We start from the raw sequence: 57671 nt of genomic DNA, 5'->3' as shown, positions 1-57671 counted from the left end.
TAATTTTATTTGATACCAGCCGTATTATTAACGGTGGCGAAACAAATTATATTCGCGCAACTGTGTCACTTTACCTAAGTGTATATAACTTATTTACTTCATTACTTGCTCTGCTTGGCGCAAATAATGACTAATTAAAAAGTTCTGTTAAAATAGCCCCTTAATTGGGGCTTTTTTTTGGAATAATTTTGTCGCGTTTCGTCTTGTCTTTACATACTCCACCCTCTGATCACGATACTACGCAGCGTTTAGTTAAATTTGCGCACGCTTGCTTAGCGCAAGGACACACCATAGACGCTATATTTTTATATCAGCAAGGGGTTTATCATGCTTCAAACCACTTTGATCTTCCCACTGATGAGCTACAAATTCCGATGTTGTGGCAGCAATTAGCAGATCAAAAAATTAATTTAATGTTATGTGTAACCGCCGCTGAAAAACGTGGTTTAGACATTAAACACACCAATGTGTTTAATGTTGCTGGGCTTGCTGAATTTGCCATGCTTGCTAGTGATGCCGACAAATGGATACAGTTTAAATGATTAACGTACTCGTAATGAGCCAATGCAGTCCTTTTGATGACTTGCATATTCGCGACGCCCTAGACATGACCCTCATATTTGCAGCTGTCGATCAGAATATCAGTTGGCTATTTAGTGGCCCAGCTGTACTGGCACTAAAAAAGCAACAACAACCAAATATGCTTGGTATAAAAGATTTTTTTAAAAACATTAAAACATTGGAAATTTATGACGTTGAAAATATTTACGTCTGCGAAAAGTCACTACTCGATTATGGCTTAAACAAAAATGATTTATTGTTAGATGTGCAAGCACTAAACTTTGATCAGCAAAAAGCGCTAATTAAAACCCAGCAACATGTGGTGAACCTATGAGTAACCTACAAACTAATGCTTTGAGCACCTTACATATATTTTCTAAACCACTTAGCTACTACAGCGCCAATCGATTAGAAAACCTAATTCAAGCAACTGATATTGTACTTCTGGTTGGTGATGCCTGTTATGCAGCAAAGCAGTATCGACAATTTGCCGAATCATTGTTTATTTTAGCGCCTGATGCGAGTGCTCGCGCTATAAAGCTAAATAATAACGATAAAGTAATTAGCTATGACGAATTTGTAACCCTTAGCTTATCAACCAATCAATCTATTACCTGGTAACTTATGCTTGAAATTAACAACCAACAGCTTGAAACAGACAAACAAGGTTATTTACTTGACCATACTTTATGGTCAAAAGAATTAGCGCCCATTATTGCACAGCAAGAAAACATTAGTTTAACTGAGCAGCATTGGGAAGTTATTAACTTTGTTCGCAACTTTTACCTAGAATACAACACCAGCCCCGCTATTAGAATGCTGGTAAAAGCCATGGCTAAAGCACTCGGTGAAGATAAAGGTAATAGCCTATATTTATATAAATTATTTCCTAAAGGCCCGGCAAAACAAGCGACTAAAATTGCCGGCTTACCAAAACCTGCCAGGTGCATATAATGAATAATAAGTCAGCTAATAAGCAAGAGTACACAGCTAAACCCAAACGTAATACTGGCAGAACCTATTCTCGCAGCACGCTAAAAAGCGTTGCTTCAAAAAGAGAAATAAAACCAGCAATAGCTTCACAAGATATAAAAATAGTCTTATTTAATAAGCCTTTCGACGTTTTGTGCCAATTTACTGATGATGCCAACAGAAAAACCCTTGCTGAATTTATTCCTATAAAAGAAGTTTACGCTGCAGGCAGACTCGACAGAGACAGTGAAGGTTTATTACTGCTCACCAATTGCGGTAAATTACAAAACACCCTAACCGCACCGGGTAAAAAAACCAGTAAAACTTATTGGGTTCAGGTAGAAGGTGAGCCGAGCTCAGAGTCAATTGCTGCACTATGCACAGGCGTAGAATTAAAAGATGGCCTTACATTACCCGCTAAAGTGAGTATCATCAGTGAACCAACGCTGTGGGCGCGAAACCCGCCAGTAAGAGAGCGAAAACTAATACCTACAACTTGGCTCAGCATAACAATAAGTGAAGGGCGTAACCGCCAAGTTAGACGCATGACAGCACATATTGGCCACCCTACTTTGCGCTTAATTCGCTATAGTATTGGTAAATATACCCTAGATGGTATTAATAACGGCGAGTATGAAGTACGCGAAGGTAACCGTGCATAAGCCGTATGCAACCGTGGTGGCAATTGTAAAAAACGAAATCCTGGCACAAGCCGCAAGCAGAGAGTTATTAGAGGAAACTGGCTTAGCACTGTACCCAGAAGAATTTTTAGGCTTTTAAAACTTACATGCTACAAATGGGACTTATAATTTTTCTTTTTTTACAGCCGACAACTGTATTACAATCCCAATACCGCTTGAGCCCGATATTACCTCTGCCGGTTAGTATAGCTTTTAGAAAATTAAAACAATGCATCTACGCAGTTCTCTTGTTTTAAAGTGTATAAACGACAGCCTAACACGACGATTAATTAACATACTGAACTAAGCGCAATACAATTCCGCCCTTGATCTTTTGCATAATAAAGGGCGCTATCGGCTGCTTTAATAAAATCTACATAATCATTACATACATGCTCATCTATCGTGTTTATTCCCATACTTAACGACAACAAACCAGTAAAACTGTCTTCATGAATTATAGCTAATTTTTCAATCGCTTTTTGAATTTGTTCAGCCACAAAGAGCGCTCCTTGTTTATCTGTTTGGGGTAGTAATACTACAAACTCTTCGCCCCCATAACGGGCAACAAAATCTTCTGGGCGACTCACTGTATCGGCAAGTTTCTGTGCAACAGCGTATAAGCATTCATCACCCGCTAAATGACCGTAACGATCATTAAATTGTTTAAAGTTATCAATATCAATTAAAATAATAGATAGCTGACCACTAAGGTTATTTACTCGCTCAAATTCATCGGCTAACTTTTCATCAAAACGACGCCTGTTAGCTATTTTAGTTAACGAGTCTAAAAAGGCCATATCACGCAAAATATCTTGGGCTTTTATACGCTCCGTTGCGTCGTTAAAAACAGCAATAAACTCATTACCAATGCTTATACCTGAAATTTGCATTGTTACTTGCTCACCATTTTTACATACTATTTGGTAGTCATTTGCTTGGATGTCGTTATTTTTTTTTTCGGCTTGAGCGATCGAATGCTCCCACAAGGTTTGTGCTGACTGCCTATAGTTTAAATCTGGGTACGCATTTACCCACCAAATGTCCAAATTGGGGACATCTTCTATGCTGTAACCAAAAACATCAATAAATCGCTGATTAACTTTTAAAATATCACCTGTGTCACTACACACATTACATATAGGCATAGGTAAAATAGTAAATAACTTTGCATAATGGCTCAACTCATGTTTTCGCATTGGATGATGGGTACTATTGGTTATATAGTTTTGTTGTGTATCACTGTACTCATTTGCTAGTTTAGCATTCATAATGGCGACAAAGTGCCATTCAAGCCACCATTTTTCTAAGCGTGTTAATATCGCTTTTTGTGCTTGATTATTTAAACTAAGCGATTGCTCTGTAAGCCTAAATAGCTCAGATATAGGATGTGGATCTTGATATGAATAAGGTGGTGTAACTTTAATTATTTGATTAAAAAGGTAGTAAGCCGATTTTTTTAAATCGGTTGATGTACTGGCAAGCAAATCTTTAAAATCAACGTCGTTTGATGCACTGATAATAAAAGATTTAATCCTGTCGACATGTGACGCATAATTCATATATTCATTCCTTTGACTATATTTATAATAATTGTAATTACTATGTAATATTAAACCTTGGCAAATACACAATAACTAACAATGTAAATATAGCACTAAGCTACTACTCAAAGCTATAAGCCATAATACTCTTAAAACTTAACATACTTTTTTATATAATTTACTTTCGTTTTACCTTACGTTCTAACTGCTAAATAAGTTTAGTCTAAATAAAAAATAATCACAAAAGCGCTGCATTACGGCTAAGCCTCTTTAAGCGCTGCTTAAATACATGCTATAATCGCGGCCTTTCCAAGATGTTATTAATAACAGTAATCTGTATAAGCGAAATTATTCATGAGCGAAAATAGTCACATTAAAGTCATCGTAGGTATGTCCGGCGGTGTTGATTCTTCTGTATCTGCATATTTGTTAAAGCAACAAGGCTATCAGGTAGAAGGCCTGTTTATGAAGAACTGGGAAGAAGACGACAATGATGAATATTGCGCCGCAGCTGATGATTTAAAAGACGCGCAAGCAGTTTGCGATAAACTCGGTATTGAACTGCATACAGTTAACTTTGCCGCTGAGTATTGGGATAACGTATTTGAGTACTTTTTAGCTGAATACAAAGCAGGTCGTACACCTAACCCAGATATAATGTGCAATAAAGAAATTAAATTTAAAGCCTTTTTAGAATTTGCGGCCCAAGCATTAGGCGCCGACTTTATTGCCACCGGTCACTATGTACGCCGCGAACTACGCGATGACAAATACGTTATGTGCCGCGGGTTAGATGATAATAAAGATCAAAGCTACTTTTTATACACGCTTAGCCACGAACATATTGGCCAAACATTATTCCCTGTTGGCGATATTGCTAAGCCAGAAGTACGCCGCATAGCTGAAGAGCAAGACCTAATTACTCACGATAAAAAAGACAGCACAGGTATATGTTTTATTGGTGAGCGCAAATTTAAAGACTTTTTACAAAAGTTTTTACCTGCCCAACCTGGTGTTATCGAAGACACTGATGGTAACAATGTAGGCGAGCACGAAGGATTAATGTATCACACCCTAGGTCAACGCAAAGGCTTGCTAATTGGTGGTATGAAAGAAGGCTCAGGAGAGCCATGGTATGTAGTAGATAAAGACCTTGAGCGAAATGTACTTATTGTTGGCCAAGGTAAAGATCACCCTCGCCTATACAGTAATGGCCTTAATGCTAACCAATTGCACTGGGTTGACCGTATTGGCCCTAAAGGCACTACTCGCTGCACAGTTAAAACCCGTTACCGCCAAGAAGACTTAAGCTGTACGCTACTTGTAGGCGAAGACGGCATGGCACGCGTATTATTCGACGAGCCACAAAAAGCCGTTACTCCAGGTCAATCTGCCGTATTTTATGCAGAAGATGTGTGTTTAGGTGGTGGTATTATTGATTCGGTGATCAAATAATGAATCAACACCAAGTCATGGCGCTTGCCGCCATGTGCCAAGTTGCTAAACAAGTTCAAAAAGTTGCTCAGTACGGCAATAATAATGAACACGATTTAGAAATACTACTTTCGAGTATTATTCAAACCTCGCCGGCATCGCCAGAGGATGTATACCAAGGCACAGATAACCTACGCGATGGCTACAAAACATTATTGGCACAGCTAAGTGCTGGCGCGCAAAAAGATGTTGAAATTGTAAAATACGTCGGTGGTTTAATGCAGCTAGAACGTGCCTTGAGTGCAAACGACAAAAGCTTAAACGAATTAGGTAAACGTATTGATGACATTCATCGACGTTTAGATCATTTTGCTATAACCGACGAGAGCGTTGTCGCCGGTTTAGCGGATATATACTCAACGGTGCTAAGCCCCCTTGGGCACCGTATACAGGTTTATGGTAAACCTGAGTTACTAAAGCAGCAGCTCACTCAAAATAAAATCCGCGCATTATTATTAGCCGGTATTAGAAGTGCAGTTTTATGGCGACAAATGGGCGGTAAACGCCGTCACTTTTTCTTTGCAAAAAGAAAAATAATCGCCATTGCTAAAGCAAAAATTTAATTATCGTTCAAACTAAAATTTAGGAGTTATTATGGAGCTTTCAGCGTTAACGGCTATCTCTCCAGTGGATGGTCGCTACGGCAGCAAAACCACTGAACTACGCAGTATTTTCAGCGAATTTGGCCTAATCAAATACCGCGTAACCGTTGAAGTGCGTTGGTTGCAAGCGTTAGCTGCAGCGAGCGATATTAAAGAAGTCCCTGCATTTAGCGAACAAGCTAATGCATTACTAAACGCCATTGTTGATAACTTCAGCGAAGCTGATGCACAGCGCGTTAAAGATATTGAACGCACAACAAATCACGACGTTAAAGCGGTTGAATACCTTCTAAAAGAAAAAGTAGCCGATAACGCAGAACTACATGCAATTAACGAATTTATTCATTTTGCATGTACCTCTGAAGACATTAACAACCTATCTCATGGTTTAATGCTAACTGAAGCACGCAATAATGTATTACTACCATATTGCGATCAGTTACTTAGCGCAATTAAAGAAAAAGCGATTGAGTACAAAACAATCCCTATGATGACACGTACGCACGGACAACCTGCTACACCGTCTACTATGGGTAAAGAGTTTGCTAACGTTTACATGCGCTTAAAACGTCAACGCGACCAAATTGCACAAGTAGAAATGCTAGGTAAAGTTAACGGTGCTGTAGGTAACTACAACGCTCACCTTAGTGCATACCCAGATTACGATTGGCACACACATGCAGACAAATTTGTATCAAGCCTAGGTTTAACTCTAAACCCGTTTACTACACAAATTGAACCGCATGACTACATTGCTGAGCTTTTTGATGCTATTGCCCGTTTTAACACAATACTGCTCGATTTTGATCGTGACATGTGGGGTTACATTGCCCTTAATCACTTTAAGCAAAAAACCATTGCTGGCGAAATTGGCTCATCAACAATGCCACATAAAGTTAACCCTATTGATTTTGAAAACTCAGAAGGTAACTTAGGTTTAGCAAATGCTATTTTTTCTCACCTTGCACAAAAGCTGCCTGTTTCTCGCTGGCAACGTGATCTTACCGACTCAACGGTATTACGTAACTTAGGTGTAGGTATGGGTTATGCACTTATTGCATACCAATCAACACTTAAAGGTGTAAGTAAGCTTGAAGTAAACGAGCAACGTTTATTAGAAGAGCTTGATCAAAACTGGGAATTGCTAGCAGAGCCAATTCAAACAGTTATGCGTAAGTACGGTATCGAAAAGCCATACGAAAAGCTTAAAGACTTAACCCGTGGCAAACGTGTAAACCAAGAAATAATGGCAGACTTCATCGATGGTTTAGACCTTCCTGAACACGCTAAAGTAGAAATGAAAAAACTAACACCTGCTAATTATATTGGCCGCGCTGTTGAGTTTATTGATGATTTAGTTTAATAACTAAACTAAAATCAATGAAAAAGCGAAAGGTCTCCTTTCGCTTTTTTTGTTTTAATACCACTTGCACTAATTTGTAGGGCCACTGTATGTATCAATTAAAAATAAATGACTTATCAGAGCAAGAGTTTTTAACTCAGTTCTGGCAAAAAAAACCACTCTTAATTAAACAAGGTTTTAGTAATTTTCAGGACCCGCTTGATGCGAATGAACTTGCAGGCCTTGCAATGGAAGACAGCATAGAGTCGCGTATTGTTACTAATCATAATAATGAATGGCAATCGCACCAAGGGCCGTTTGAAGACTTTGAACAGCTTACAGAGCAACACTCTACTTTATTAGTACAAGCGGTTGATCATTGGCATAACGATGCAGCACAGCTGCTAGAGCCGTTTCGATTTATCCCAAACTGGCGCATAGATGATTTAATGATCAGCTATTCAACGCCTGGCGGTGGTGTTGGCCCGCATTTAGATCAATACGATGTATTTATTATTCAAGGTGAAGGCAAACGCCATTGGCGAGTAGGCCTGCCAGATCCTAGCCTTAAACAATTCACCCAAAATAAAACATTATTGCAAGTAGAAGCGTTTACTGCGGTTATTGATTGTATTTTAGAACCCGGCGATATTTTATATATTCCACCAGGTTGCCCGCACGAAGGTTATGCCGTAGAAAACGCCCTTAATTATTCGGTGGGTTTTAGAGCGCCAAATCAACAAGATTTACTCTCTAGCTTTGCCGATCATATTATTGATACCGAAAGCGGACAAAAACGTTACACCGACCACAACCTTACATTAAGAGAGTCTAAGGGCGAGCTGAGCGATACTGAGGTTGATAAAGTAAAAGTGCTAATGCAGGCATTACTAAACGACCACACCTTATTTAAACAATGGCTTGGCACAACTTTAAGCCAACCAAAGCACGATATGGACTTAATGCCTGTTGAGCAACCGTTTAATGCGGCGCAAATAGCCGATGCAATAAACAGTGACGACATAAGCTTTGAACGCCTAGGTGGAACGCGTGCTATATATCAGCAAACAGCTGATGAATTATTAGTAAGTGTTAACGGAGAAAACTACTCTGTACCAAATAGTGACTTGAATGCTGTTAAGTTACTTACTGATTTTACAGGCTTTAATGCGCAACAGCTAAAAAACACGGCCCCAAGTCTAGTTTTTATTGAAATATTCACTACACTAATTAATGAGGGTATTTGGTTCAATTAGAGGTGTATTATGGACTACCGGGTAGAACAGGTCGATTGGCACAGCCAAAAAGCGCTACTGCAGCAAATAAGAGAGCGTGTATTTGTTTATGAGTTACATATTCCTAAACATATTGAATTTGACAACCTAGACCCACTTGCCCAACATATTCTTGTCACCTGTATTACCAACGACACACAGTCTCCTGTAGCCACAGGCAGGCTGTGTAGCGATGGCCTTATAGGCCGTATAGCTGTATTACCCCCCCACCGCAATCGCAATGTTTACAAATCCCTACTTAACTTTATTGTTGCACTTGCTGCAGAGCAAAATATTGAAGTACTGAGTATTAACTGCATTTTAGAAGAAGTTGAATTATTTAAACAAAATGGCTTTAGCCAACAAGGCAATGTATTCATGGAGGCTGGCATTGCAAAGCTACGAATGCAATGCCCTGTTACCAGCTTTGAAACTCGTCCATTTACGTTAACGCATTAAAAAGCGAGCTACAATAAACAAAGTAGCTCGCTTTTTTAATTTGTTATACAAACATATTAAACTTATTTAGGCTCGTTAGCCCACAGTTGTTCATTTTCGTGCATTTCGTATAAACCATGGGCACGATTGATCAGTAAATTGGCAAAATCAACCTTGGTTTTATCACTCGCCCCTGTTTGCATTATTTGATCAGCTTTTAACTGCCATTGCAGTGAAAAATAACGTATTGCATCGCGAGCATCTTTTGCAGCACTCACTTCAGCATGATCAGTTGGTAAACGACCGGTAATTACCCAATAGTTTTTACCGTTTTGCGCCTTAAATTTCCATAGAGCACAAAATGGGGCTAAAAAACGACTGTCTTTTTCAATCAACGTTTTAGGCATAATGCCTTTTTCAGCTAAATGCTTTTGTGCGTTTTGAAAGCATTCACGCTGCCATAATATATTTTGCTGCTCTACTTGAGCTTGTTCTTGTGCTGTTAACGGTTTTTTTTCTTGTTGTGTCATTATTAATAACCTTTTACTTCTTTTTTAACACTTTAAGGGCTTAACAAATAAGGTGCAAGTACAAAAATAGTATTTTTTAGCCTCAAACCCGCTGTTTGCCTGGTTTTTAGCCAAATTTATAAGCTTTACTTAACTATTTTAATATTATGATCGAATGAGCCCACATCCCCCGGAAATACCACCGGCGACTCAATCCCTTCTTTATTAATGGCTGCAACACCAAAATAGTAATTATCAATTACTACATTGTTAAGTGTAGCTTGAGTAACCTTACCCACGGTTTTACTAAACTGCCATTGTGGCTCGCTGGTATAACGCCAATAAATACGATAACCGGTTATATTATTGTCTTTAGATGCCTGCCACGACAAACGCGTATTAGCCGTTACCGCACCCGCGATTTTCACGTCTTTAGGAGGGGCTGGTGCCCACGCCATCGACGCTAAACTTACAGCATTAAGTGCGGTTAATTTGGCCGCATAGTCAAAATCAACGCCTTTGATCGTATCGCCATATTCAATGCCGTTTTCAATGCGTAAGTCTTGATGCTGGCGATCGTAATGCTCGTTTGTTTCCATAATGCGCACTGCAGCAAAGCCCGCGTCATTAAAAGGTCTATGGTGCCCACCTCTACCAAATCGGTCTAACCGATAAACTAACATAGTATTTAAATTAGCAATGTATCTGTCGGCAATGGTATCTATGTAACGCGCCAAGTTACGACTAGCTGAGTCAACCTCGCCCCCCGTAAAGCGCCGCGTTCGTGCTTGCTCTTTAGTTTCTATTACGCGCGTACCTTCAGAAAATATCCGCGCTGTGGTGTTATCGGTTACGCCATTAACCCCGGTAATATTGCCTATCATGTCGTTGTTTAGTACTGCGTGTACTTGCCAGTCGTGTTTTTGCGCATAAGCGGTTAAAATTTTACCACCAAATAAACCCTGCTCCTCGCCCGACAGCGCCGCGTACACCACAGAGCCATTAAATTTATGTTTACTCAATACACGCGCCGCCTCTATTACGCCCGCCACACCAGAGGCGTTATCGTTAGCCCCCGGCGAGTCGCTAGTAAAATCCATCACATCGCTTACGCGTGAGTCTATATCGCCCGACATTATTACCATACGGTTAGGCTCGCTTATACCGCGCTGAATAGCGACAATATTAACCACTTCGGTTGCATCAGGAATTCGTTTTTCGCCCGATATAGTGTCTTTTACTTCAATAATCTCTAGGCATCCGCCGCATTGTGCTGATATTTTTTCGAACTCTTGTTTTATCCAGCGCCTTGCTGCACCAATGCCACGGGTTTCCGATTTAGTGTCTGATAATGTATGGCGCGTACCAAAATCCACCAGCGTTTGAATATCGCCACCAATACGCTGCGCTGAAATATCACCGGCTATAGCATGCAATTTTTGTTGATCAGTGTATTTAATCTCGCCCGCTGCCAATGCTTGCGAAGTTAAACCCACAAAACAAGCAGCTGTAAGGGTACTCACGCTAAGTAATCTTGTTGTTATTTTAAAAGGTGTTTTAAGCATTTATAGCTCCTTATTTTTATTATAATCACCATTACGCAAGTAAGCTTATTGCGCAATACTTTTGCGGTAGGCACCACAAAAAAGTAAGCTAGAGTACAGGTTAAAGGTTTAATTAAGCCAAATAATTAGCAACTACAATATTTAACCTGAACTCTGGTTAAGAGATTTACTAACGTATTGAATCATAGTTATATTTAATTTTATTTCTCTAGCCAGAGATTTTCAGTGAAAATAAGGCGAATTTACGCGTCAATAGCTGGCCTATTGCAAGTAAATTCAACGCAGTTAGCGCTGAAAATAGCTGCTTGAGATAGGTTTATTATCCGGAACTCAGGTTATTTAGTAATATAGTTATTTTATTTATGCCACACTAGGGTTTTTATTTATTAAAAACTTTATGCGCCAATTAAAAAACGATACCAAGCTCAGTAATCAAATCTATCATGCCGACAGTAAGTTTGGTCCGGTACGCGTTTATCAAAATGAAGATTATAGATGGCTCACTTTTAATAACGATCCGCTGCTAGGCGTTACTCTTCAAGGAGTAATGAGCAAAGCCCGGCCTGAACTATTATGTGTACCAATATATCAAAGCATGTTGTTATTTTTATTAGCCCCGGTTAGTGAGCTACGTATTTTAAATTTGGGCTTAGGCACTGCAGCAATAGAGCGCGCACTTAAACACATTGAATCTAGCCGCCGTAATTTAATTGATACGTTTGAAAGTGTAGAAATAAACCCTGATGTTATAAGTATCGCTAAGCAATTTTTTAAATTACCCAGTGATCATACTGTGCACTTGCAATGTGCTCAGCAATTTATTAGTCAATGCACTCAACAATACGACCTAATTTACATAGATATATTTAGTGGCGAGCACCACCAAACGTTTATTCAAAGCGAGTCGTTTTGGCACGCCATTAACCACTGCATTAATAAAAGCGGCCAGGCAATCATTAACCTAAATCCTAAAACAGGGCAAGAATTACAAACTACTTTAGTACTGTTACGCCATTACTTTAACTGTATTGCACTTATAGAGTTTTATGAATACAAAAACATTGTTCTTATACTAAGTAACCTGTCGTTAAAGCATATAACGGTAGAGGCAATACAAGCCTCAACAGTAATGCAAAGCATAGCGCCAAACTTGCATAGCAATATAAATACTATTTACCATATAGAAGCAAAATAAAACTTAATGGGGCTGTTCAATAACGGCTGATAATAGCAATCTTAGTATTGTTTTAATGCTTACTAATATTAATTATACCTTAGAGTATGAGTAATTAAGCCTCTACTAAGCTGCATTTAAAAACACAAAAATGCTATGATAGCTGCAATTACTTGCCATTTAAGCTATTAAAATGTATCGACTATTTGAGCGCATCACTAAGCCGTTCCCACAAGATAAGCCAACGCAGCCACCTAATACGCTGCTTGCGTTTTGCCTTCATTACACCAAAGGCATGGGGCTGTCGCTAGCACTACTCTCGTTAAGTGCCGCCTTGCTCGCTATTTTAGAAGTATCGCTATTTAGCTATATGGGGCAACTAGTTGATTGGCTGGCAATTTATACACCACAAACACTCTTTGTAGAGCAGCAGTCCGAGCTGACAAAAATGGCCCTTATGCTCCTTGTGGTGCTGCCTGTAGTGGTGTTTTTTCATTCTGCAATTTTGCACCAGGCATTACTGGGCAATTACCCTATGTCGATTCGCTGGTTAGCACATAGATATTTATTGCGCCAAAGTGTTAGTTTTTATCAAAATGAATTTGCCGGACGCATCGCCACCAAGGTATTACAAACCTCTCTGGCTGTACGCGAAGCTGTAACAAAACTACTCGATGTATTAATGTACATAATCGTTTATTTTGGCTCTATGTTGTTTTTAGTAGCCGAGGCCGATTGGCGCTTAATGTTACCCTTACTTATTTGGCTTGTTTTGTATATTTGCATTCAACTTTACTTTGTACCGCGTCTTAAAAAAGTGGCTACCTCACAAGCCGATGCCCGCTCAGAAATGACCGGCCGCATTGTCGACAGCTACACTAATATTGCTACCATTAAACTATTTTCGTACACCCAACGCGAAGAAGAATACGCAAAACAAAGTATGGATGTTTTTTTACAGCCGGTGTACAAGCAAATGCGCTTAGTTACCAGCCTCAACTTTGTTATTCAAACTTTAAATTACTTATTAGTGTTTTCGGTCACTGCGGTATCACTTTACTTGTGGTCGCTAAGTGCCATTAGCGCAGGAGCAATTGCCGTTGCGGTAAGTTTAGCCCTTAGATTAAACGGTATGGCGCAGTGGATCATGTGGGAAATAAGCAGCTTATTTGAAAATATTGGCACCGTAGCCGATGGCATGCAAACCCTCTCTAACCCAATTGCAGTAGCCGATAAACCCAATGCCAGCACTCTTAACGTTAGCCAAGGTGCAATTGAATTTAACAATGTGCACTTTAACTACGGCAAAGCAGCGAGTGAAACGCTGCGTGGCCCAGTTATTAACGGTTTAAACTTAAATATTAAAGCCGGTGAAAAAATTGGCTTAGTGGGTCGCTCTGGCGCGGGTAAATCAACGCTAGTTAATTTACTACTACGCTTTTACGACACCGACTCTGGCAGTATAAAAATTGACGGCCAAAACATTACCGATGTGAGCCAAGAAAGCTTACGCCGTTACATTGCCATGGTAACTCAAGACACTTCCCTGCTGCACCGCTCAGTAAAAGACAACATTTTATACGGCAGACCAGATGCCACTGAAGCCGAAATGATCGATGCCACCAAGCAAGCTAAAGCGCTAGAGTTTGTAACCGACTTAGTTGATAGCAAAGGTAATAAAGGCTTTGACGCGCAAGTAGGCGAACGTGGCGTTACCTTATCGGGTGGGCAGCGCCAACGTATTGCTATTGCGCGCGTACTGCTTAAAAACGCCCCTATTCTCATACTCGACGAAGCCACCAGCGCGCTTGATTCAGAAGTAGAAGCCGCTATTCAAGCAAGTCTTGATGATTTAATGACAGATAAAACAGTAATTGCTATTGCTCACAGGCTATCAACCATAGCGCAAATGGACAGGCTTATCGTACTTGATAACGGCGGTGTTGTTGAGCAAGGCACACATGATGAGTTAATAGCTAAGAATGGGATTTACGCTGCACTTTGGGCACATCAAACAGGTGGGTTTATTGGCGTTGAATAGTTTTTTTAAGTATTAACAACAAACTTAAAATATTAAACCATAACGAAAAATGCGTTATGGTTTAATATTGTTTTATTACGTGCTAGCTCGCTTTACTTTTTTCTATGGTGTGAGTAGCCGATAATTCTAAAAAGTATTCTAATGAATCATCAAGTACATCTAACCACGGCACAGGAAGCTCAGGTGCCAAGGTATTTGTTAAAGTAGAGCGATACGCTTTTTCTCTAAAACACATAATGTCTTGTTGTTTATCTTTTTGCCATTCTTTGAGAATATCTGCCTGTTTTTCAACTGCAAATTCAGGGTAATCTGTGGCATTAGTTAAATCACGAATATACGCTGCTTGATAATCAATAGAGCCTTCAACATTCGTTACTTCATCGTACTTAGCTAACCAATTTTTTTCATCTTCTTGTCGTGCTGCTAATGCTGGTATTTTTATTTTGTCTAAAATTTCGTCGCGTACATACCATGCTTGCGCATCAAACATATTAAAAGTGAAGTACTGATCTTGCATGCCTAAATAAACTAACTTAGGGTTTGGCTGCCAAAAAACACCCTTATACAAGTTTGCCGGATACAAACAGTTATGTGTTTGTAAACGTAGTTCGTCAGGTAAAAATGGAAAATGAAATAAATACCCAGTACACATAATCACAGCATCAAAGCGCTTACTAGTGCCATCTATAAAATGCGCAACGTCCCCTTCAAAGTGGGTCACAAGTGGCATTTCTGCAATGCCGTCTGGCCAATTATAGCCAAGTGCTTTAGTACGGTAGCTTATAGTTACCGATTTAGCGCCATACTTATAACACTGCGTACCTATATCTTCGGCAGAATAGCTACTGCCTATAAGTAAAACTTCTGAATCTTTAAATTCTAGTGCGTCTCTAAAGTCATGAGCATGTAATACTCGACCAGAATACTCTTCTAGCCCTTCAAAATAAGGCATGTTTGGAGTAGAGAAATGACCTGTAGCAACAATAACATAATCAAACTCATTCACTTCCTGCTCGCCGGTTTTATGGTTCATAACCGTTACAGTAAACATTTGTGTTTCGTCGTCAAATGTAACCCAACGAACCGGGCACTCAAAGCGAATGTATTTACGAATATCTTGCTTGTTAATACGCCCCATTATGTAGTCTTTAAGCACTTCACGAGGGGGATACGAAGGAATAGGTCTACCAAAATGTTCTTCAAAAGAATAATCAGCAAATTCTAAGCATTCTTTTGGTCCGTTAGACCAAAGATAACGATACATACTGCCATGTACCGGCTCACCATTTCTGTCTAGCCCAGTGCGCCATGTATAGTTCCACATGCCACCAATATCATTTTGTTTTTCGTAACAAACAACTTCCGGTAAATTCTCAATACCGGCTAAACGAGCTGCTTCAAATGCACGTAATTGTGCCAAACCGCTTGGACCTGCGCCCAAAATAGCAATTTTTTTCATTATAAAAGTCGACTCCTAATAGCTAATACGAGCCTTACTATAACATTTTTTCATGCAAATTATTTGCCACAATAAAAATAAATCCTTTTTTATAACATTTACCTTTAAAAAAACATAAAATAAATCAATATTTTATTAACTAGCCGTCTATTATCACCGTAACTTATTTGGCTTAAAAAATTTAATCAGTAAGCACTCAGCCATTAGTTTATAACGGCTTAAATTTAAGTAATAAAAAAAGCGAAGATGCTGTTTATGCTCCTTCGCTTTTACTACCATTTAATACTTAAATTAAAGCTTTATAGTATTGTTACTGTGATAAAAAATAGCTTATAGGCGTTTGCTGGTATCTTTAAAATAATGATGCGTTAAGCCATAAGTGCAGTATTATGCTGGCCCCGTAACCTAACGCAATCACAGGCGTCCACTTTAGGTGACCAAAAAAAGTATAGTAGCCGCGTGCTTGCCCCATTAATGCCACTCCCGCAGCCGAGCCAATCGAGAGTAAACTACCGCCTACCCCCGCAGTTAAAGTGATCAGCAACCATTGCCCATGCGACATTTCAGGATCCATAGATAACACCGCAAACATAACCGGTATATTATCGATCACTGCAGAAATCACCCCAAGAAAAACATTTGCCGTTGTAGTAGACCAATTGCCGTATAGCATCTCAGACATAAAGTTTAAATAACCTAAAAACCCTAAGCCACCCACGCACATAACAATACCGTAAAAAAATAATAACGTGTCCCACTCTGCCCGTTGCACTCTACTAAATACGTCAAATGGTACAACACTGCCTAGTTTAGCTAATCGTTCTTGATCGCCCAACTGCTCTGCATGGGCTCTTTTACGAGCCAGTGATCCTGGTAAAGTCATTCTTAAAAAATAACCAAAAAACTGTAAATAGCCTAGCCCCATCATCATACCTAATACTGGTGGCAGGTTTAAAAAGCTATGGCAAGCAACGGCAGTGGCTATGGTAAGTAAAAACAACACTAATATTCGCACTGCGCCGCGTTTTAGCTCAACCGCTTCGTATTGTGCGGTTGGGTGCTTATCGGCGACATAAAAGCTCATAATGGCTGCGGGCACTAAGTAATTAACTAAAGCAGGTAAAAACAGCACTAAAAACTCGTTAAAATGCACCAATCCAGCTTGCCACACCATTAGCGTGGTTATGTCACCAAAGGGGCTAAATGCGCCGCCCGCATTAGCCGCAATAACAATATTAATACAGCTGATGTTTATAAATGGCTTATCACCTTCGGCAACTTTCATTACCACTGCACACATTAATAACGCGGTGGTAAGGTTGTCGGCAATCGGAGAGATAAAAAATGCTAAAAAACCGGTTATCCAAAATAAATTTTTATAGTTAAAGCCTTTACGGATCATCCAAGCGCGCAATGCATCAAATACTCCTCTTTCTTCTAGCGCATTTATGTAGGTCATAGCGACTAGTAAAAAGAGCATAAGCTCAGCAAACTCAAGTAAATTATGCCTAAATGCAGTTTCGGTAAGTTCAGTAATATCATGGCTAACGTAATAGGCACCTATTAATATCCAAATTAATCCTGCTGCAACCAATACTGGTTTCGACTTTCTTAAATGTAGCTTTTCCTCGAGCATAACCACGGTATAAGCAATTAAAAATATACCAATACACAACCAACCAATACTCGATGATGTTAAATCTAACTGCCCTTGCGCAGCCCAAACTGGCGAGCAAAAAAACAACATAGCAATACATACTATGTTGAACCCCCGTAGCAAACTCTTCATTTTACATTTCCTGTTTTAATTACATAAATCAGCTGGCTTTAATTACAATAAAGCAATTTATCTGCTTTATTGATACGCATTTTGGTGAGTATTTATTGGTTATTATTTTTTCACCACAATAAAATAGCACAGCATTACCAAGTGGCTATTGTACTGAGGTCTATATATGCATAGATGGTTGCTATATTGTAAATAGAGTGTGTGAATGGTGGTTGTGCAAGCTTTAATATTTACAGGTTAATTAATTAAAATTCAATTGGTTATATTTTTTATTTAGTGCTGCGAAAGTAGTTTACAAAAAAATCGAAGTTGCTATGTAAGCAACTTCGCTCTTGGTTAATTGTTGTTTGTTATTTAATTTGTATTAGGCAATTAACCTTAAACCTACCATTACTAGCATCACAACATTGGCAAGTACGCCAATTAAAAAGAAGTAGCTACGTGGGCTAGGATTTTTATTAGTAGCAATTGCGTAGTACAGCACCATATGAATTAATCGCGCAATAACGTATATCCATACACATAGTGCAAATATTGGGCTTTGATAATTTATTACAAAAGCAAACAACACTGTTCCTATAAATAACGCACTATTTTCAAGGGTATTGTGAAAAGTACGGTGTGCTCTAAATATAAAACTATCGTGAGATAAGTCGTCACTTATTTTACCCGGCACTGCATTAGGCTGTTTTGCTTTGCTAAAAGTTGCTACCGCCCACTGTACAAGCAACATAATTAAATACAGGTAAAACGCCAAATACGCCGAAAGTGCAATATTAGTCATAGTTAATTTCCTTGTTTTTATTAAAGATTATCAATTTTTAGATGTTTAACATTAATAACAGGCAAGTTTTAGGCCGAGTTTAATTATTTGATAGTTATACAAATAGTTAAAGCTATCGTTTAAACTCAGTAATTTATTCCGACGTTTTTACATAAAAGCACTTAATACTTAAATTAAAAACCGTAAAAGTAATATTGTTAAACAAATATTATTAGCAATATTAATCATTAAAATTATAGCCTACGACCTCAAAGTTAAAGTAACTATAACCACCCCATGGTCGGTACTTAAATCGTCTCGCTCAAATACTGGGTTAATTAAATGCCGATCGTAAGTGTTATAGTCACTTACTTCAAAAAAGCTATCATGGTAGCTGGCATCAAATTCACTAGACAATAAAATATAGTCAAGCACTGAACTGCTCGCGCCATAATAATGGGTTGGCGTGCGTGGAGTTGCTGGCTTAGCCACATTATTTGTATCACCTTGCTCAATTACAACACTCACTATATCGCCATCAACACGCAAGTCGTCTGTTGGTGCTTGTGGCTCAGCACTTGCCAATTGCGACTTTGTAAATAAGTCCCATGCATCATTTAAACAATATTTAGCAAGGTAAGTTTTAGCGTCAAAAGCAGGTGCAAAACGCAGTGTATTAGTAAGCATGTGGCTTAACACACCATCAGCTATGCTGTTATTAAAGTCGCCCATTAAAATCATAGGCTGCTGCGTAGCTTCGCGGCGCGCAATCATTTGTATCATTAATAATGTGGCTTCGCTGCCGCGTTGAATAGTTGATCCCCAGCCACCCGCTACATTCGCTTTTAAAATCTCAATTATGTTCTTTTCGGGCGAAAGTGCTTTATTGTGCTCATCAACCTCAATCATTGGGCGTTTAGATTTAAAATGCACCACATAACAATCTGTATTACCTATGTGCGGCAAAGTTACTGTGGCTCTTAATACCTTGCGGCTAAATGTAAAATCAGCACTAAGCCCAAGGGTAGCTACAAGTTCATTATCGTGCTGCACCGCAGCCACTTCAACAATAGGATATTTTGCGGCAATTGCCACTACGGGGCGTTTATAAATAAAGTCGTCAATCACCTCGGGCGTATCTACCACTGCAAAGTGCTCATAACCTTGCCCACGTACTAATTCTTGTAACGACTCAATACTAAACACTTCCTGAAAACCAATCACATCAGGTGCGTGCTCTGTTAAATAATCAATAACCCACTGCTGCTTTTTAGCCCACTGTTGCGCGGTATAAATTTTCTCAAACTCATAGTATGCATTGGGTGGCTCAAGGTAATTAAACAAGTTAAATGTGGCTATTTTTAGTTGAGTGTTTTTTATCAAAAGAGGTTCCACTGCTGTACATTTTAAAATAACAAACATCGCTGAGTTATTAGCCCTAATGCTTGCTTAAATGAATACGTAAAAGTATGTAATAGCAGTATACCCTATTGCTTATCGTTTTTAAGGCTTTAGGGGGGTGTTCAAAACCTGTGCTATTTAAGTAAACTTGTAAAAATAAGATCATACATGGCAAATCAATTCAATTTCATACATCAAACAATAGCATTACAAATTTAGCTGCTTACGTATTCGTACGCTTTGTTTTTACCCTTGAGTATCGCTACGCGCTATTAAAACCAAAAACCCCCTCATTTTTTACAAATATCTCCAAAAAGCACAGTGCCTATTTTATTACTGCTTTATTATGCTTATATGCAATGAGGTTGCAGTAACAACCTTTAAAACTACGCATTGAATAATTCTCAACTTACTATTTTAGCCCTTTATTTAGGCTATACTGCCCTTTCCATTACCTACAAACGCTATGTATTATGAACTACTCAAACTTTGGCACTAAATTTACACAACCCAACGGCATTACTCAGTTAATGGAAGACTTAGGCAGTGCTAAAAGCAGTAACAATCCTAATATTGTTATGCTGGGTGGCGGTAACCCTGCATTAGTACCACAAGTAAATGAGGTTTTTTTAAGTGAGTTACAAAAGCTCGTTGCCAGTAATAAAGTATCGCAAGTATTTGGCCTTTACGACGGCCCAACCGGTAACGACGAGTTTAGAGCTGCATTAGCAAGCCAACTAAGTAAAGAATATGCATGGGATATAAGTGCCAATAACGTAGCACTTGGTAATGGCAGCCAAGCTAACTTTTTTGTGCTGTTTAATATGTTTGCAGGCGAAATGCCTGATGGCAGCCATAAAAAGATTTTATTTCCCCTCGCGCCAGAATACGTAGGTTATGCCGACCAAGGTTTATCGGACGATATGTTTGTTGCCATAAAGCCCGATATCGAAATTTTAAATACCGGTAGCACATCTAAACAATTTAAATACGTTATTGATTTTAAAGCGGTTGAAAAAATATTAGCAAACGACAGCAGTATCAGTGCGCTGTGCGTATCGCGCCCTACCAATCCAACCGGTAATGTAATAACCGATGATGAAGTAAAACACCTTGATTTACTCGCTAAGCAATACAACATTCCACTCATTATAGATAACGCATATGGCGATCCATTCCCGGGCTGTATTTACACCGACGCAAACCTAACCTGGAACTCAAACATAATTTTATGTATGTCGCTTTCAAAGCTTGGCTTACCGGGTTTACGCAGCGGTATTGTGGTTGCAAACAATGAAATTATTAAAGCAATTGGCCGCGTAAATGGCAGCATGGTTTTATCGCCAAATAGTATAGGCCCAAGCTTAGTTACCCGTTTAATTAACGACGACGAACTACTGCCGCTGTGTCGTAATGTTGTGTTGCCTTTTTATCGTAATAAAGCACAAATAGCGATTGAACTGTTTGATGAAATATTTGCCGATATGAGTGTTTACTTGCATAAAGTTGAAGGCGCATTTTTTATGTGGCTGTGGTTTAAAGATGCAAAAATAACAAGCGAAACACTATACCAAAAGCTTAAAGAGCAAGATGTGTATGTAATTCCTGGACACAACTTTTTTATTGGCATTGACGATAGCTGGGCGCACAAGCACGAGTGTATTCGCATTAACTATGCAACCGATGAAGCAACACTACGCAAAGGTTTACAAACCATAAAGTATTTAATGGCGTAAATTAATGCTTATGCTATCTACGCTTTGGCTATAACGTAACATCCACTATAACGGCACGCTATTGAGCAAGTGTTGCCTTTATCCCTTATTTACCTCTGTAATACTGTACTCTTTTTGTGCAAACGCGCGCTATACTCTTTAAATTTATATATAAACTGTTATTCTACGCGACCTTTTTTACACGCTATTTACTAGCAGGTAGCATAAAAGGTAGTTCAGGCTGCAAACGCTTACTAAGTGACAGTAATAAAACGCGCGCCCATACAGGTGCACACTTTAAACACCAACATACAGGTAAATTATGCGATTAGGACCAGGACTACTAGTCACCGCAGCCTTTATAGGACCAGGCACCATAACGACTGCTAGCGTAGCAGGTGCAAACTTTGGCTTTGCACTTATCTGGACATTACTTTTTTCAGTAATAGCCACTATATTATTACAATCTATGGCTGCTCGCCTTGGCGTAGCAACAGGCAAAGATCTTGCTCAAGCACTGCGCGCGCATATTCATACCCCAGTGCTTAAAATTCTCGCTAGCTTTTTGGTAATAAGCGCCATTGGCGTGGGCAGCGCCGCCTATGAAGCGGGTAACCTTAGTGGCGCTAGCATGGGTTTAATAAAGATATTTCCGACAATAAATGCGCAAATATGGACGCCGCTCATTGCTTTTATTAGCGCATTGTTACTGTACAGCGGAAAACATAAAGTGGTAGAAAACGCGCTCATTTTATTAGTGATTTTAATGAGCCTAGTGTTTATTTCTACTTTAGTTATGGCTGCTCCGCCTATAAGCCAAGTACTAGCGGGTTTTATTCCTACTATGCCTGAGGGCTCTGTTACCACTGTACTTGCACTGATTGGCACCACCATAGTACCTTATAATTTATTTTTGCATTCAGGAGTGCTCGCAGCAAAATACAACAATAATAGCGATAAACGTAAAATAATTAAGCAAACAAATATCGATACCAGCTTATCAATCACTTTAGGTGGAGTGATCACTTTGGCTATTTTATCTACCGCCTCGGTGGCTTTTTATGGTACCGACGCAGGTAAAGTTAGCGCAGCAAATATGGCAGTACAGCTTGAGCCATTATTAGGTGGCGCTGCCCATTACTTTTTTGCTATTGGTTTATTTGCTGCAGGTTTAACTAGTGCAATTACTGCTCCTTTAGCGGGAGCCTATGCAGTTTGCGGAATGCTTGGTTGGTCTAACAAAATGCAAAGTAGCCGTTTCAAATCGGTAGCATTAGTTATCTTATTGTTTGGCGCAGCTGTTGCCTCTTTGGGGTTAGATCCGGTTGCCGTGATCATTTTTGCCCAAGCTGCTAATGGCTTATTACTGCCTATTATTACTGTTTATTTACTCTGGTTGGTAAATCAAAAAGCGGTGATGGGCAATTACACCAATTCTGTGTTATTAAACCTTATCACTGTGCCTATATTACTGCTTATATTTGGCTTAAGCAGCTACAAGCTGATTAGTTTGATTTTTTAATTAAACTAAAAACATCTAATTAAAAGCCACTGTTCACTACAAACAGTGGCTTTTTACTTATTCATTATAATAAAAACCTTTCCTGTATCCTGCAGTAATTAAAAACAAATAATATTTGTTTTTGTTAAGCGTGAAAACACATAGCCCCCAGCTGCACCAGCAAGCAATTGAGTATAAAACCCCCAACCTCTTGCACCCGCTATAATATGTATATTCATAATCGACTCAATGGCAATTAACACCATAGCAAACGCCACAATGCCAGCAATAACAAATAGCTGAGTACGGTATTTTTTAACCTTTTTATTAAGCTGCACCGTAACTAAAAAAGCGATGGCAAGTGCAATGGCAATAATAGCGCCGTAGGTAGGTAATAAGCCCAACCAATCATCCAGTGTTAAACTAACGCGGTCGCTAAAGCCCACTACAACACCTACATTAACTAATTGATTGACAACGTATTGGCTATGAAACAAGCTAGCAAGTGTGAATGTAAATAACCAAGAAACTAAAAATGAGGGCAATATACGTGTTAAAAATGACATGGTTATCTCAACTTAAAATAAAGTTTTTTTCTTATATAAGCCATGCTAGCAAAGGCTTACCCCGTAAACAATGTATCTCTTTTTTTACTCTGCTTTCGCTTTTTGCGTTTTCTGTAAATGCAGGCGCTGCGTTACCAAAAAAGCAATACAGTACAAAAACCCTTGCTACACAATTACAGTCTCCGTGGAGCATGGTTGAACTAGCAAACGGTACATGGTTAATTACAGAGCGCGATGGCCACGTAGTTATAATTAAAAATAATGAGCGATCAAGAGTAAAACTAAACCTAGAGGGCTTATACCTTGCAGGCCAAGGTGGCTTGCTCGATATAGTGTTATCGCCAGATTATAGCAACTCCAAAGAAATTATTTTTACCTACGCCCAAGGCGATGCCAACGCAAACAGGCTTGTTGTTGCCAAAGCCACCTTTAATGGTACTCGTTTTTCAAAGCCGCAAATTATTTATAAAGTAGCTACCAATAAAAACACACCACAACATTACGCTGGGCGCGCCCTTGTACTACCCGACAATACGTTATTAGTTTCAACGGGCGATGGCTTTGACTTTAGAGAACAAGCACAAGTTATTACCAGCCAGCTTGGTAAAATATTACGTATAAACTTAAACGGCAGTATTCCAACAGATAACCCATTTATTAACCATACAAACCCAAATGCCCATGCTGTTTACTCACTTGGCCACCGTAACCCTCAAGGCCTTGTATATGATTACGATACACAGCAAATTATTAGCCACGAACACGGCCCCGCAGGCGGCGACGAGCTAAACTACTTAACCACAGGCACCAATTATGGCTGGCCAGTAATTACTTACGGTAGGGATTATTCGCAAGCGCGTATTTCACCTTTTACTCAATACCCAGGCATGCAAAAACCAAGTGTTAATTGGACGCCATCAATAGCCCCATCAGGCATGGCGTATTACGGCTCTAAGCACGCCGCTTTTTCCTCATTACAAAAACATGTGTTAATTACTACTTTGGTTGATAAAAAGCTCTACGCTGTAAATTTAGCTAATGGTGAATTTACCCAGTCTCATATATTCCCAGAGGCCACAGGCCGATTAAGAGATGTGTTTGTAACAACTGAGGGTAATGTAGCAATATTAACCGATGGGGAAGATGCAAAGCTGATGTTAGTTAAATCAAATTAGTTCACAAGAGGGTTAGAGAGACTTCGCTTTTAGGGGAGGGATAGCGCCTTTTAGTAAGCCGCTTTAATAGGTTTAATAACTCTGTTGGGTGGCGCCTTCGGCTTAACCAACCTACCTTTTGACGTAAGTCGGATAAGTGGCGAAGCCACGCCATCCGACAAAAGGGTAGTGTTTATTAGAAACAACCCGACTTACCGCGTTATGCAGTAACCGGAAAGTGTATTAAAGGTAATTACAGGAGCTTTACACCTAGTTTTTACCCGATTCTAATTTCTGTTTTAATAATTCAATAAGTTGAATGTTAAGCCCGGTAATTTCACCTTCTAGCACCTTCACTTTAGCCTGCGACTCTTCATCATCTTTACTGCGTAACAATGCAGTTTCTTGCAGTAGTTTTTCAAGCTTCTCTTGTATTTCAGCAATTAGTTCATCAAGGGGGTCACCTTCAGATTGTGATGCTTGATCTACATCTTCATTACCTAATAACTTGCGAAACGCCGCTTGATTTTTATCTTCCAGACTTTTTTCCGCCCCCTCTTCAGATATGTCTACTTGGACGCCTTGAGCCACTCCCTTTTGCACTGTCTCTTTTTCAGAAACGTCATCAGCCACCACCTTTAAAATTTGTTTTTTCGGGTAAGTTTCTAAAGGTTTAGACGTTATATTAACTGACATTTTATCCATTGTAATACCCCTTATTTAATCAATTATTGGTGGCTATTGTTCAACTATAAATATAATGCTTTGCCAACTGTTATTTATTCTTGTATACAAAAAATTGTGCCTGTCTTATTTTACTTTTAGAACACTGACATTTAAATAGATAAGGATTGTATTTAGGTGTTGGAAAACGAATACACCCTACGATGAATCGACGTATTTATCAGCATTAAAACGCAGGGCTCACCACTTTTAAAATTTGCAATTAATAGCTAAATTTTACTAGTCGTCCACCTCAGGCCGTGTTGTTATACGTTTATTGCGCGGTTCTTTGTTCTGTTAAACTTAAGCGTTTATGTGAGCTATAAACATGCTGAGTTGAATTATCTGAAATCAAATACGCATCCATTTCTACAGAGAATAAAGCTGACATTGGAATAATTTCTAGGATACCACTTTCTCCAAGGCTTGCTGATAAAAGAGCTTTTTTACCAATTGCTAGGAAAGTTGAGTCGTGATCTCGAAAATCGCCATCTACGTAGAGCTTCACACCTCGAAGCCATGAATTAACTATTTTAATAGTGTGATTTTTAACTTTGAATTGAAATACTTTACTCATTTTTAAAACTCCATTTTTGAAAAACGTATAACGAGCCTGTAGATTAACTCGTTTTTTATTTGTTTTTATTGATTAATAAACCATAGCTGAGTTCCTATTTTGGTTCAATCGATTACTGTATTTTATGCAGAATATAAAGTGGGAGGTTGATGTTGTTTTAATTGGCATTTTAGAAGGTATTACTGGTGTTTAAGTGGCTTTATTGAGGTTAAAAGGGCTTACCCCTCTTAATGCATCGTGTTTTGCAGCTTTTCTATATTATGAACAAGGCTATACAGTTGCCATTGCTCATTCACCTGACTCCATAACAGATAAAAAGTCGTAACATATAAAAAGGAAACTAAAAAGGACAGGCGCATAACTTTGTCAAAGAACTATAAAGTGCTAAAGCACGCCCTACATATTAGCTGAACCTTTTTACTTTTAACCTATAATAAAAAAGCCGCTGTTTGTAATTAACAGCGGCTTTCTTTTTAAGCTCATAAGCCTAAAACCTGACTTAAAGTTTACGTTTTATTGTTTACCAATCACTTCAAGGCCGCCCATATATGGGCGTAATACTTCTGGTACTACTACTGAACCATCGGCTTGTTGGTAGTTTTCTAGTATGGCTACGAGTGTACGGCCAACGGCTAAACCTGAGCCATTTAGTGTATGTAGTAACTCTGGCTTTTTAGCCCCTTCGCGGCGAAAACGTGCTTGCATACGACGCGCCTGAAAATCTACCATATTTGAACATGATGAAATTTCGCGGTAGGTGTTTTGCGCTGGTAACCATACTTCTAAGTCGTAGGTTTTAGCTGAGCCAAAGCCCATATCACCCATACATAAAATTACTTTACGGTACGGTAGTTCAAGCTCTTGTAGTATTTGCTCCGCATGACCTGTTAACTCTTCAAGTGTTGCCATTGAGTCTTCTGGTTTTACCAGCTGTACAAGTTCTACTTTATCAAACTGGTGCTGGCGAATTAAGCCGCGAGTATCGCGACCATAGCTGCCGGCTTCACTTCTAAAACATGGCGTGTGCGCAGTTAAACGAATTGGCAAATCGCTTTCGTCGTAAATTTCATCGCGTGCACTGTTAGTAAGTGGTACTTCTGCTGTAGGGATTAAGCTAAAGCCTGATTGCTGTTCGCCATCGTCGTTTACAAGGCCTAGCGTGTGGAATAAATCGCCCGCAAACTTAGGTAATTGGCTAGTGCCGTATAGACTTGCGCTATTTACTAGGTACGGTACGTACATTTCTGTGTAACCGTTTTTGTCTGTGTGGGTGTCTAGCATGTATTGCGTTAATGCACGGTGCATACGCGCTACTTGGCCGCGCATTACAGTAAAGCGTGCGCCACTAATTTTAACGCCCATTTCAAAGTCTAAGCCGTTTAAGTCTTGGCCTACATCAACGTGATCTTTCACGTCAAAATCAAACTTTTTAGGTGTGCCCCACGTTAAAATTTCAACGTTGTCGTCTTCGTCTTTACCTGCTGGGACTGATTCGTCTGGCAAGTTTGGAATTGCTAAGGCAATGTCGTTAATTGCGGCTAATACTACATCTTGCTGCGCTTTTGCTGCGTCTAGTTCGCTACCTAAGTTAGCAACTGCATCAAGTAGCGGTTGAGCGTCTTCGCCTTTGGCTTTAGCTTGGCCAATTGCTTTTGCGCTTGCATTACGCTGACTTTGAAGTTCTTGCGTTTTTACTTGTAATGTTTTGCGTTTTTCTTCAAGTGCCGTGACCGTCGCTACATCGAGTTCGTAACCGCGAGCCGCTAAGCGTGCTGCAGTTTGTTCGATATCTTGACGTAAAAATTTAGAATCTAACATGTTAGTTTTTAACCTTTTTGCATTACTAGCTGAAGGCCCAGCCAAGCCATAAAAATACACACCATCACGTTTAAGATGATATTGAGGGCCATTTTAATAAAGTGACCTTGTTGTAACAACAACAGCGAATCCATTGAAAATGTTGAAAAGGTGGTTAATGCACCTAAAAAGCCAATCCCGATCAGGGCTTTAGCGGGGCTTGCGGCGATAATTTCTTTATCTATCAAACCGTACAAAATGCCCATCAACAATGAACCCAGAATATTAACCGCCAACGTGCCAAAAGGGAATCCCCTACCGAGGAGTTTTAGCATGCTTTCGCTAATAAAAAACCGTAAACACGCCCCTGAAGCTCCGCCAAGGGCGATCATCATATAAAGTTTAATCATTTTCGTATCGTTTAAGTGGGCTTTGCGCGTCGCGCTCTTTTAAATAATCGAGCTTTTGCTTAATTTTTTGCTCAAGCCCACGATCGCTCGGTAAGTAATACTCCCTACCTTGCATTTCTGGTGGTAAATACTTCTCTCCGGCTGCAAAAGCGCCTTCTTCGTTATGCGCATAACGATACTCAGCGCCATACCCTAAGTCTTTCATTAAGTTGGTTGGGGCATTACGTAAATGCTCGGGCACGGGGTAACTTGGCTCGTTTTGGGCATCGGCCTTGGCTTGATTAAACGCCATATACACCGCATTACTTTTAGGTGCGCTGGCTAAATAAAGTGTGGCTTGGGCAATTGCGCGTTCGCCCTCGCTTGGGCCAACTCGCTGAAAAATATCCCATGCGTTTAGCGCCACTTCCATAGCGCGCGGATCAGCGTTGCCTATGTCTTCTGTGGCAATGGCAAGTAAGCGCCTAGCTACATATAAAGGGTCGCCACCACCGGCTAAAATACGGCAATACCAGTACAGCGCGCCATCGGGAGAGCTGCCACGTACTGATTTATGAAAGGCCGATATTAAGTCGTAAAATTCATCGCCGCCTTTGTCGTATTTAGCTAAATGTGTGGGCAGCACTTGGCTAAGTACGTGCTCGTCTACCTTGTATTGGCCGTTTTGCTCTGTGGTTAAATCAACCGCTTGCTCAAGTAAGTTAAGTACTTTGCGCGCATCGCCACCACTTGCTTGGCACAGTGCTTTTTTTGCGTTGTCGGCAATTACTATGTGCTTTTGGCTTAATTGTTCGTCTTGTTTAAGGGCGCGATCTATTACTGTGTATAGATCGGTATCGGCAAGCGATTTTAAAACATACACACGCGCCCGCGACAAAATAGCGTTGTTAAGTGCAAATGATGGATTTTCGGTGGTTGCACCTACAAATATAAAGGTGCCGTCTTCTATGTGCGGTAAAAATGCATCTTGTTGAGATTTATTAAAACGGTGAACTTCGTCAACAAACATTAAGGTGCGTTGGCCACGGCTTTGTAGGTTTTCGCGCGCCTGCGTAACGCTGTCGCGAATGTCTTTAACGCCTGCAGTAACTGCCGACATTTGAATAAGCGCAGCATCGGCATGATTAGCAATTATTTGCGCGAGCGTTGTTTTACCTACGCCCGGCGGGCCCCACAGTATTAAACTATGACAGCGCCCTGCAACAATTGCCTGATGCAGTGGTTTATCGGCGCTGAGTAAGTGCTGCTGACCAATGTATTCATCAAGCGTTGTTGGGCGCATACGCGCTGCGAGTGGGCGTACATCGGGCCCAAAGTTAAATCCTAAGTTACTCACCGTTACTCTGATCGTCTATTTCAACACCTTCAGGGGGCGTAAATTCAAAGGTGCTTTTATCAAGCAGCGTATTAACTTGTGCATTATTAAAAGTAAACGACGATAACTGCCCTGAATTATCGGTTACCACTAATTTAGCCAAACCTTGCTCGTTACCAGCAAAGGTTATATCTAGCTGCTCTACTTGGCTTTCTACGCCTTTGTTTGGCGTTACGCTAAAGCCGCTATTTGTAGCCAGTACGCTGTATTTTTCCCACTGCGCTGGGTCTTTTGAGGTAAGTAACACAAACGGCGTTGAATCTATAAGGCTGCTAGTTTGCATAATAGTTACTTGCTCGGCAAAACTGTCGAAGTAATATGTTTTATCCCCATTTGATACAAATAATGTATCGTCTGGATTGGTTTGCTGCCAGCGGATCATCATAGGTTGTTGCAGGGCAATTGTGCCCTCGCCTTGCATTACTGCTTGGCCTTGTTTGTCTGTTACTTTTTGCGAGAACTGCGCTTTAAAGCTTTTTAGCGTTGCGAGTTGATCTTGTAATGCTTGGCTGTCGTCTGCAAAGCTTGGCGTAGCAACTAAGCTGCCAAGTACTAATAACAAGGTGTTAAGTTTTTGCATTAATTTGCTCCATTAGGTACTAATACATCGCGAGCGCCATTGTGGCCAGCTGAACTCACGATACCCGATGTTTCCATTTGTTCTACTAAGCGTGCTGCGCGGTTATAGCCAACACGTAATTTACGTTGCACAGACGACACCGATACTTTACCGGTTTCAATTACAAACGACACGGCTTCGTCGTATAGCGGATCGTTTTCTTCATCTGCGTTTTCGCTGGCTTCACCCGGTAATAAAATATCCTCGTTCGCGTCGCCATTAAGTATTTCGTCTATGTAATTTGGTTTAGCACGGGCTTTCCAGTCGTTTACTACTGCGTGTACTTCGTGGTCGTCTACAAACGCGCCATGCACACGCTCAGGAACACTTGTACCTGGCGGTAAATACAACATATCACCCATACCTAGTAAATTTTCGGCACCTTGTTGGTCAAGTATAGTGCGCGAATCTATTTTACTCGATACCTGAAACGCCATACGCGTTGGTATATTTGCTTTAATTAAACCGGTAATTACGTCTACCGATGGGCGCTGTGTTGCCAGTATTAAATGAATACCTGCGGCACGTGCTTTTTGCGCAATACGGGCAATTAGCTCTTCTACCTTTTTACCTACAATCATCATCATGTCGGCAAATTCGTCAATTACTACCACTATACTAGGTAGTTTTCCAAGCTCATCTGGGCCATCTTTCATGCCATCGGTGTCTTTAAATAATGGGTCCATTATTGGATAGCCCGCTTCTTTGGCTTCAAGCACTTTTTGGTTGTAACCTTTTAAGTTACGTACACCCAAAGCCGACATTAGCTTATAACGACGCTCCATTTCGCCTACACACCAACGCAGTGCATTAGCGGCTTCTTTCATGTCGGTAACTACTTCACACAATAAATGCGGAATACCTTCGTATACCGAAAGTTCAAGCATTTTAGGGTCAATCATGATCATTCGTACATCATCAGGCCCCGATTTGTACAGTAAGCTTACTATCATCACATTAACGCCCACTGATTTACCCGAGCCTGTAGTACCGGCTACCAGTAAATGCGGCATTTTGCCAAGGTCGGCACATACCGGCTCCCCGGCAATATCTTTACCTAAGACCATGGTGAGTGGCGATGGGTTTTGCTCAAATTTAGGGGCGTTTATTACTTCTGATAAACGCACTATTTCGCGATACTTGTTAGGCAGCTCTATGCCTACATAGGTTTTACCCGGAATAACCTCAACCACACGTACACTAATTGCCGAAAGCGAACGGGCTAAATCTTTTGCTAAACCGGTAATTTTAGACACCTTTATACCGGGTGCCAAATCTAGCTCAAAGCGCGTTACAACTGGCCCTGGGTATACTGCTACAACCTTTGCTTGTACGTTAAAGTCGAGCAGTTTTGTCTCTACTAGCCGCGATACTGTATCGAGCTCTTCTTGCGAAATAGGGTTTTTAGCTTTGTCGGGTCTGTCGAGTAAATCAAGCGATGGTAATGGCCCTAGTGGCGGCTCTTGATTAAGTAATTGTTCAAATTTTTCTTTGGCTGTTGGCGGCGGCTGATACGCAGCTTTTGGCTTGTTCATTGGCCTTGCTGGCGATACTACTGTAGTTACAGGCTTTTCTGGCTCTACTACTGGGCTCTGATCAAGTGCATTAAGTGCAGCTTCTGTATCCATTGGATCGTCATCTATGGCGCTAAAGCCAATTTCTTGATCGAGAATATCATCTAGCTCGTCAAACGGCATAAATTCGTCGCTAATTTGCGGCTCATTAAATGGCGTTTGCGGTTTGTTAATTGATTTTTGTTTATTTACTTTTTTGGTATTTGTTTCATCGGCTTGCTCGTTGGCGTCTGGTTCAAATTGTGCGTCTATTTGCTGATTATCATTACCAGCTAAACGCTCTCGGTTTAGCCAGCCTTTTACATAATTGCTTATGTAACGATAAAAACGTACGATTAAATCACCTAAATAATCAACAAAATCAACCCACGATACGCCCGTTAATAATGTTAAACCGGCAAAAAAGAAGCACAATAATAGTATTGAAGTACCGGTAAAGTTAAATGCTGGCATCATTGCCGATTCAATCACATCGCCCACTACCCCGCCTGATGAAAAGTTATAAATATCATCAAAATTAATGCTGCTAATAGCGGTAGCTGAGGTAATAAATAAAGCAAAACCAATAACACGCAATGCTAAGGTGGTGTAGTCGAGTTGTAAAATTCGGTGCGGTTGTTTAAATAATAAATAACCAAATATCTGAATTGCGGCCGGTACTAAATAAGCCAACCAGCCAAAAGTGAGTAATAATATGTCAGCAATCCATGCACCCGCAGCGCCAGTAATGTTTTTTACTTCGCTAAAGCTAGTTTGCGACCATGCAGCATCCGCCGGATCAAAGCTGATTAAGGCACATAAAATAAATATTGCTGTAAAAGTGCTGATTATCAGCCCTGTTTCTAATAGCCTTTGCACACCGTTTAGGCGCATAATTCCCTATTCCTCTTTATTATTTTTACACTCACTTAGCAGTGGAATACCTTAGCAGGAAATGTATTTTGTTGCACTTTATCTTAACCTTGATGGCCTGATTATGAACAAGTTTTTATAATTTAAACTTATATTATGCGAAACTAATTATAAATTACTATATTAGCCTGTAAATAACACACATATTGTAAATCAGCTTAAGCAACATAGGGGCGAATAATTACGCCTTCCTCGCCTTTTACTTCTTCCATTACTACATAAGTACGACTTTCGCTAACATTGGGTAACTTTAAGAGTATATCGCCCAGTACCCCTCGGTATTCAGACATGTCGTTTACCCGCGTTTTAAGTAAAAAGTCAAAATTACCCGATACTAAATGGCACTCTATTATTTCGCTATGCTTTTTAACTGCAGCACTAAATTCGTCAAATACATCTGCCGATGTTTTAGTAATAGTTACCTCAACGTATACCGATAAACCTTGGCCAAGCTTAGCCGGATCGACCACTGCCTTGTAACCAAGTATATAACCTTCTCGCTCCAACTTTTTTACACGTTCTAAACAAGGTGTCGCACTTAAGCCAACTCGTCGGGCCAGTTCCACATTAGATAGCCGCCCATCCTGTTGTAATTCCACTAATATTTTGCGATCTATTCTATCTAATAGTGTATGCATACTCACCTAGTTTATTATTCTGTTTAAAAGCCAAAAACAGATATTATCACTATAACATGTTAAAAAAAAGGTAAGACACACTGGCAATACATGAATATAATAGTGAAAAAACTTATCCCGTTCTAACAAGGCGAAAATTATGATTATAGGTGTACCAAAAGAAATTAAAAACCATGAATACCGCGTAGGTATGGTTCCTGCTAGTGTTCGTGAGCTCGTTAATCACGGTCACCAAGTATTAGTGGAAACAGATGCGGGTATGGGCATTGGCTTTACTAACGACGATTACGTACAAGCCGGTGCTGAAATTTTAGCAACACCTGCTGATGTATTCGCAAAAGCCGAGATGATAATTAAAGTAAAAGAGCCACAAGCGATTGAGCGTGCCATGCTGCGCGAAGATCAGATTCTTTTCACTTACTTACATCTTGCCCCTGATTTACCACAAACTGAAGACCTAGTTAAAAGCAAAGCAATTTGTATTGCATACGAAACAGTCACAGACTCTCGCGGTGGCCTTCCTCTTTTAGCTCCTATGAGTGAAGTAGCAGGTCGTATGTCTATTCAAGCAGGCGCACAAGCGCTTGAAAAAATAAATAAAGGCAGTGGTATGTTACTTGGTGGCGTACCGGGCGTTGAGCCAGCTAAAGTAGTTATTATTGGCGGCGGTATGGTTGGCCGTAGTGCTGCACTTATGGCGGTTGGTTTAGGTGCAAACGTAGTAATACTTGATCGTAACATTGACGTATTACGCGCACTAGATGCACAGTTTGGCAACAAAGTACGCGCTATTTACTCAACTGCCGACGCACTAGAAAAACACGTACTAGAGGCCGATTTAGTAATTGGTGGTGTACTTATTCCAGGTGCAGCTGCACCTAAACTAGTAACTGCGGAACACATTAAAGCCATGAAGCCAGGCTCTGCAATTGTTGATGTAGCCATTGACCAAGGTGGCTGTATTGCTACTTCTAAAGCAACTACCCATGCAGATCCTACGTTCATTGTTGATGACGTTGTTCACTATTGTGTTGCTAATATGCCGGGCGCTGTGCCACGTACTTCTACGTTTGCACTTAACAATGCAACCTTGCCGTTTATTATTAACCTTGCAAACAAAGGTTATAAAAAGGCATTGCTTGACAACGCTCACTTCTTAAAAGGCTTAAATGTTATTAAAGGCCAAGTAACTTACAAAGAAGTAGCAGAAGCGTTTAACATGGAATATGTTGATCCTCGTACTGCGCTAGAAAACGTTTAATTTAGCGTAAAGCACTCAAGCATTAACTTACTTGAGTGCTTTAAACTTTAGAGTAAACATTAGTGCAAACAAAAAAGCAGCTATTAAGCTGCTTTTTATTGTATAGATTTAAATTTATACCAATTACATTATATAAAGCGTTTAATTATAAAATCTACTTTTACACGCTTTGCTTGGCCAAGTAGCTTTTTAACCGCTTGCGGATAATCGTCCATGGTTTCTAAATCATCTGGGCCAGTTAAACGACGACAGTGCTGTAGGATTTCTTGCTTTTCTTTGTCAATATCTTGCATTATTGTTTGCTGTGGATCTTCAATTAAAATACCATTTTCAACATCTAGTCCCCACGCCCGTGGGTTAAGGTTATGACCGCTGAGTAAATGTACTTTTCTGTCTGAGCAAATGCCTTTTAAATGAAACGAATTACTGTCGTGCTTCCATAAATAAACGTTTAAATTACCGTTATCAATGTGGCGTTTTTGTGTTTTAACAAATTTATGCAAAATAGTTTCGTATAAATACGGCAACGCGCCTATTTTACTAAATGGCTCGCTAGGCGGTACATAAAAGTCGTTAGCGGTTTTATCGCCCACTACAATAGTAACTTGCTTACCTTGTTTTAATAAGCGGCGTAATGAGCGCATTAATGGCGCCGGAAAATTAAAGTAAGGCGTATACAACACCAGCTCTTGCTCGGTGGCGTCAAACATAGTTTTAATTAAACGATTAAGTTCGTTATTGCGTCGCCCTAATCCTAAAAACAAACGAATACCTAAGGGCTGAGTATTATGCAGCTCGGCGCTGTTATACCTTGCTGTTTTTAAATCACGCATTAATTGCTTTTGATCTAATCTAAAATCATTAAGCTTTGGCAACGGGCGGCTATCAATACGCGGCACTGCATTTGAGCTAAGTAATGTTGTTTCAATAAAGTCTATTACAGCATCGCACAGCGCGTTTTGCGTAACTAAAAAGTAACGATCGAGGCGGTAACGGTCGTTATACTCTAAATACACATTATTTATGCTCGCGCCGCTATAAAGCAAGGTGTCGTCAATTACAAAACCTTTTAAATGCAATACGCCAAATAACTCTTTCGCTTTTACGGGTACGCCATATACCTGCACGTTCGATTGAAACTTTTCGAGGTAATCACAATATAAACTGGCATTCCCCTCAGATTTTTCGGCGCCAATAAGGCCACGTTGCGCGCGATGAAAATCTACCAGCACTTTTATTTCAAGTGCAGGGTTAGCTAATGACACCTGGTGCAGTGCCTCTAAAACTTCACGTCCGGCTTCATCATCTTGTAAATAAAGCGTAGTTATATAAATTCGTTTTTTTGCGTTGGCAATTAAACGTAGCAATTGCGTACGGTACTCTTGCGCATTGGTTAAGACGTTAAGGTCTTTTGAAGTCAACCCAAATGCGGGTTTTTCCTGCCAAAATAACATAGTTGCCTATTCACTTAGGTCACATAATCTTTCAGTGACAAATCAAAATTAGGTAAAACATATCAAAAAAAATCAAACCGGTCATGAATTAACGCAGTTTTGTTGCGTATTAGTCTGTTTATTGAACTAATTTTACTTATTAGACATAAATTACTCCATTTTAAGTACACAATATTGCACAGCTTTAAAATTTGTTAAAAAAATTAATCACGGATTTTGTTTACTTCCTGCTTGTTTTTCTTAGAATCGAGCGCATTACAGAGTGAATTAAACGTTTAGGAAAAAACCATGACTGAAGCAAAACATTGTAAGTTACTTATTTTAGGCTCAGGCCCCGCTGGTTACACTGCCGCAGTTTACGCAGCCCGCGCAAATTTAAACCCGGTATTAATTACTGGTATGCAACAAGGTGGCCAATTAACCACCACTACCGAAGTAGAAAACTGGCCTGGCGATGCGCATGGCTTAACTGGTCCTGCGTTAATGGATCGTATGAAAGAGCATGCTGAGCGCTTTGAAACTGAAATTATATTTGATCACATAAATAAAGTAGACGTGTCTAAACGCCCTTTCACTTTAACTGGCGACCAAGGCACTTACACCTGTGACGCACTAATCATTGCAACAGGCGCGTCTGCTAAGTACCTAGGCTTAGAGTCAGAAACAAATTTTCAAGGCCGTGGCGTATCTGCGTGTGCGACCTGTGATGGTTTTTTCTATAAAGGACAAAAAGTAGCGGTTGTTGGCGGCGGTAACACAGCTGTTGAAGAAGCGCTTTACTTATCTAACATTGCCGATGAAGTGCATGTAATTCACCGTCGTGATAGTTTCCGTAGTGAAAAAATACTAGCCGACCGCCTTGCTGAAAAAGCAGCAAACGGTAATGTGGTAATGCATTACAACCGTACGCTTGACGAAGTATTAGGTGACCAAATGGGCGTTACCGGTGTGCGTATTAAAGATGCAAACTCTGATGCAACCGAAGAGTTAGACCTAGCGGGCGTATTTATTGCTATTGGCCATAAGCCAAATACCGATATGTTTGTTGGCCAACTAGAGATGAAAGACGGCTATATAATTGTTGAGTCGGGCCTTAATGGCAACGCTACACAAACTAGCGTACCAGGCGTATTTGCCGCTGGTGATGTGTCGGATCATATTTACCGCCAAGCAATTACTTCAGCCGGGACAGGTTGTATGGCAGCATTAGATGCTGAGCGCTTTTTAGATAATCTATAAGCAGTTAAGTATTTAGTGAAAAAGGCTGATAAATCAGCCTTTTTTTATGTCTAAATTATAGTTACACTTTTGTTATTCGTTTTTATTGAAGTATTGTATGAAAAAGCAGCTGTACCAGCTAAGTAATACCGATATAGCATTTCCACCTATAGAGTGCGCTCTCGACTCCCCCGACGGTTTACTCGCTATTGGTGGCGATTTAAGTTTAGCGCGGCTAAATAACGCTTATAATAATGGTATATTTCCGTGGTTTAGCGAAGACGAGCCAATAATGTGGTGGTCGCCCAGTGAGCGCGGCATTGTAGAGCTTGATAATTTTCATATTAGTAAAAGCCTGCGCAAGCATTTAAAAAAGCACCCGGTCACCGTTACTATAAATAATGCCTTTATTGAAGTGATTGAAGCATGCTGCGAGCAACGCATTGATACCGATGGTACGTGGATCACCTCTGACATGCTCACTGCGTACATTAACGCCCATAACGCAGGCATTGCCCATAGTGTAGAAGTGTGGCGCGAGGGAGAGCTTGCAGGTGGCTTATATGGCATTATGCAAAATGGTGTTTTTTGTGGCGAGTCGATGTTTCATCATCAAACAAACTGCTCTAAGCTGGCTATGTGGGCGTTGGTTAATTGGCTTAAGCGCCATAACGCGCATTTTATTGATTGTCAGCTCGAAAACCCCTATTTAATGTCGTTAGGGGCGACAGTGATCCCACGCCCTGCATTTTTAGCTAAACTACACGCAGCGCAAAATTATAAAGTAGACCCTGCTATGTGGATACCACAGGAGCTTAACGCTATTTATGAATGAACATATTCCTGCACGCGCTGGTTTAAGCCAAGAGTTTGCTTGTAGTTATTTACCCAACCGCCAAGAGCAGTTATTGGTCATTCTTGATCCAAGTTGCTACAGCAGCGATAAATTTGAGTCTTTGCTGGCGTTAGGTTTTCGTCGCAGCGGTAACCAAATTTACCGCCCGCACTGTCCAACTTGCAGCGCATGTAGCTCTGTACGTGTATTAGCACAAGAGTTTATTGAGACAAAATCGCACAAACGTAAACTAAACAAAGCAAAAACACGCTTTGAAGTTAAATATTCTAACCAAGAGCGCCCGCAATACTACGCGCTGTACAGTAAATATATTAGTTTGCGCCATCAAGACGGTAGTATGTATCCTCCTGATAAAACACAGTTTCAGAGTTTTTTATTATGCAGTTGGTTAAACATCACTTTTATAGAACTTTGGGATCAAGACAATTTAGTTGCGGTTGCCGTAACTGATTGTATGGACAAGGCTATTTCAGCTATTTATACTTTTTTTGACCCCGACTATGAGCAGTATAGTTTGGGTACTGTGATGATTTTACAGCAGCTAATATTTGCTAAAGCACAAAATAAGCACTACGTGTACTTGGGCTACCAAATAGACGAATGTCCTAAAATGAACTACAAAACGCAATTTTTACCGGCGCAAAAACAAGTCAAAGACCAGTGGTTGACTATTTAATTTGCAAAAATAGCCGCTGCGCCTTTACTTATTGGCGTATTTTGGGCAGAATCTGCAGCGTTTAACTATTAAAGAGGTGTTACGCTAAACATGGCGAAAGAAGACGTAATCGAAATGCAAGGGACAGTCCTTGATACTTTACCAAATACAATGTTCCGAGTTGAGCTAGAAAATGGTCACGTAGTTGTGGCTCATATTTCAGGCAAAATGCGCAAAAACTATATCCGTATTTTAACCGGCGATAAAGTAACGGTAGAAATGACTCCTTACGATTTATCGAAAGGTCGTATCGTATTCCGTGCTCGCTAAGTAAGTGCGTAAACGAGATTTAGTTTTTGGCTAGTGTTTCACTAGCTTTAAGCGTTTATTAAATGTAATTGATGGATATTAACTAGCAATTACATTTAATAAACAAAAAACCCAGCCTTGCTGGGTTTTTTGTTGTCTATAAAACATTACAAAAAAAGGTCTGCTTTTTAAAAGCAGGCCTTTTTATTTAACTCATTTAGCGCATATTAAACTAAGCTGGTGTTAAATCACTTTGATAATCAAAGCGAATTTTTTTATCTTTAACCGATACTTTAACCGTACCGCCTTCAACAAGTTCACCAAAGAGTATTTCGTTGGCTAATGGTTTTTTAAGCTGCTCTTGGATAATACGTGCCATAGGACGTGCCCCCATCGCTTTGTCGTAACCTTTGTCAGCCAACCATTCCCGTGCTTTAGCACTTAGCTCAAGATTAACTGACTTTTTATCCAGTTGCGCTTGAAGCTCTACAATAAACTTATCAACCACAAGTAAAATAACGTCTTTATCAAGGTGATTAAACCAAATAATGTTATCTAAACGGTTTCTAAATTCTGGTGAAAATACTTTATTAATTTCACCCATTGCATCGTGCGTATGGTCTTGCTCGCTAAAACCAATTGACGCACGCGTTGTTTCTTGCACGCCCGCATTGGTGGTCATTACCACGACTACATTTCTAAAATCGGCTTTGCGGCCGTTATTATCAGTTAATGTACCGTGATCCATTACTTGCAACAATATGTTGTAAATATCTGAATGCGCTTTTTCAATTTCATCTAACAGTACTACCGCATGCGGGTTTTTAATTACCGCTTCAGTGAGTAACCCACCTTGCTCAAAACCAACATAACCTGGTGGCGCACCAATTAGTCGACTTATTGCATGGCGCTCTACGTACTCCGACATATCAAAGCGAATAAACTCAACACCCATACATTTAGCTAGCTGTTTAGTTACCTCGGTTTTGCCTACCCCTGTTGGGCCTGCAAATAAGAACGACCCTACCGGTTTTTCTTCGTTGGCTAAACCAGAGCGCGATAAGCGAATAGCCGATGTAAGCGCATCAATAGATTGATCTTGCCCAAACACCAACATTTTTAAATTGCGGTCTAAGTTTTTTAGCGTTTCTTTGTCGCTAGATGACACACTTTGCGGTGGAATACGCGCCATTTTAGCCACAATGTTTTCTATATCGGCAACGCCAATGGTTTTTTTACGTTTAGAGCTAGGCAGTAAACGTTGGCTTGCACCGGCCTCGTCAATTACGTCAATTGCTTTGTCGGGCAAATGGCGTTCATTAATATATTTTGCACTTAGCTCTGCCGCTGCTTTTAACGCTTTTTGCGTATAACGAATGCCATGGTGCGCTTCGTAACGCTCTTTTAAACCATTTAATATTTTAGTGGTATCGGCAACACTCGGCTCAAGCACATCAATTTTTTGAAAGCGACGTACCAAAGCACGGTCTTTCTCAAAAATATTTTTGTACTCGTTATAAGTTGTCGAACCCATACAGCGTAATTGCCCGCTAGAGAGTAGCGGCTTAAGTAAGTTTGATGCATCCATAACTCCACCCGATGCCGCGCCGGCACCAATAATAGTATGAATTTCATCAATAAATAAAATAGAACCCGGCTGTGCTTGCAGCTCTTTTAGTAAGCTTTTAAAGCGTTTTTCAAAATCGCCACGGTACTTAGTACCTGCCAATAATGCGCCCATATCAAGCGAGTAAACAACTGCATCGGCAATTACTTCGGGTACTTGCTTATTTACAATACGATACGCTAAGCCTTCTGCAATTGCTGTTTTACCAACACCTGCTTCGCCTACTAATAGTGGGTTGTTCTTTTTACGACGACACAACACCTGTACAGTACGCTCTACTTCACTATCGCGCCCTATTAATGGGTCAATGTGGCCTTCGAGCGCTTGTACGTTTAAATTAGTGGTAAAACTGTCGAGCTTGCTTGCTTCTTCGCTTTGCACTTCTTGTACGTCTTCGTGAATATCGTCGGTGTCATCGCCTAATTCATCATCGCCTTTGGCAATGCCATGCGAAATAAAATTAACAATATCGAGACGTGATATGTCGTGTTTTTTAAGTAAATAGACTGCTTGGCTTTCTTGTTCAGAAAAAATAGCCACCAGCACGTTTACGCCTGTCACTTCGTTTTTACCCGATGATTGCACATGAAAAACAGCACGTTGCAATACACGTTGAAAACCAAGTGTTGGCTGAGTTTCACGCTCTTCTTCTAAATCTGGAATAACCGGCGTGGTTTCGTTAATAAACTCAAGGAGTTCAGTTTTTAACTCTGCAACATTTACTGCACAGGCACTTAGCGCTTCCCCAGCAGATGGATTGTCCAAAAGCGCAAGTAAAAGGTGTTCTACCGTCATAAACTCATGACGACGTGTACGCGCTTCGCGAAACGCGCTGTTCAAAGTAAGTTCTAAATCTTTATTTAGCATTGGCAACCCCTTACAGAGATAATAATTTTATACCATTACAATCGAACGAAAGATCATTCGCTTGGTATTTATTCCTGCTCACAACTACATAGCAGTGGATGCTCGTTATCCCTTGAATACCGGTTAACTTGTTCAGCTTTTGTATGGGCTACATCTGAGCTAAATACGCCACAGATCCCCTTCCCTTGTTGATGAATTTGCAGCATCACGTCGGTTGCTCTATCGCTATCCATATTAAAAAACGTCATCAGGACCTCAATCACAAAATCCATTGGCGTGTAATCGTCGTTATTTAAAACAACTTTATATTTTCGCGGTGGTTGCAGCTTTTGCTTTTCCTTGTCGCGAACGATGTCTATAACACCTGAATCTTTCATACCACTCATAATTAAATATAGTCTTGTCTTTGTAACTCAAGCAAACTTGAATAAAAAAATAAATAAAATGTTAATAAATAGATCAAAACACTTGACTGACTGGCTAAATAAACTACAGTCAAACATAGATTGATTAAACCTTAGTCAGTCTAGCAAATTATACAGTTTAGATTAACTAAATTAGTGAACTTATAGAAGGATGTAGAAGTATGGCTTGTGGTAAAGTCAAATGGTTCAATAATGCCAAAGGTTTCGGTTTCATCGTAGAAGACGGCTGCGAGAATGATATTTTCGCTCATTACTCAACAATTGTAATGGACGGCTATAAAACACTTAAAGCTGGTCAAGATGTAACATTCGAATTAGAACAAGGCCCTAAAGGCTTACATGCTAAAAATATAGCGCCTAACGGTGATATTATTGAGTGACTGTTATTTTGTTCTACTAAAGCGAGTGACCTGCTTAGATCCTCGCTTAATTCCTTCAACATCTTTTTTATCATCTCTTCTTCTGTATTAATAGCCTCATTATCTGCAAATTCAACCCTTTTCCTTGAATTTATTTTATCTACCCCAATATTTTCTGTATTGAATGTTAAATATCAATTTGTATTAAATACGCGAATATACCAATAACATTAAATTAATGAGTAATTTCGGTGCAAAACAAATGGCTTAACAATAGGGTTAAACAATGTATCCCATTGTTTTACTTTAGTTATTTTAAAAGTAACCAATAAGTCATTTAATACGCAAGCATGCTCATATTTTTAATAAAATTGGCATTTACTATAGCGACAAGTAAAAAAGCTTAATAAAGCATAAATTTAAATGTATAGTTATTCTATATGAAAATTTTAATGCCATTATGAAACTTTAGTCCGTTAGAACGATCAATGTTTTTAATTCAATTGGTATAACTACTTGGATGGTGCTTGCAAAAACTAGCCCTTTTAAACCAAGCTTGTTACACTCTTTACCCTAAAAATAACGTATTAACGCTAGCCTAAAGGCTAATTTATTTTTATTAAATGTTTAGTTATAAATACGGTACTAGCTGGTCAGGTGTGACTATTTTGCTTTATATAAATATAGGGCAATAAACACCTAACTGACTGCTCGTTGCTCCATTATTAACGCTTTAATGTATTACCAATACTGGTGGCAATGATTTCTTTGCATTGTTGAATATGGTCGTTATGGCCAACTATCTAGGAATGATGATGACATCAAAAATTATCTATACAAAAACGGACGAAGCTCCGGCACTCGCAACTTATTCGTTGCTACCTATCATCCAAGCATATACAAATGCGGCAGGTGTTGAAGTTGAAACTCGCGATATTTCATTAGCAGGTCGTGTAATTGCAAGCTTCCCTGATTATTTAACACCAGAACAACGTATTAACGATGCACTGGCTGAACTTGGCGAACTGGCTAAAACACCAGAAGCTAACATTATTAAATTACCAAACATCAGCGCCTCTGTACCACAGCTTCGCGCGGTAATTAAAGAGCTTCAAGCTAAAGGTTATGCACTTCCAGAATACCCTGTTGAGCCTAAAAACGATGAAGAAAAAGCAATTCAAGCTGCGTACGACAAAATTAAAGGCAGTGCAGTAAACCCAGTACTACGTGAAGGTAACTCAGATCGTCGTGCACCTGGTTCTGTAAAAGAATATGCACGTAACAACCCGCATTCAATGGGTGCGTGGAGCAAAGATTCTGAATCTTACGTTGCTAGCATGAGCGAAGGCGACTTTTTTGGTTCTGAGCAATCAGTAACTGTTGATACAGCCACTGATGTGCGTATTGAACATGTTGCAACTAACGGCGACGTTACTGTGCTTAAACAAAGCACACCGCTTTTAGCTGGCGAAGTTATTGATGCATCAAGCATTAGCGCTGCTAAACTGCAAGCTTTCTTAGCTGCCGAAATTGATGCTGCTAAAGAAAAAGGCGTATTATTCTCGCTGCATATGAAAGCGACAATGATGAAAGTATCTGATCCAATCATCTTCGGTCACGCTGTAAAAGTATTCTACAAAGATGTATTTACTAAGCATGGTAAACTTTTTGAAGAGCTAGGTGTTGATGTAAATAATGGTTTAGGCGATGTGTACTCTAAAATTCAAACATTAGATGACGCTAAGCGCGAAGAAATTGAAGCAGACATTCAAGCTGTTTACGCTAACCGCCCTGCTATTGCTATGGTTGATTCTGACCGTGGTATTACAAACTTACACGTACCAAGTGACGTGATCATCGATGCATCTATGCCTGCTGCAATTCGTTCAAGCGGTCAAATGTGGAATAACGATGGTAAATTACAAGACACTAGCTTTGTAATTCCAGATCGTTGTTACTCAGGTATTTACCAAGCAACTATTGATTTTTGTAAAGAAAATGGTGCGTTTGATCCAACAACTATGGGTAGCGTTCCAAACGTTGGCCTTATGGCGCAAAAAGCAGAAGAATACGGTTCACACGACAAAACGTTTGAAGCTAAAGCAGACGGTTCGATCCGTGTTGTTGATGCAAACGGTACTACTTTACTTGAGCACAGTGTTGAGCAAGGCGATATTTGGCGCATGTGTCAGGTTAAAGATGCACCAATCCAAGATTGGGTTAAGCTTGCAGTAAACCGTGCTCGCGCAACGGGCGTTCCTGCTATTTTTTGGTTAGACGAAAACCGTGCACATGATGCGCAGCTAATCAAAAAAGTAAATAAATACCTACCAGAGCACGATACAGCTGGCCTAGATATTCAAATTTTAGCACCGCTTGAAGCAACTTTATTCTCTTTAGCGCGTATTAAAGAAGGTAAAGACACTATTTCTGTAACAGGTAACGTTTTACGTGATTACCTTACAGATTTATTCCCAATTTTAGAGTTGGGTACAAGTGCTAAAATGCTGTCAATTGTTCCACTTATGAACGGTGGTGGCTTATTTGAAACTGGCGCAGGTGGTTCTGCACCTAAGCATGTGCAACAATTCGAAAAAGAAAACCACTTACGTTGGGATTCTTTAGGTGAATTTTTAGCACTTGCTGCATCGCTTGAGCACCTAAGCGTAACGACGGGTAACAACAAGGCACAAGTACTTGCTGACACCCTAGATAAAGCAACTGGTACTTTCCTTGCAGAAAACAAGTCGCCTTCACGTAAAGTAAAAGAAATTGATAACCGTGGTTCTCATTTCTTCCTATCTTTATTTTGGGCACAAGAACTTGCTAAGCAAAATGACGACAGCGAACTTAAAGCGCAGTTTACGCAAATTGCTAGCGACCTTGAAACTAACAAAGAACAAATTGTTAGTGAGCTAAACAACGCGCAAGGCCCAGCGGTAGATTTAGGCGGTTACTTCCAGCCTAACGACGATGCTGCTTTTAAAGCGATGCGTCCAAGCACTACCTTTAACGATATTTTAGCTAAATTAGTATAATATTGAATTAAATTTAAAAGCCGCTTACTTGCAAAAGTAAGCGGCTTTTTTGTGTCTAAATTTTACAAATAAAAAGGCCGCTATTTATAAAATAGCGGCCTTTTTATTAGTAGCTTTAACCTCCAATATATAGGATGTTTAGCTTAGTTTCTGATTACTTAGTATATGCGCGTGGCATACTTGACTCAGTTGTATAACGGTCACGCAGTTTATCTTGGCGAGATTGTGTAGATACCTCAACCCCATTAATAAACATTTTGCTCACGTGGCTGCTAAGCTCAAACGGATCATTGCTCCACATAACTACATCGGCCGCTTTACCCACTGCTAGGCTGCCTGCATTAATGCCAAATACATCAGCCACGTTTGCTGTAACTGCTTTTAACGCACCTTGCTGGCTCATACCATACGATACAGCATTACCCGCATCAAAACGTAGCTGGTAAACATTATGACTGGCATCGCCGCCCACTGTTAGCAGTACTTTTACGCCGGCCTTTTCAAGTAATCCTGCATTATTTAAACTCGCATTTAATGAGTCAAAACTACCTGGCAAACTATCCATAGCACTAATGATCACTGGAATGTCTGCTTTAGCTAAACGCTCTTTAACTACAACAGCATCTTGCGCACCATTAAGTACTAAGTTAATGCCAAACTGCTGCTTTACTTTAATAAGCTCAACTATATCGGCAGCGCGAGATACATTAACGATTAATGGCATTTCACCGCTAAGTACTTTAACCATTATTTTATCTTCGGCGGTTGGCTTTTTGTCATCTTTTTTAGCTTTTTTATCGGCTTTAGTTTGATGTTCATCAAGCTTATTTATAAGCGTTTGCAAAGTAAACGCACGCGAACCTTTACGGCGCTCACCTAAATTAACCACTAGTGCCACTTGTTTTTGCAGTACGCTTTCAAAGCTACCACTTAAATCAACTACACTTGCAAGGCCTGCAAAAATACTCTCGCCGCCCTGTGGGGTAATCACATCGCGTGTAATTCCGCCTTTACGTGCGTAAGGAATTAACCCCGAGTGGCCGTTAAAAGCTAAACTTGCATCAAAATCAATACCGGCTTTTTCATCGCCGCCATCGCGTGAGCCTGCAACCGCACCTACTTCAACTAAACCTAATTGGTTAATACTGGCAATAAAGCCAGGCGTTACTATTTGGCCCTTAGCATCAATAATTTTGTCGGCTTTTACAGCGCTTGGATTAATGGCAGAAATTTTGCCATCAGTCATTACAATGCTCGCGCCCTCTAATACACCTTGCTCTGTTGAGGTGTGTAATGTGGCGTTAATAATTGCCAGTGACTGCGCATTAACCGCGCCTGCTGCTAATAACCCTGCAGCAACCAGAGAAAGCGAAAACGAACGTGATAAATTTTTCATTCTGGGTGCTCCTTATTGTTGACCTAACATAAAATCACTTGTTGCCTGATACGTGCTATCGTTTCTATCGTAAACTTTTGCACCATCAACAAACACTTGCTCAGCTTTAGCGTAAACACTAAACGGGCTTTGGTTCCAAATAACCACATCGCCCTGTTTACCCGCTTCGAGTGAGCCTGTTTTATCATCAATTCCTAGTGATTTTGCCGCATTAGCAGTGATCCACTTAATTGCGTGCTGCTCCGAAATATCAAAACCATTTTGATTAGCGCGGAACATTACCTTAGCGGCCTCTTGGTTTAAGCGCTGAATAGTCGTATCTGAATCAGAATGAACTACCGCACACGAGTTTTTAACCGCATCAACAATGGCCACATTTTCTTGCACCATGTCGTAGGCTTCCATTTTAAAGCCCCACCAGTCTGGCCAAAGCGCAGCACATGAACCGTTTGCAGCTAGCATGTCGGCAATTTTATAGGCTTCTATACCATGATGAAAAGTACCCGCGTGGTAATTAAATTCTTTTGAAAGGTCAATCATCATCGCCATTTCTTCTGCTTTATAGCAATGGTTATGAATGCGCACTTCGCCCTCTAACACTCCACGCAGTGTGTCGTATTTAATGTCGCGGGTAGGTGCTGCTGGGTTTTTACCCGCTGCATAATCGCTATCGTATTTATCCCACGCGCGTTTGTATTCTACAGTTTCGGCCCATGCCATTCTGTAACCGGCCATGTTCCCCATACGGGTTGACGGTAACGTGCCTTTACGACCATAAACGCGTTTTGGGTTTTCGCCACACGCCATTTTTAAGCCGTACGGCGCATCTGGAAATTTCATTGCTTGCATTGTATGCGCTGGTACGTTTTTAAGTGTTACGCCGCGCCCACCAAACAAGTTAGCAGAGCCAGGTAATATTTGTAGTGAGGTAATACCGCCTTCGCGAGCACGGTTAAAGCCTGGATCTTGTGGCCAAATAGAGTGTTCTACCCATACTTCTGCTGTATTTGGGCTGGTCATTTCGTTACCGTCTTGATGTGACTCAACCGAGGGGCTTGGATATGCACCTAAATGTGAGTGAACGTCAATTATACCCGGTGTTACCCACTTGCCTTGAGCATCAATTGTGGTATCTGCTGATGCAGTTAAATCTTTGCCTACTTGTTGTACTTTACCATCAACAAGTAATACATCGGTATCATCTAAGCGCTCGCCCGTACCAGTTAATACAGTGGCATTAGTGATCAGCGTGCTTGATGTAGCAACCACTTTATAAGTACTTGGGTAAGGGTTTTTGTTTATTGTTATTTTATCGTCTTGTGGGCCGTTTTCTTGGCAACCAACAAGTGCAGTTGCTAAGCCAATAGCTAACAATGAGGGAGCAAATTTTTGCATGTTATTCGGTTCTCCTGTTTTTTTGCTACTTTAGCTAAAGCTAACTAATAAAGCTAAAAAAACAGGCCAAAAACCAATAAATTGAGATGAGTTGCTGTAATTACTTTTTTATATAATTGTTATAAAGTTTCTCTAGTGCGCCTTCGGTTGTTAACACTGGATCTTTTTCCATAAAGTGTTTAACAGTGCGAGTTACAAAATCAGAGTTTTGTTTGTGCAGCTTTGAAAAATCTTTAATTAACGTGTTGCCATCTTTAGCGGCAGTTACTTTGTCATGCCGATGACGATACTGGCTAAGTGCTTTGTTAAAATCACCTTGATAGTCTTCAACCAATATTTTATAAAAATCACTTTTATCAACATTTAAGTCGGTAATACAGTAGCTTAGTGCCTCTTTAAAATCAGTAAATAACACGCCTTCTACGTCAAATTCTTTGGTTTTTTCCCGCACTGTGACCTTAGCCTCTTCAGTGGCGTAACTAAAGCCAGTAAATGCTAAGCGCTCTGCGGCTTCTTTACCTAGTTTCATACCCGCTTGAATGCTGTGCGCAAACTCGTCGCTCATATCACCCAGTTCACTCTCTTCCCACATATTATAAACACGCAGTGGTTTAGCGTATTTATTAGAAAGCTTTTTTTTCATTTTAGTAAAGCGCTCATCTATCGTCATTAACCTTTCGTTATGTAGTAGCGCATAGCACTCATAACATGCCGGTATTGATACAAAGTCGGCTTCTTCACCTAGGTCAATAATGCTTTGTAGCATGTGTAATGGCGGACAATGGTCGCGCTCTGTCGCTTCACAGCCACAATAAAAACATTGGTTAAAGTGCTGTTGGTCGCATGCATACGCCTGCTGATAATAACTGGCTAGCGTTTTACTCACAGTGGCTCCTTTTAATTAAACACTAAAAATTAGGGGGCGATAATAACAGTCTGAAAAAATATGTCAGTAGCTATAAAATACTTTTAATAAAATTATTTTATAGCTCAGACTATATTTAAATCACGGCAGCGATTAACCCAAACAATCCACCAAACACGCCGCCCCATACAACTAACCAACCTAAGTGCTCGCGGATCATGGTTTGAATAATCTCTTTAACCATTTTAGGGGTTAGCTCATCAAGGCGCTCATCAACTAATTTAAGCACTGTATTGTGTAAACTTTCAGCACTATTACTTTGCGAAAGTGTTTGACTAACTAAGGCTTTAAAGTTATCAGTTTGAGATATTTCTCCAAGCGACAGTTGCATTTTTTCAATGAATTTTTCACGCATTGGCTCAACCGCCGCACTGCCACCAAACATAGCAAGCATGCTGCCAAACTGAGATTGCTCAATTACCTCTAGTAAACTGTCGAATGCGGGGTTTAAATCAACATTATTTATTATTGGTTCAAAGTCGATATTAGGTTGCGCTTTGCTGAGTAAGCTATTAATTTTTTGCTCTGAAAAAAACTCAGTTAAAATTAAGTTTCTTATTGCTACTTTAAAGCTTTGAAACTTTAACGCGATTACTCCCGAACCATATAAAAAAGGTACTTTTTCGAACAGCATATGAATAGCTAATAAATTAGTCACCGCTCCAGAGAGTGCAAATAAACCAACCGACAGCACAATTGCCTGATCAAATATAAAGCCGAGAACAACAAATATACCCGCTAGCAAATTGGTTATTAAACTTTTATTCATTTTTATTCCATTTCAGTGATTTATGGCATTAATTTTACAACGATTAGTTTGTTAAATTAATACCTTTTTGCCATAGTTTAAGTATCGGTTTAAAAAGCGAGCAATTGTTATGTGGAAAACAGTAAACGAGCAAATAAGCCAAGCCATACATTATGACTTTAAACACACTCATAAACAGCAACTTCAGAGTACCAACACCGACAAACTTTTTCATATAACTAATGGTACGCACAACTATTTAGTAAAAGTAGCGTTAAAAAATGAGCTTGAACGCCTAGAGAGCGAATCTCTTGGTTTAAAGCTGCTCACAGAAAATGGGGTGTTTATAGTGCCTGATTGCATTACAACAGGTGCAAATATAGAGTTCTCGTTTATTGTTTTAGAGTGGTTAGAATTTGACAAACAACCACACCCCACATGGAACGCAATGGGAAAAGGCTTAGCAATGTTGCATCAAAAGCATCAGCAAGCTATGTTTGGTTTTGATGTAGATAATTATTTAGCCACTACAGTACAGCCTAATAGCTGGCATAAAAAGTGGTATATATTTTACGCCGAAGAGCGCATAGGCTGGCAATTACAATTATTGGCAGAAAAAGGCATTATATTTATAGAGCCAGAGCGATTAATTAATTTAGTAAAAGAGCAATTACACAGCCACCCAGTAAAGCCATCATTATTACATGGCGATTTTTGGCGTGGCAATATAGGGTTTATAAATACAGTACCGAGCATATTTAACCCTGCCTGTTATTACGGTGACCGAGAGGTTGATATAGCCATGAGCGAGCTATTTGCACCACTGCCAGATGATTTTTACAGCGCTTATAATCAACAATATCCGTTGCTAGCAAGTTTTGAGCAACGTAAATTAATATACCAGCTTTACCCTATTTTAAACCACGCTAATATTTTTGCGGGGCATTACCTTACCCAAGCAAAACAACACATAGAAAGGTTAATAAAGTAATCCTAATAAACTAAATTAAACGCAGTAAACATTTAATCCCGACTATATTGAGCTTATACCAATAGTATTAAGTAAGTGATTAATTAGTGTAATTATATTATTGAAAGCCTACTTAATAATGTACATGGAGTGATTATGAAAAACTTTGTATCGCAACGTATTTCATGTCCGCACTGCGGGCATCATATTCATTTAGATTTAGATGCCAGCATGGGAGATCAAGACTACATAGAAGAGTGCAGCGCCTGTTGTAACCCTATTCATTTAAACATGCACATTGACCATGCTCGTAATAAACTAGAATTACATGTAGATAGCGGCGACGAACAAATATTTTAACTCTGCTGACGCAAGTAGTTCTCGACCGTATTTATTATGGTATAGGTTTGCTGATCTACCTCAATATTAAACTCATCACCTAGCTTAGCTGCATCTAAGTTTGTAATAGCGAGGGTTTCGGGAATAAGGTGCAGCCAAAAGCCCTGCTCATCAACATTACCTACGGTTAAACTTGCGCCATTTATAGCCACAAAACCTTTATACAATACATACTTTTGCCACTGCGGCGGTATGCACAATTGCATTTTATAATTACTTTGCTGTTTAACTATTTGCACCACTTTAGCCGTACAGTGAATATGGCCAGATACAATATGCCCGCCAAGTTCAGTACCAAAGGTTACTGAACGCTCATAATTAACTAAACTGCCCAGTTCAAGCTTACCTAAGTTAGTTAACTTGAGTGTTTCATCAATCACATCAAAATATACCTGCGCCATTGAATCATCATCACTTGCTAATACTTTAACAACCGTTAAACAACAGCCATTAATAGCAATACTCGCCCCTAAATTTAGTTGCTGTATATATTGCTTTTCAACCGCTATGGTTAATTGCATTACGCCATTTACTTGGTTAGCCGACACGACTCTCGCTTGGGTTTGTATAATTCCTGTAAACATATAATCTCTTAAGTTTATTACAAAATTGGGGCTGTTAAGCCTTTGCTGCTTAATAGCCTCTAGTTTAACGTATCAAGTTATAAAATCATGCACTCTTAATAATTATCTTAATGGATTGGCACCCCGCAATAGATTACAATTATGCCCTGTATTATTTCTTAGCTGTTTGTTATGACATTTAGTAATTGGGAAGCTAAACGCTTACTTTCCCTTGCCATCCCCGTTTTTTTAGCTCAGGTTACCCTTGTTTTAATGTCTGTCGTCGATACGATTATGGCAGGCCAAGTAAGCCCAACTGATTTAGCTGCTTTATCTATTGCCACTGGTATTTGGAACCCATTATTACTTGCACTGCAAGGTATTTTACTCGCTTTAACCGGTGTTATTGCACAGTTTGCGGGGGCCAACGATAAAAAAGGCATCAGCCATTATTTTCAACAAGCTTTATATTTAACTGCGCTACTATGTATTGCTGGGTTTGGTATTGCTCAATTTGCCGATATTATTATTTTAAAACTCGACACCAGCCCTGCTATAGCAACACTTGCCAGTGATTATATTCGCTTTGTTAAATGGGGAGTGTTTGGCTTTTTAATTTTTACCGTTTACAGAAATATGACCGAAGGTATGGGCATGACCAAACCCGCTTTTTATATCAGCCTGTTAGGTTTAGCGGTTAATATTCCGGTGAATTATATTTTTATTAATGGCTTATTTGGCCTACCCGCTTATGGCGGCGCAGGCTGTGGTATTGCTACTGCATTAGTATTAACTGTAATGGCAATAGCCCAGGTTATTTATTGCCAAATGAGTAAAAAAATAGATGCTAAAGGCTTAATGACCCCCTTTGAAAAACCTAATTTAACCACTATCGGCATTATCACTAAATTGGGTATTCCTATTTCATTAGCCACTTTTTTTGAAGTAACCTTATTTGCCTGTATTCCATTATTTATTGCCCATTTAGGCGCCGTAGCCGTATCTGGCCATCAAATTGCCGCCAGCGTTACCACTTTATTGTTTATGATGCCGCTCAGCCTTTCTATTGCTATAAGCATACGTATAGGCAACTTATATGGTCAAAACCATTTAAAACAGCTAAAAGTTGCTGTTTCAACTAGCTATATACTGGCAGCGCTCATTGCCCTGTTTGTTGCCGTAACTACCTTTTTAGGCCGCGATTTAATAAGCCAACTATACAGCGACAGCCCCGAAGTACTGGCACTGGCTTCATCAATCATGATTTTAGCCTGTATATATCAACTACCTGATGCACTACAAGTTGCTGCAAATGGCATATTACGTGGATTAAAATACACCGCACCTATTTCATACATTACATTTGTATCGTATTGGTTAGTTGGCTTTGCACTAGGCTATGTATTAGCCAGAACCGACTTAATCGTCCCAGCAATGGGCCCACATGGTTTTTGGTTGGGCATTATTGTTGGCTTAACACTCGCTGCTGTATTGTTAATGTACACAGTACATAGACGTTTTAAATATGAACCGTCTTTGCAAGCTTAAACGGCTATTAGTAAAGCCACTGCCAATAACCTGTTTATTGGTAGTGTGCTTTATTGCATTAACCGCTTGTAGCGATAAGCCCAGTAATGCAAACCATACTTATATCCAGCGACTAGCTAACACGCTTGATTTACAGCCAGTAACACCAAAACCGCTAGTGCCACTAAGCTTAATACCATTAACTGTATTAAGTGATAGCAACATCACCTTGGGCATTATTCAACTTGCCAGTTTAAGCCACTGCAAACTTAACGTCCTCATTAGCGAGCATAATAACCAACTCGGTAAAACCGCCACAGCGGCAAGCATATTAATCTATCAAATAAAATTTATACAAAGTGCGCAGCAGTGCTTAACTTCGCTTGAAAAAGACTCTTCTATTTATAAAAAGATTTTGGCGGCAACCGAACACAAACAAAATAACTTAATGCACTACTTTAATAGCATGCTCTATAAAGAGTCCGAGCTTAATCGCATTTGGCAACTGAGCTCGCGAGAGCTTTCAATAACCCCAGCAGGCTTTAGCGACACAGTAAATGCCGTAACAAAGCTGGTAAATATTAAACAACAAATAACCAAGCAGCAGTTTGCACAAATAAACTCCGAGCATTTATTTGCCGCACTAGAGCAGCTTAATAAATACCAGTTTAACCAGCAGCTAATTCAATCAGCAAGAACGCAAATAGCCCTAAATAACAGTGCTACCCAATTTATAAACACCATAAATATTAGCCAGCTATGCCAAGCAGGTAAAAATAATAACCAAGCGCAAATTGTAAATAATATCTTTAAAAAATATTACTTAGGACAAGTGCAACCTTACCAAGCACAGCTCGCCGGCTACTTAGAAACCCTGCAACCGCTATATCAACAACTTTGGTATAAAACAGCAATCACCAGCAAACCAATTAATAATTTACTCCAGCCCAATGCAAACAGTAACTTATTGAACCAACTAAAATACTCAGCTAAAAACCATGTATTTTGGTGGCAAAAATTTTATAAAATGTGTGAAATCAGCCCAATATGAATAAAAAAACGGCAAATAAACGCAAAAACTATAAAGCTGCTTGATCCAACTCCCATCACGCTATATATTAGCGCCCGTGCTACCTAGTTAGCACTTAGCTTAAATTAAAGTAATACGACTGTAGCTCAGTTGGTTAGAGCACTACCTTGACATGGTAGGGGTCGGTGGTTCGAATCCACTCAGTCGTACCAACATTTAAGAATCCTAAAATAATTGTACGACCGTAGCTCAGCTGGTTAGAGCGCTACCTTGACATGGTAGAGGTCGGTGGTTCGAATCCACTCGGTCGTACCAATTAAACTCTATATTTCAAACAGTTAAAAACCCTATTCAATCTATTCGTTTAATTATTCAACTAAAAATTAAATTCTTAGTTTTTTATTATTTTGCATTCAAAATTTTAAAATAACGAGAGCCAAGCCTCAAAAGATCATCCTAAAAATTCCAGTTTTTATCGATTTGTGCCCAAACTTGTGCCCAAGCGCCCAAACCACTTTTTTAGCTCTTTAACCTTCCTCAAAATTAGACCCCTACCCTTGCAAATTCACAAACCTCAAATCACAAATTCCAAACCAAAAATTTCAAATCAGGTGACCACTACCCTAATATTTTCCGTGTCATTTCATGAAATATTCTATTATGGATAAACCTCGCGTCTGCACCAAATGTACATCAAAAAAATGCTGCGCGATTTATGATTTTAACAGGCATACGCCCTATTAATATTCCACAAATGAAGTGGGAGTGGCTCAATAGTATCGATTTCCCCAACCTTAATTACCTTTCCGGCATCTGTTGTTGGGGTTCGTGGAGAAATGAAAAACCAAAAAGAATATAAGCTGCCATTAACCAAGGCCATGCGCGCCATTATTTTAGAACAAAGAGCTTGGATGGAAAATGCATTACCGAACTGTAACCCTGATCATATATTTCTTCAGCCTCGCGATCTTAACAAACCATTTGCTAAAAGGTCGCTGGACAAAATCATTAAAGATTACTCACCTGTTGATGCAGTAAAAGGAGATAAAAGAAATATTGTAATGAAAGGATCTGCAGGTGCATTTTGCACAATGTGCCGAAGTTTTTTAAATCCAACGCAAAAGCGACTATGGTTACCAACGGCTATCATTTTAAACACGCAGAGGAACTCACCAGACTCGCGCTTCATCACCTCAGAAAAGAGGACGATCCAAACGGCTTGAATTATGATAAATCTGAAGAGCTATTTGGCACTTCAACAAAGCTAAAATTTAACGTATTCAAAATTCATGAAGCAAGTATTTTAAAAAGAGCGAAAGAACTCGAAAGCCAACAACTCAAACTTACAGGTATGCAAAGTAAACAAGCTAAAAACCAAAAAGAAAATAACGAAAAAAAAGCCTTGAGAGATAGAATTATAGCCCATTTAGTTCACAAAGGCAGTTATGTAAACTTCATTAATCAGCCACTTGGTGATACGGGCAGAGTAGCAAAAGATTTGATCTTAACCGAAGAAGGAAGAGCTGTCGTTGAGAGATATTTAAGTGACCAAGAAGCCAAAGCAAAAAATAATTAAAAAAAGTTTAATTTCGACTTACCAAAGTTTTTGTAAAAAAAGTTAATTTCATACCATTGCCTTATTAGAGCGATACCTCATCAGTTATTTGATGATTTTAACCTTTTTAAGGCTTATGTATTAATGGCAACATCAGTATTAAATTCAATAAAACCATGTGAGGTTACGATTAAAAGTCGTGACCTTTGCATGGCTGAATTTAATGCATTTAAGCCACCGTACAATGACGAGTCAATGGAAGAGCTAGCCAGTCTTGCGACTATTATATTGGCGCAAGAAAAAGGAAGAAGACTTTCAAAGTATCAGCTTAAAGATCAAATAAGAATTGTATTCCAGCATGATGGCATTATTAAATTTTTTACTCATTTTAAAAAAGAACATGGCATAAAAAATATTAAGCTTGGTGATTCTAATGATATGAGTTTTTCAGCAGCGAAATTAAAAGCGACCGAAATATACAAGAAGAACACCTCTAATTACACATTCGAATTTGTAGTGAGTAAACAAATAGAAAATTTACAGGCAATTAATAAACATAGCCCTAGCAAGTTAGCTGACACCACAGTAATCACATATACTTCTTACCTTAATGCAATTCAAAATGCATTTGGTAAAAATACGTTATTTCAGACTATTACGCCTGAGATAATTGAAACCACGCTTGACCAACTACTAACAGAAAAAAGTGGTCCGCATGTGGCTAAGCTATTCGAGCAGATGAAAAAACTGTGGGTGTTCGCAAAAAATAAATATAATAACGGCACTAATCCATTCCTAGAGGTAGACAATAATTATATATCTACTCGAACGGCGAAGCCTATTCCTTGTAAGGCATATACTGATATATCTCTAATTTCTCAGCTATACATAAACCTAAAAACAGCTAAAAGTAATACATTAATAAATGCTGTTCTGTTGATGATGTTTACAGGGCTAAGGCCCATAAATATTTGCAACCTACGTCTATCGTATATAGATGATTTAACTAATCCTAAATTTTTAACGTTTCCTGAAACAACTCATACCGCTCGCGGAGCAATGAAAAACCAAAAAGAGTTTAGAAAACAACTCACACCCGAGATGAAAAAAGCAATACAGCAAGAGTTAAAATTAAACCCAGACATAAACCGCACCTACTTATTTTGTAAGGTTAAAGACAACTCTAAACCCATTAGTAAAGAGAGTTTAAACCGAACTCTTAAATATCATGCGCCAAAAGACATGGTAGCGGCCCCGCGAGATAACATAAATATAAAAGGCTCAGCCGGAGCATTTCCAACACTACTTCGCAGCTTCTTAAAGTCACATATGAAAGAAGTGCTAACTAAAAAAAATTGGGTCATCAACAATTGCTGAAATTGAGTCTAAAAAAATGCTCCATCACTCTGTTTCAGAGCACGATCCAATGAGTAAACATTATGACCACTCGAATAAAATATATAATACTGATATTAAGGCACTTTATAAAAACTTTTCCCTATTTGAGAAGGAAATACTTAAAGAAGTAAAAATACAGGCTAAGTTAAAAAACAAAACGACTAAAAAATCATTTTTAAAATTAGATAATTCAAATAAATTCATCGCCAAAGTCAAAAGCACAGTAAGTGCTTATTCAACTCTCTGGGGCAATATACTTCAGCCAACCCGAAAGCTTAAAAGAGCCGCCCTATGCATATATTAGAGTAGCGTTTACATACAGCTATACAAGGTTGCCTTTGATTACAAAATCTATAAAGAGTTTTTACTAGGTGGTGCCGATTGGTTACGTATAAAAGCAGGAATATCAAAAATATCAGATGCTTTTGGCTTAGTAGCGACTACTTTAGACACGGCTAGCGCATTTTAATCCCAGACTCTAGCAGGGTTGAGCGGTAATCATCGTCTAGCCCTGCCATTTTCTTTTT

The 57671-nt window shown here is 39.6% G+C and carries 56 protein-coding genes and 2 tRNA genes (1 of these 58 running past the window's edge); 34 read left to right on the top strand and 24 right to left on the bottom strand.

Going from position 1 to position 57671, the window contains the following annotated elements; genetic code table 11:
- The 7 genes in view from AAEZ18_RS13200 to AAEZ18_RS13170 are tightly spaced (at most 54 nt apart) and all read left to right on the top strand, a layout consistent with a single transcriptional unit that may run on beyond the window.
- Positions 1 to 134: the end of a Bax inhibitor-1/YccA family protein gene (locus AAEZ18_RS13200; protein ID WP_041454448.1), read on the top strand. 532 nt of this gene lie to the left of the window's left edge; 134 of the gene's 666 nt are visible here — the last part of the coding sequence; the start codon falls outside the window, past its left edge; it ends in the stop codon at positions 132 to 134.
- A gap of 54 nt (positions 135 to 188) precedes the next feature.
- On the top strand, positions 189 to 542 hold the full coding sequence (gene tusD / locus AAEZ18_RS13195) for a sulfurtransferase complex subunit TusD (protein ID WP_011328362.1): 354 nt from the start codon (positions 189 to 191) through the stop codon (positions 540 to 542).
- Entirely contained in the window at positions 539 to 895 is a 357-nt protein-coding gene (gene tusC, locus AAEZ18_RS13190; RefSeq protein WP_041454449.1) for a sulfurtransferase complex subunit TusC, read from the top strand. Before tusD ends, tusC begins: the two co-directional genes overlap by 4 nt.
- Before the next feature lie 20 nt (positions 896 to 915).
- Complete coding sequence (gene tusB / locus AAEZ18_RS13185; RefSeq protein WP_041454715.1) at positions 916 to 1182, top strand: sulfurtransferase complex subunit TusB; 267 nt, start codon at positions 916 to 918, stop codon at positions 1180 to 1182.
- Between the two features lie 3 nt (positions 1183 to 1185).
- Entirely contained in the window at positions 1186 to 1515 is a 330-nt protein-coding gene (locus AAEZ18_RS13180) for a TusE/DsrC/DsvC family sulfur relay protein (protein ID WP_011328365.1), read from the top strand.
- Entirely contained in the window at positions 1515 to 2195 is a 681-nt protein-coding gene (locus AAEZ18_RS13175; RefSeq protein ID WP_350545871.1) for a pseudouridine synthase, read from the top strand. The genes AAEZ18_RS13180 and AAEZ18_RS13175 overlap by 1 nt, the downstream gene beginning before the upstream one ends.
- Positions 2167 to 2313, top strand: coding sequence for an NUDIX hydrolase (locus AAEZ18_RS13170; RefSeq protein ID WP_350545873.1), 147 nt, complete (start codon positions 2167 to 2169; stop codon positions 2311 to 2313). Before AAEZ18_RS13175 ends, AAEZ18_RS13170 begins: the two co-directional genes overlap by 29 nt.
- A 190-nt stretch (positions 2314 to 2503) precedes the next feature.
- On the opposite strand, the gene AAEZ18_RS13165 is transcribed toward AAEZ18_RS13170, so the two are convergent.
- A complete protein-coding gene (locus AAEZ18_RS13165; RefSeq protein WP_350545876.1) occupies positions 2504 to 3775 on the bottom strand; it encodes a GGDEF domain-containing protein in 1272 nt (423 codons plus the stop codon).
- Between the two features lie 336 nt (positions 3776 to 4111).
- Between AAEZ18_RS13165 and mnmA the strand changes: the two genes are divergently transcribed.
- The 5 genes from mnmA (at position 4112) to AAEZ18_RS13140 (ending at position 8928) form a co-directional block, all read left to right on the top strand.
- Complete coding sequence (gene mnmA, locus AAEZ18_RS13160) at positions 4112 to 5212, top strand: tRNA 2-thiouridine(34) synthase MnmA (RefSeq protein ID WP_011328368.1); 1101 nt, start codon at positions 4112 to 4114, stop codon at positions 5210 to 5212.
- Positions 5212 to 5814 (top strand): high frequency lysogenization protein HflD, encoded by a 603-nt coding sequence (gene hflD / locus AAEZ18_RS13155; RefSeq protein ID WP_011328369.1) that lies wholly within the window; start codon positions 5212 to 5214, stop codon positions 5812 to 5814. Before mnmA ends, hflD begins: the two co-directional genes overlap by 1 nt.
- Before the next feature lie 31 nt (positions 5815 to 5845).
- Complete coding sequence (purB, locus tag AAEZ18_RS13150; protein ID WP_011328370.1) at positions 5846 to 7216, top strand: adenylosuccinate lyase; 1371 nt, start codon at positions 5846 to 5848, stop codon at positions 7214 to 7216.
- 89 nt (positions 7217 to 7305) lie between these two features.
- A complete protein-coding gene (locus AAEZ18_RS13145) occupies positions 7306 to 8451 on the top strand; it encodes a cupin domain-containing protein (RefSeq protein ID WP_011328371.1) in 1146 nt (381 codons plus the stop codon).
- 9 nt (positions 8452 to 8460) lie between these two features.
- Positions 8461 to 8928, top strand: a complete 468-nt coding sequence (locus AAEZ18_RS13140) for a GNAT family N-acetyltransferase (RefSeq protein WP_339683034.1) — start codon at positions 8461 to 8463, stop codon at positions 8926 to 8928.
- A gap of 62 nt (positions 8929 to 8990) precedes the next feature.
- Here the strand turns inward: AAEZ18_RS13140 and AAEZ18_RS13135 are convergent, their stop codons facing one another.
- Positions 8991 to 9437: a DUF4826 family protein gene (locus tag AAEZ18_RS13135; protein ID WP_011328373.1), complete on the bottom strand. Its 447-nt coding sequence runs from the start codon at positions 9435 to 9437 to the stop codon at positions 8991 to 8993.
- A 125-nt stretch (positions 9438 to 9562) separates the two neighbouring features.
- A complete protein-coding gene (locus AAEZ18_RS13130; RefSeq protein WP_350594965.1) occupies positions 9563 to 10981 on the bottom strand; it encodes a M28 family metallopeptidase in 1419 nt (472 codons plus the stop codon).
- Positions 10982 to 11378: 397 nt separating this feature from the next.
- Between AAEZ18_RS13130 and AAEZ18_RS13125 the strand changes: the two genes are divergently transcribed.
- Together AAEZ18_RS13125 and AAEZ18_RS13120 are read left to right on the top strand one after the other, a co-directional pair.
- Positions 11379 to 12176: a spermidine synthase gene (locus AAEZ18_RS13125; RefSeq protein ID WP_350594963.1), complete on the top strand. Its 798-nt coding sequence runs from the start codon at positions 11379 to 11381 to the stop codon at positions 12174 to 12176.
- Between the two features lie 172 nt (positions 12177 to 12348).
- On the top strand, positions 12349 to 14196 hold the full coding sequence (locus AAEZ18_RS13120; RefSeq protein WP_350594961.1) for an ABC transporter ATP-binding protein: 1848 nt from the start codon (positions 12349 to 12351) through the stop codon (positions 14194 to 14196).
- Between the two features lie 82 nt (positions 14197 to 14278).
- Here AAEZ18_RS13120 and AAEZ18_RS13115 read toward each other — a convergent pair whose 3' ends face one another.
- From AAEZ18_RS13115 to AAEZ18_RS13100, 4 genes are all read right to left on the bottom strand, one after another.
- A complete protein-coding gene (locus AAEZ18_RS13115) occupies positions 14279 to 15655 on the bottom strand; it encodes a trimethylamine monooxygenase (RefSeq protein WP_179807001.1) in 1377 nt (458 codons plus the stop codon).
- Positions 15656 to 16007: 352 nt separating this feature from the next.
- Entirely contained in the window at positions 16008 to 17444 is a 1437-nt protein-coding gene (nhaD, locus tag AAEZ18_RS13110; protein WP_179807000.1) for a sodium:proton antiporter NhaD, read from the bottom strand.
- Between the two features lie 364 nt (positions 17445 to 17808).
- Positions 17809 to 18228 carry an MAPEG family protein gene (locus AAEZ18_RS13105; protein WP_011328379.1) on the bottom strand — a complete coding sequence of 140 codons (420 nt, stop codon included), beginning with the start codon at positions 18226 to 18228 and terminating at the stop codon, positions 17809 to 17811.
- Positions 18229 to 18468: 240 nt separating this feature from the next.
- On the bottom strand, positions 18469 to 19551 hold the full coding sequence (locus AAEZ18_RS13100) for an endonuclease/exonuclease/phosphatase family protein (RefSeq protein WP_193038635.1): 1083 nt from the start codon (positions 19549 to 19551) through the stop codon (positions 18469 to 18471).
- A gap of 530 nt (positions 19552 to 20081) precedes the next feature.
- Between AAEZ18_RS13100 and AAEZ18_RS13095 the strand changes: the two genes are divergently transcribed.
- Complete coding sequence (locus AAEZ18_RS13095; protein ID WP_011328381.1) at positions 20082 to 21344, top strand: valine--pyruvate transaminase; 1263 nt, start codon at positions 20082 to 20084, stop codon at positions 21342 to 21344.
- A 301-nt stretch (positions 21345 to 21645) separates the two neighbouring features.
- A complete protein-coding gene (locus AAEZ18_RS13090; RefSeq protein WP_179806998.1) occupies positions 21646 to 22845 on the top strand; it encodes an Nramp family divalent metal transporter in 1200 nt (399 codons plus the stop codon).
- Between the two features lie 98 nt (positions 22846 to 22943).
- On the opposite strand, the gene AAEZ18_RS13085 is transcribed toward AAEZ18_RS13090, so the two are convergent.
- Positions 22944 to 23390, bottom strand: coding sequence for a hypothetical protein (locus AAEZ18_RS13085; protein ID WP_350594958.1), 447 nt, complete (start codon positions 23388 to 23390; stop codon positions 22944 to 22946).
- On the opposite strand from AAEZ18_RS13085, the gene AAEZ18_RS13080 reads away from it, so the two are divergent.
- Complete coding sequence (locus AAEZ18_RS13080) at positions 23375 to 24565, top strand: PQQ-dependent sugar dehydrogenase (protein WP_350594956.1); 1191 nt, start codon at positions 23375 to 23377, stop codon at positions 24563 to 24565. The genes AAEZ18_RS13085 and AAEZ18_RS13080 overlap by 16 nt on opposite strands.
- 249 nt (positions 24566 to 24814) lie before the next feature.
- Here AAEZ18_RS13080 and AAEZ18_RS13075 read toward each other — a convergent pair whose 3' ends face one another.
- The 8 genes from AAEZ18_RS13075 to lrp form a co-directional block, all read right to left on the bottom strand.
- On the bottom strand, positions 24815 to 25249 hold the full coding sequence (locus AAEZ18_RS13075) for a hypothetical protein (protein ID WP_179807339.1): 435 nt from the start codon (positions 25247 to 25249) through the stop codon (positions 24815 to 24817).
- A gap of 292 nt (positions 25250 to 25541) precedes the next feature.
- Complete coding sequence (locus tag AAEZ18_RS13065) at positions 25542 to 25844, bottom strand: hypothetical protein (protein WP_086998670.1); 303 nt, start codon at positions 25842 to 25844, stop codon at positions 25542 to 25544.
- Positions 25845 to 26357: 513 nt separating this feature from the next.
- Entirely contained in the window at positions 26358 to 27662 is a 1305-nt protein-coding gene (gene serS, locus AAEZ18_RS13060; RefSeq protein ID WP_058373536.1) for a serine--tRNA ligase, read from the bottom strand.
- Between the two features lie 8 nt (positions 27663 to 27670).
- Positions 27671 to 28051, bottom strand: a complete 381-nt coding sequence (gene crcB / locus AAEZ18_RS13055; protein WP_058373537.1) for a fluoride efflux transporter CrcB — start codon at positions 28049 to 28051, stop codon at positions 27671 to 27673.
- Positions 28044 to 29387, bottom strand: coding sequence for a replication-associated recombination protein A (locus AAEZ18_RS13050; protein ID WP_086998673.1), 1344 nt, complete (start codon positions 29385 to 29387; stop codon positions 28044 to 28046). The genes crcB and AAEZ18_RS13050 overlap by 8 nt, the downstream gene beginning before the upstream one ends.
- On the bottom strand, positions 29380 to 30006 hold the full coding sequence (gene lolA, locus AAEZ18_RS13045) for an outer membrane lipoprotein periplasmic chaperone LolA (protein ID WP_350594954.1): 627 nt from the start codon (positions 30004 to 30006) through the stop codon (positions 29380 to 29382). The genes AAEZ18_RS13050 and lolA overlap by 8 nt, the downstream gene beginning before the upstream one ends.
- Positions 30006 to 32492 carry a DNA translocase FtsK gene (locus tag AAEZ18_RS13040; protein WP_011328393.1) on the bottom strand — a complete coding sequence of 829 codons (2487 nt, stop codon included), beginning with the start codon at positions 32490 to 32492 and terminating at the stop codon, positions 30006 to 30008. Before AAEZ18_RS13040 ends, lolA begins: the two co-directional genes overlap by 1 nt.
- A gap of 197 nt (positions 32493 to 32689) precedes the next feature.
- Complete coding sequence (gene lrp, locus AAEZ18_RS13035) at positions 32690 to 33169, bottom strand: leucine-responsive transcriptional regulator Lrp (RefSeq protein WP_350594952.1); 480 nt, start codon at positions 33167 to 33169, stop codon at positions 32690 to 32692.
- 139 nt (positions 33170 to 33308) lie between these two features.
- On the opposite strand from lrp, the gene ald reads away from it, so the two are divergent.
- Entirely contained in the window at positions 33309 to 34430 is a 1122-nt protein-coding gene (gene ald / locus AAEZ18_RS13030) for an alanine dehydrogenase (RefSeq protein WP_350594951.1), read from the top strand.
- A 128-nt stretch (positions 34431 to 34558) separates the two neighbouring features.
- Here ald and pssA read toward each other — a convergent pair whose 3' ends face one another.
- The gene (pssA, locus tag AAEZ18_RS13025; RefSeq protein ID WP_350594950.1) at positions 34559 to 35884 is read right to left on the bottom strand and encodes a CDP-diacylglycerol--serine O-phosphatidyltransferase; all 1326 of its coding nucleotides are present in this window, start codon (positions 35882 to 35884) and stop codon (positions 34559 to 34561) included.
- A gap of 288 nt (positions 35885 to 36172) precedes the next feature.
- Between pssA and trxB the strand changes: the two genes are divergently transcribed.
- The 4 genes from trxB (at position 36173) to infA (ending at position 38943) form a co-directional block, all read left to right on the top strand.
- Positions 36173 to 37123: a thioredoxin-disulfide reductase gene (gene trxB, locus AAEZ18_RS13020; protein ID WP_011328397.1), complete on the top strand. Its 951-nt coding sequence runs from the start codon at positions 36173 to 36175 to the stop codon at positions 37121 to 37123.
- A gap of 97 nt (positions 37124 to 37220) precedes the next feature.
- Complete coding sequence (gene aat, locus AAEZ18_RS13015) at positions 37221 to 37937, top strand: leucyl/phenylalanyl-tRNA--protein transferase (RefSeq protein WP_350594947.1); 717 nt, start codon at positions 37221 to 37223, stop codon at positions 37935 to 37937.
- Positions 37930 to 38634, top strand: a complete 705-nt coding sequence (locus tag AAEZ18_RS13010) for an arginyltransferase (protein WP_041454455.1) — start codon at positions 37930 to 37932, stop codon at positions 38632 to 38634. Before aat ends, AAEZ18_RS13010 begins: the two co-directional genes overlap by 8 nt.
- A 90-nt stretch (positions 38635 to 38724) precedes the next feature.
- A complete protein-coding gene (infA, locus tag AAEZ18_RS13005; RefSeq protein WP_002962494.1) occupies positions 38725 to 38943 on the top strand; it encodes a translation initiation factor IF-1 in 219 nt (72 codons plus the stop codon).
- A gap of 211 nt (positions 38944 to 39154) precedes the next feature.
- Here infA and clpA read toward each other — a convergent pair whose 3' ends face one another.
- Together clpA and clpS are read right to left on the bottom strand one after the other, a co-directional pair.
- Positions 39155 to 41416 (bottom strand): ATP-dependent Clp protease ATP-binding subunit ClpA, encoded by a 2262-nt coding sequence (gene clpA, locus AAEZ18_RS13000; RefSeq protein ID WP_011328400.1) that lies wholly within the window; start codon positions 41414 to 41416, stop codon positions 39155 to 39157.
- 68 nt (positions 41417 to 41484) lie between these two features.
- Entirely contained in the window at positions 41485 to 41793 is a 309-nt protein-coding gene (clpS, locus tag AAEZ18_RS12995) for an ATP-dependent Clp protease adapter ClpS (RefSeq protein ID WP_011328401.1), read from the bottom strand.
- 209 nt (positions 41794 to 42002) lie between these two features.
- Between clpS and cspD the strand changes: the two genes are divergently transcribed.
- The gene (gene cspD, locus AAEZ18_RS12990) at positions 42003 to 42221 is read left to right on the top strand and encodes a cold shock domain-containing protein CspD (RefSeq protein ID WP_011328402.1); all 219 of its coding nucleotides are present in this window, start codon (positions 42003 to 42005) and stop codon (positions 42219 to 42221) included.
- Between the two features lie 794 nt (positions 42222 to 43015).
- Positions 43016 to 45238 (top strand): NADP-dependent isocitrate dehydrogenase, encoded by a 2223-nt coding sequence (locus AAEZ18_RS12985; protein ID WP_011328403.1) that lies wholly within the window; start codon positions 43016 to 43018, stop codon positions 45236 to 45238.
- A gap of 154 nt (positions 45239 to 45392) precedes the next feature.
- On the opposite strand, the gene AAEZ18_RS12980 is transcribed toward AAEZ18_RS12985, so the two are convergent.
- From AAEZ18_RS12980 to AAEZ18_RS12965, 4 genes are all read right to left on the bottom strand, one after another.
- Positions 45393 to 46634 carry an amidohydrolase family protein gene (locus AAEZ18_RS12980; RefSeq protein ID WP_089368373.1) on the bottom strand — a complete coding sequence of 414 codons (1242 nt, stop codon included), beginning with the start codon at positions 46632 to 46634 and terminating at the stop codon, positions 45393 to 45395.
- A 12-nt stretch (positions 46635 to 46646) separates the two neighbouring features.
- Positions 46647 to 48029 (bottom strand): amidohydrolase, encoded by a 1383-nt coding sequence (locus tag AAEZ18_RS12975; RefSeq protein ID WP_011328405.1) that lies wholly within the window; start codon positions 48027 to 48029, stop codon positions 46647 to 46649.
- A gap of 100 nt (positions 48030 to 48129) precedes the next feature.
- Entirely contained in the window at positions 48130 to 48915 is a 786-nt protein-coding gene (locus tag AAEZ18_RS12970; protein ID WP_309216199.1) for a hypothetical protein, read from the bottom strand.
- Between the two features lie 115 nt (positions 48916 to 49030).
- Positions 49031 to 49723 (bottom strand): hypothetical protein, encoded by a 693-nt coding sequence (locus AAEZ18_RS12965; RefSeq protein WP_011328407.1) that lies wholly within the window; start codon positions 49721 to 49723, stop codon positions 49031 to 49033.
- 109 nt (positions 49724 to 49832) lie between these two features.
- Between AAEZ18_RS12965 and AAEZ18_RS12960 the strand changes: the two genes are divergently transcribed.
- Together AAEZ18_RS12960 and AAEZ18_RS12955 are read left to right on the top strand one after the other, a co-directional pair.
- Positions 49833 to 50693, top strand: coding sequence for a fructosamine kinase family protein (locus AAEZ18_RS12960; protein WP_350594945.1), 861 nt, complete (start codon positions 49833 to 49835; stop codon positions 50691 to 50693).
- Positions 50694 to 50828: 135 nt separating this feature from the next.
- Positions 50829 to 51032 (top strand): CPXCG motif-containing cysteine-rich protein, encoded by a 204-nt coding sequence (locus AAEZ18_RS12955; RefSeq protein WP_011328409.1) that lies wholly within the window; start codon positions 50829 to 50831, stop codon positions 51030 to 51032.
- Here AAEZ18_RS12955 and AAEZ18_RS12950 read toward each other — a convergent pair.
- Positions 51029 to 51655: a riboflavin synthase subunit alpha gene (locus AAEZ18_RS12950; protein WP_350594943.1), complete on the bottom strand. Its 627-nt coding sequence runs from the start codon at positions 51653 to 51655 to the stop codon at positions 51029 to 51031. The genes AAEZ18_RS12955 and AAEZ18_RS12950 overlap by 4 nt on opposite strands.
- Before the next feature lie 171 nt (positions 51656 to 51826).
- Here AAEZ18_RS12950 and AAEZ18_RS12945 point away from each other — a divergent pair, with 171 nt between their 5' ends.
- From AAEZ18_RS12945 to AAEZ18_RS12910, 8 genes are all read left to right on the top strand, one after another.
- On the top strand, positions 51827 to 53182 hold the full coding sequence (locus tag AAEZ18_RS12945; RefSeq protein ID WP_011328411.1) for an MATE family efflux transporter: 1356 nt from the start codon (positions 51827 to 51829) through the stop codon (positions 53180 to 53182).
- Positions 53160 to 54212 (top strand): DUF3080 domain-containing protein, encoded by a 1053-nt coding sequence (locus AAEZ18_RS12940; protein WP_350594941.1) that lies wholly within the window; start codon positions 53160 to 53162, stop codon positions 54210 to 54212. The genes AAEZ18_RS12945 and AAEZ18_RS12940 overlap by 23 nt, the downstream gene beginning before the upstream one ends.
- 114 nt (positions 54213 to 54326) lie before the next feature.
- Positions 54327 to 54403 (top strand) — tRNA-Val (locus AAEZ18_RS12935).
- A 26-nt stretch (positions 54404 to 54429) separates the two neighbouring features.
- A tRNA-Val gene (locus AAEZ18_RS12930) sits at positions 54430 to 54506 on the top strand.
- 521 nt (positions 54507 to 55027) lie between these two features.
- A complete protein-coding gene (locus AAEZ18_RS12925; RefSeq protein WP_350594938.1) occupies positions 55028 to 55414 on the top strand; it encodes a site-specific integrase in 387 nt (128 codons plus the stop codon).
- On the top strand, positions 55411 to 55767 hold the full coding sequence (locus AAEZ18_RS12920) for a hypothetical protein (RefSeq protein ID WP_350594937.1): 357 nt from the start codon (positions 55411 to 55413) through the stop codon (positions 55765 to 55767). The genes AAEZ18_RS12925 and AAEZ18_RS12920 overlap by 4 nt, the downstream gene beginning before the upstream one ends.
- Positions 55768 to 55890: 123 nt before the next feature.
- On the top strand, positions 55891 to 57123 hold the full coding sequence (locus AAEZ18_RS12915) for a site-specific integrase (protein ID WP_350594935.1): 1233 nt from the start codon (positions 55891 to 55893) through the stop codon (positions 57121 to 57123).
- A 49-nt stretch (positions 57124 to 57172) separates the two neighbouring features.
- Positions 57173 to 57448 (top strand): hypothetical protein, encoded by a 276-nt coding sequence (locus AAEZ18_RS12910; protein ID WP_350594932.1) that lies wholly within the window; start codon positions 57173 to 57175, stop codon positions 57446 to 57448.
- The last annotated feature ends 223 nt before the right edge of the window (positions 57449 to 57671 follow it).

It is taken from the genome of Pseudoalteromonas sp. 19-MNA-CIBAN-0066 (assembly GCF_040308705.1).
Classification (GTDB): Bacteria; Pseudomonadota; Gammaproteobacteria; order Enterobacterales; family Alteromonadaceae; genus Pseudoalteromonas; species Pseudoalteromonas nigrifaciens.
Note: the sequence above shows the minus strand (reverse complement) of the source record. Positions and strands in the feature narration are given on the sequence as shown.

Excerpts from the sequence above, each read along its gene's own strand:
- AAEZ18_RS13115 (WP_179807001.1), bottom strand. The coding sequence starts at position 15,655 with ATGAAAAAAATTGCTATTTTGGGCGCAGGTCCAAGCGGTTTGGCACAA.
- AAEZ18_RS12955 (WP_011328409.1), top strand. The coding sequence starts at position 50,829 with ATGAAAAACTTTGTATCGCAACGTATTTCATGTCCGCACTGCGGGCAT.
- AAEZ18_RS13010 (WP_041454455.1), top strand. The coding sequence starts at position 37,930 with ATGAATGAACATATTCCTGCACGCGCTGGTTTAAGCCAAGAGTTTGCT.
- AAEZ18_RS12965 (WP_011328407.1), bottom strand. The coding sequence starts at position 49,723 with ATGAATAAAAGTTTAATAACCAATTTGCTAGCGGGTATATTTGTTGTT.
- mnmA (WP_011328368.1), top strand. The coding sequence starts at position 4,112 with ATGAGCGAAAATAGTCACATTAAAGTCATCGTAGGTATGTCCGGCGGT.
- AAEZ18_RS12915 (WP_350594935.1), top strand. The coding sequence starts at position 55,891 with ATGGCAACATCAGTATTAAATTCAATAAAACCATGTGAGGTTACGATT.
- hflD (WP_011328369.1), top strand. The coding sequence starts at position 5,212 with ATGAATCAACACCAAGTCATGGCGCTTGCCGCCATGTGCCAAGTTGCT.
- AAEZ18_RS13125 (WP_350594963.1), top strand. The coding sequence starts at position 11,379 with ATGCGCCAATTAAAAAACGATACCAAGCTCAGTAATCAAATCTATCAT.
- ald (WP_350594951.1), top strand. The coding sequence starts at position 33,309 with ATGATTATAGGTGTACCAAAAGAAATTAAAAACCATGAATACCGCGTA.
- AAEZ18_RS12975 (WP_011328405.1), bottom strand. The coding sequence starts at position 48,029 with ATGCAAAAATTTGCTCCCTCATTGTTAGCTATTGGCTTAGCAACTGCA.
- AAEZ18_RS12925 (WP_350594938.1), top strand. The coding sequence starts at position 55,028 with ATGAAAAACCAAAAAGAATATAAGCTGCCATTAACCAAGGCCATGCGC.
- AAEZ18_RS13085 (WP_350594958.1), bottom strand. The coding sequence starts at position 23,390 with ATGTCATTTTTAACACGTATATTGCCCTCATTTTTAGTTTCTTGGTTA.
- AAEZ18_RS13105 (WP_011328379.1), bottom strand. The coding sequence starts at position 18,228 with ATGACTAATATTGCACTTTCGGCGTATTTGGCGTTTTACCTGTATTTA.
- pssA (WP_350594950.1), bottom strand. The coding sequence starts at position 35,884 with ATGTTATTTTGGCAGGAAAAACCCGCATTTGGGTTGACTTCAAAAGAC.
- cspD (WP_011328402.1), top strand. The coding sequence starts at position 42,003 with ATGGCTTGTGGTAAAGTCAAATGGTTCAATAATGCCAAAGGTTTCGGT.
- AAEZ18_RS12950 (WP_350594943.1), bottom strand. The coding sequence starts at position 51,655 with ATGTTTACAGGAATTATACAAACCCAAGCGAGAGTCGTGTCGGCTAAC.
- AAEZ18_RS12940 (WP_350594941.1), top strand. The coding sequence starts at position 53,160 with ATGAACCGTCTTTGCAAGCTTAAACGGCTATTAGTAAAGCCACTGCCA.
- serS (WP_058373536.1), bottom strand. The coding sequence starts at position 27,662 with ATGTTAGATTCTAAATTTTTACGTCAAGATATCGAACAAACTGCAGCA.
- AAEZ18_RS13095 (WP_011328381.1), top strand. The coding sequence starts at position 20,082 with ATGAACTACTCAAACTTTGGCACTAAATTTACACAACCCAACGGCATT.
- AAEZ18_RS13090 (WP_179806998.1), top strand. The coding sequence starts at position 21,646 with ATGCGATTAGGACCAGGACTACTAGTCACCGCAGCCTTTATAGGACCA.
- lrp (WP_350594952.1), bottom strand. The coding sequence starts at position 33,169 with ATGCATACACTATTAGATAGAATAGATCGCAAAATATTAGTGGAATTA.
- tusC (WP_041454449.1), top strand. The coding sequence starts at position 539 with ATGATTAACGTACTCGTAATGAGCCAATGCAGTCCTTTTGATGACTTG.
- nhaD (WP_179807000.1), bottom strand. The coding sequence starts at position 17,444 with ATGAAGAGTTTGCTACGGGGGTTCAACATAGTATGTATTGCTATGTTG.
- infA (WP_002962494.1), top strand. The coding sequence starts at position 38,725 with ATGGCGAAAGAAGACGTAATCGAAATGCAAGGGACAGTCCTTGATACT.
- trxB (WP_011328397.1), top strand. The coding sequence starts at position 36,173 with ATGACTGAAGCAAAACATTGTAAGTTACTTATTTTAGGCTCAGGCCCC.
- AAEZ18_RS13075 (WP_179807339.1), bottom strand. The coding sequence starts at position 25,249 with ATGGATAAAATGTCAGTTAATATAACGTCTAAACCTTTAGAAACTTAC.
- AAEZ18_RS13165 (WP_350545876.1), bottom strand. The coding sequence starts at position 3,775 with ATGAATTATGCGTCACATGTCGACAGGATTAAATCTTTTATTATCAGT.
- lolA (WP_350594954.1), bottom strand. The coding sequence starts at position 30,006 with ATGCAAAAACTTAACACCTTGTTATTAGTACTTGGCAGCTTAGTTGCT.
- AAEZ18_RS13130 (WP_350594965.1), bottom strand. The coding sequence starts at position 10,981 with ATGCTTAAAACACCTTTTAAAATAACAACAAGATTACTTAGCGTGAGT.
- AAEZ18_RS13145 (WP_011328371.1), top strand. The coding sequence starts at position 7,306 with ATGTATCAATTAAAAATAAATGACTTATCAGAGCAAGAGTTTTTAACT.
- purB (WP_011328370.1), top strand. The coding sequence starts at position 5,846 with ATGGAGCTTTCAGCGTTAACGGCTATCTCTCCAGTGGATGGTCGCTAC.
- AAEZ18_RS13120 (WP_350594961.1), top strand. The coding sequence starts at position 12,349 with ATGTATCGACTATTTGAGCGCATCACTAAGCCGTTCCCACAAGATAAG.
- crcB (WP_058373537.1), bottom strand. The coding sequence starts at position 28,051 with ATGATTAAACTTTATATGATGATCGCCCTTGGCGGAGCTTCAGGGGCG.
- AAEZ18_RS12945 (WP_011328411.1), top strand. The coding sequence starts at position 51,827 with ATGACATTTAGTAATTGGGAAGCTAAACGCTTACTTTCCCTTGCCATC.
- clpS (WP_011328401.1), bottom strand. The coding sequence starts at position 41,793 with ATGAAAGATTCAGGTGTTATAGACATCGTTCGCGACAAGGAAAAGCAA.
- AAEZ18_RS13170 (WP_350545873.1), top strand. The coding sequence starts at position 2,167 with ATGAAGTACGCGAAGGTAACCGTGCATAAGCCGTATGCAACCGTGGTG.
- clpA (WP_011328400.1), bottom strand. The coding sequence starts at position 41,416 with ATGCTAAATAAAGATTTAGAACTTACTTTGAACAGCGCGTTTCGCGAA.
- AAEZ18_RS13040 (WP_011328393.1), bottom strand. The coding sequence starts at position 32,492 with ATGCGCCTAAACGGTGTGCAAAGGCTATTAGAAACAGGGCTGATAATC.
- aat (WP_350594947.1), top strand. The coding sequence starts at position 37,221 with ATGAAAAAGCAGCTGTACCAGCTAAGTAATACCGATATAGCATTTCCA.
- AAEZ18_RS13175 (WP_350545871.1), top strand. The coding sequence starts at position 1,515 with ATGAATAATAAGTCAGCTAATAAGCAAGAGTACACAGCTAAACCCAAA.
- AAEZ18_RS12960 (WP_350594945.1), top strand. The coding sequence starts at position 49,833 with ATGTGGAAAACAGTAAACGAGCAAATAAGCCAAGCCATACATTATGAC.
- AAEZ18_RS12910 (WP_350594932.1), top strand. The coding sequence starts at position 57,173 with ATGAGTAAACATTATGACCACTCGAATAAAATATATAATACTGATATT.
- AAEZ18_RS13135 (WP_011328373.1), bottom strand. The coding sequence starts at position 9,437 with ATGACACAACAAGAAAAAAAACCGTTAACAGCACAAGAACAAGCTCAA.
- AAEZ18_RS12985 (WP_011328403.1), top strand. The coding sequence starts at position 43,016 with ATGACATCAAAAATTATCTATACAAAAACGGACGAAGCTCCGGCACTC.
- AAEZ18_RS13065 (WP_086998670.1), bottom strand. The coding sequence starts at position 25,844 with ATGAGTAAAGTATTTCAATTCAAAGTTAAAAATCACACTATTAAAATA.
- AAEZ18_RS12980 (WP_089368373.1), bottom strand. The coding sequence starts at position 46,634 with ATGAAAAATTTATCACGTTCGTTTTCGCTTTCTCTGGTTGCTGCAGGG.
- AAEZ18_RS13180 (WP_011328365.1), top strand. The coding sequence starts at position 1,186 with ATGCTTGAAATTAACAACCAACAGCTTGAAACAGACAAACAAGGTTAT.
- AAEZ18_RS13140 (WP_339683034.1), top strand. The coding sequence starts at position 8,461 with ATGGACTACCGGGTAGAACAGGTCGATTGGCACAGCCAAAAAGCGCTA.